The organism is Gluconacetobacter liquefaciens (assembly GCF_003350405.1).
Taxonomy (GTDB): Bacteria; Pseudomonadota; Alphaproteobacteria; order Acetobacterales; family Acetobacteraceae; genus Gluconacetobacter; species Gluconacetobacter liquefaciens.
In genome coordinates this window covers 57,672-111,761 of the sequence record NZ_QQAW01000001.1, presented here as the reverse complement: position 1 = coordinate 111,761, position 54,090 = coordinate 57,672, and the positions used below count along the sequence as shown (strand labels likewise).

Annotated in this window: 61 protein-coding genes, 2 tRNA genes and 1 riboswitch (2 of these 64 running past the window's edge); of the genes, 33 read left to right on the top strand and 30 right to left on the bottom strand. The window is 64.7% G+C overall.

Annotation, left to right across the window (positions count from 1 at the left end; all coding sequences use genetic code 11):
• Positions 1-604 carry the 3' portion of an SOS response-associated peptidase gene (locus tag C7453_RS00530; protein ID WP_114725078.1) on the top strand. It extends 77 nt beyond the left edge of the window, so the window shows 604 of its 681 coding nt (coding positions 78-681); its start codon lies beyond the left edge, outside the window; its stop codon occupies positions 602-604.
• Positions 605-645: 41 nt separating this feature from the next.
• Here the strand turns inward: C7453_RS00530 and C7453_RS00525 are convergent, their stop codons facing one another.
• Positions 646-870 (bottom strand): putative hemolysin, encoded by a 225-nt coding sequence (locus C7453_RS00525; RefSeq protein WP_114725076.1) that lies wholly within the window; start codon positions 868-870, stop codon positions 646-648.
• Positions 871-1,236: 366 nt separating this feature from the next.
• Positions 1,237-1,312, bottom strand: a tRNA-Ala gene (locus tag C7453_RS00520).
• A 126-nt stretch (positions 1,313-1,438) separates the two neighbouring features.
• On the opposite strand from C7453_RS00520, the gene C7453_RS00515 reads away from it, so the two are divergent.
• The 4 genes from C7453_RS00515 to C7453_RS00500 all read left to right on the top strand — a co-directional run bounded on the left by C7453_RS00515 (position 1,439) and on the right by C7453_RS00500 (position 3,741).
• Entirely contained in the window at positions 1,439-1,747 is a 309-nt protein-coding gene (locus tag C7453_RS00515; protein ID WP_245948664.1) for a YggT family protein, read from the top strand.
• 101 nt (positions 1,748-1,848) lie between these two features.
• Entirely contained in the window at positions 1,849-2,280 is a 432-nt protein-coding gene (locus C7453_RS00510) for a YjjA family protein (RefSeq protein ID WP_114725072.1), read from the top strand.
• A gap of 58 nt (positions 2,281-2,338) precedes the next feature.
• The gene (locus C7453_RS00505) at positions 2,339-3,082 is read left to right on the top strand and encodes a 2-keto-4-pentenoate hydratase (RefSeq protein ID WP_114725070.1); all 744 of its coding nucleotides are present in this window, start codon (positions 2,339-2,341) and stop codon (positions 3,080-3,082) included.
• 146 nt (positions 3,083-3,228) lie between these two features.
• Positions 3,229-3,741, top strand: coding sequence for a UPF0262 family protein (locus C7453_RS00500; RefSeq protein WP_245948662.1), 513 nt, complete (start codon positions 3,229-3,231; stop codon positions 3,739-3,741).
• A gap of 70 nt (positions 3,742-3,811) precedes the next feature.
• Here the strand turns inward: C7453_RS00500 and C7453_RS00495 are convergent, their stop codons facing one another.
• Entirely contained in the window at positions 3,812-4,135 is a 324-nt protein-coding gene (locus C7453_RS00495) for a RidA family protein (RefSeq protein ID WP_114725066.1), read from the bottom strand.
• A gap of 94 nt (positions 4,136-4,229) precedes the next feature.
• Here C7453_RS00495 and C7453_RS00490 point away from each other — a divergent pair, with 94 nt between their 5' ends.
• The 17 genes from C7453_RS00490 (at position 4,230) to C7453_RS00410 (ending at position 19,855) form a co-directional block, all read left to right on the top strand.
• The gene (locus C7453_RS00490; RefSeq protein WP_114725064.1) at positions 4,230-4,682 is read left to right on the top strand and encodes an HPr kinase/phosphorylase; all 453 of its coding nucleotides are present in this window, start codon (positions 4,230-4,232) and stop codon (positions 4,680-4,682) included.
• Between the two features lie 131 nt (positions 4,683-4,813).
• Entirely contained in the window at positions 4,814-5,869 is a 1,056-nt protein-coding gene (rapZ, locus tag C7453_RS00485; protein ID WP_114725062.1) for an RNase adapter RapZ, read from the top strand.
• Entirely contained in the window at positions 5,866-6,321 is a 456-nt protein-coding gene (locus C7453_RS00480) for a PTS sugar transporter subunit IIA (protein ID WP_114725060.1), read from the top strand. Before rapZ ends, C7453_RS00480 begins: the two co-directional genes overlap by 4 nt.
• A gap of 6 nt (positions 6,322-6,327) precedes the next feature.
• On the top strand, positions 6,328-6,648 hold the full coding sequence (locus tag C7453_RS00475) for an HPr family phosphocarrier protein (RefSeq protein ID WP_114725058.1): 321 nt from the start codon (positions 6,328-6,330) through the stop codon (positions 6,646-6,648).
• On the top strand, positions 6,635-8,488 hold the full coding sequence (gene ptsP / locus C7453_RS00470) for a phosphoenolpyruvate--protein phosphotransferase (protein ID WP_114725056.1): 1,854 nt from the start codon (positions 6,635-6,637) through the stop codon (positions 8,486-8,488). Before C7453_RS00475 ends, ptsP begins: the two co-directional genes overlap by 14 nt.
• A gap of 5 nt (positions 8,489-8,493) precedes the next feature.
• A complete protein-coding gene (locus tag C7453_RS00465; RefSeq protein ID WP_114725054.1) occupies positions 8,494-9,888 on the top strand; it encodes an anthranilate synthase component I family protein in 1,395 nt (464 codons plus the stop codon).
• On the top strand, positions 9,885-10,682 hold the full coding sequence (locus C7453_RS00460; protein ID WP_114725052.1) for an aminotransferase class IV: 798 nt from the start codon (positions 9,885-9,887) through the stop codon (positions 10,680-10,682). Before C7453_RS00465 ends, C7453_RS00460 begins: the two co-directional genes overlap by 4 nt.
• A gap of 222 nt (positions 10,683-10,904) precedes the next feature.
• Positions 10,905-12,482, top strand: coding sequence for a bifunctional phosphoribosylaminoimidazolecarboxamide formyltransferase/IMP cyclohydrolase (gene purH / locus C7453_RS00455; protein WP_114725050.1), 1,578 nt, complete (start codon positions 10,905-10,907; stop codon positions 12,480-12,482).
• Between the two features lie 112 nt (positions 12,483-12,594).
• On the top strand, positions 12,595-13,311 hold the full coding sequence (locus tag C7453_RS00450; protein WP_114725049.1) for a hypothetical protein: 717 nt from the start codon (positions 12,595-12,597) through the stop codon (positions 13,309-13,311).
• A 267-nt stretch (positions 13,312-13,578) separates the two neighbouring features.
• Complete coding sequence (locus tag C7453_RS00445; RefSeq protein ID WP_114725047.1) at positions 13,579-13,872, top strand: AtpZ/AtpI family protein; 294 nt, start codon at positions 13,579-13,581, stop codon at positions 13,870-13,872.
• A gap of 61 nt (positions 13,873-13,933) precedes the next feature.
• Positions 13,934-14,683: a F0F1 ATP synthase subunit A gene (locus C7453_RS00440; protein WP_114725044.1), complete on the top strand. Its 750-nt coding sequence runs from the start codon at positions 13,934-13,936 to the stop codon at positions 14,681-14,683.
• Between the two features lie 56 nt (positions 14,684-14,739).
• The gene (locus C7453_RS00435) at positions 14,740-14,964 is read left to right on the top strand and encodes an ATP synthase subunit C family protein (RefSeq protein ID WP_012224283.1); all 225 of its coding nucleotides are present in this window, start codon (positions 14,740-14,742) and stop codon (positions 14,962-14,964) included.
• A gap of 14 nt (positions 14,965-14,978) precedes the next feature.
• Positions 14,979-15,590: a F0F1 ATP synthase subunit B family protein gene (locus C7453_RS00430; protein ID WP_114725042.1), complete on the top strand. Its 612-nt coding sequence runs from the start codon at positions 14,979-14,981 to the stop codon at positions 15,588-15,590.
• Positions 15,591-15,621: 31 nt separating this feature from the next.
• The gene (locus C7453_RS00425) at positions 15,622-16,116 is read left to right on the top strand and encodes a F0F1 ATP synthase subunit B family protein (RefSeq protein WP_114725040.1); all 495 of its coding nucleotides are present in this window, start codon (positions 15,622-15,624) and stop codon (positions 16,114-16,116) included.
• Positions 16,113-16,886, top strand: coding sequence for a glycosyltransferase family 2 protein (locus tag C7453_RS00420; RefSeq protein ID WP_371858493.1), 774 nt, complete (start codon positions 16,113-16,115; stop codon positions 16,884-16,886). The genes C7453_RS00425 and C7453_RS00420 overlap by 4 nt, the downstream gene beginning before the upstream one ends.
• 210 nt (positions 16,887-17,096) lie before the next feature.
• The gene (locus C7453_RS00415; protein WP_114725036.1) at positions 17,097-18,755 is read left to right on the top strand and encodes an ArnT family glycosyltransferase; all 1,659 of its coding nucleotides are present in this window, start codon (positions 17,097-17,099) and stop codon (positions 18,753-18,755) included.
• Positions 18,756-18,898: 143 nt separating this feature from the next.
• Positions 18,899-19,855 carry an ABC transporter substrate-binding protein gene (locus C7453_RS00410; protein WP_114725034.1) on the top strand — a complete coding sequence of 319 codons (957 nt, stop codon included), beginning with the start codon at positions 18,899-18,901 and terminating at the stop codon, positions 19,853-19,855.
• A gap of 239 nt (positions 19,856-20,094) precedes the next feature.
• Here C7453_RS00410 and C7453_RS19555 read toward each other — a convergent pair whose 3' ends face one another.
• Together C7453_RS19555 and C7453_RS00405 are read right to left on the bottom strand one after the other, a co-directional pair.
• Entirely contained in the window at positions 20,095-20,226 is a 132-nt protein-coding gene (locus C7453_RS19555; RefSeq protein WP_255318197.1) for a hypothetical protein, read from the bottom strand.
• A 320-nt stretch (positions 20,227-20,546) separates the two neighbouring features.
• Complete coding sequence (locus C7453_RS00405; protein ID WP_114725032.1) at positions 20,547-21,035, bottom strand: DUF2721 domain-containing protein; 489 nt, start codon at positions 21,033-21,035, stop codon at positions 20,547-20,549.
• Between the two features lie 157 nt (positions 21,036-21,192).
• Here C7453_RS00405 and C7453_RS00400 point away from each other — a divergent pair, with 157 nt between their 5' ends.
• The 3 genes from C7453_RS00400 to C7453_RS00390 all read left to right on the top strand — a co-directional run bounded on the left by C7453_RS00400 (position 21,193) and on the right by C7453_RS00390 (position 24,565).
• Positions 21,193-21,456, top strand: a complete 264-nt coding sequence (locus tag C7453_RS00400; protein ID WP_114725030.1) for a hypothetical protein — start codon at positions 21,193-21,195, stop codon at positions 21,454-21,456.
• Between the two features lie 69 nt (positions 21,457-21,525).
• On the top strand, positions 21,526-22,407 hold the full coding sequence (purU, locus tag C7453_RS00395; RefSeq protein WP_114725028.1) for a formyltetrahydrofolate deformylase: 882 nt from the start codon (positions 21,526-21,528) through the stop codon (positions 22,405-22,407).
• Positions 22,408-22,612: 205 nt separating this feature from the next.
• Complete coding sequence (locus tag C7453_RS00390; protein ID WP_245948660.1) at positions 22,613-24,565, top strand: putative bifunctional diguanylate cyclase/phosphodiesterase; 1,953 nt, start codon at positions 22,613-22,615, stop codon at positions 24,563-24,565.
• A gap of 100 nt (positions 24,566-24,665) precedes the next feature.
• On the opposite strand, the gene C7453_RS00385 is transcribed toward C7453_RS00390, so the two are convergent.
• Entirely contained in the window at positions 24,666-25,580 is a 915-nt protein-coding gene (locus C7453_RS00385) for a helix-turn-helix domain-containing protein (RefSeq protein ID WP_114725024.1), read from the bottom strand.
• 186 nt (positions 25,581-25,766) lie between these two features.
• On the opposite strand from C7453_RS00385, the gene C7453_RS00380 reads away from it, so the two are divergent.
• A complete protein-coding gene (locus tag C7453_RS00380) occupies positions 25,767-26,663 on the top strand; it encodes a DMT family transporter (RefSeq protein WP_114725022.1) in 897 nt (298 codons plus the stop codon).
• A 91-nt stretch (positions 26,664-26,754) separates the two neighbouring features.
• Here the strand turns inward: C7453_RS00380 and C7453_RS00375 are convergent, their stop codons facing one another.
• From C7453_RS00375 to C7453_RS00355, 5 genes are all read right to left on the bottom strand, one after another.
• Positions 26,755-27,354 (bottom strand): IMPACT family protein, encoded by a 600-nt coding sequence (locus tag C7453_RS00375; RefSeq protein ID WP_114725020.1) that lies wholly within the window; start codon positions 27,352-27,354, stop codon positions 26,755-26,757.
• Positions 27,351-28,754, bottom strand: a complete 1,404-nt coding sequence (gene radA / locus C7453_RS00370; protein ID WP_114725929.1) for a DNA repair protein RadA — start codon at positions 28,752-28,754, stop codon at positions 27,351-27,353. The genes C7453_RS00375 and radA overlap by 4 nt, the downstream gene beginning before the upstream one ends.
• Positions 28,755-28,882: 128 nt before the next feature.
• Positions 28,883-29,674 carry an ABC transporter ATP-binding protein gene (locus C7453_RS00365; protein ID WP_114725018.1) on the bottom strand — a complete coding sequence of 264 codons (792 nt, stop codon included), beginning with the start codon at positions 29,672-29,674 and terminating at the stop codon, positions 28,883-28,885.
• A complete protein-coding gene (locus tag C7453_RS00360; protein WP_114725016.1) occupies positions 29,671-30,456 on the bottom strand; it encodes an MlaE family ABC transporter permease in 786 nt (261 codons plus the stop codon). Before C7453_RS00360 ends, C7453_RS00365 begins: the two co-directional genes overlap by 4 nt.
• Before the next feature lie 305 nt (positions 30,457-30,761).
• Positions 30,762-32,018, bottom strand: coding sequence for a multidrug effflux MFS transporter (locus C7453_RS00355; protein WP_114725927.1), 1,257 nt, complete (start codon positions 32,016-32,018; stop codon positions 30,762-30,764).
• A gap of 190 nt (positions 32,019-32,208) precedes the next feature.
• Here C7453_RS00355 and C7453_RS00350 point away from each other — a divergent pair, with 190 nt between their 5' ends.
• Together C7453_RS00350 and C7453_RS00345 are read left to right on the top strand one after the other, a co-directional pair.
• Positions 32,209-32,451 carry a DUF3297 family protein gene (locus C7453_RS00350; protein ID WP_114725014.1) on the top strand — a complete coding sequence of 81 codons (243 nt, stop codon included), beginning with the start codon at positions 32,209-32,211 and terminating at the stop codon, positions 32,449-32,451.
• 97 nt (positions 32,452-32,548) lie between these two features.
• A complete protein-coding gene (locus C7453_RS00345) occupies positions 32,549-33,805 on the top strand; it encodes an NAD(P)/FAD-dependent oxidoreductase (protein ID WP_114725012.1) in 1,257 nt (418 codons plus the stop codon).
• Between the two features lie 119 nt (positions 33,806-33,924).
• On the opposite strand, the gene C7453_RS00340 is transcribed toward C7453_RS00345, so the two are convergent.
• The 7 genes from C7453_RS00340 to C7453_RS00310 form a co-directional block, all read right to left on the bottom strand.
• A complete protein-coding gene (locus C7453_RS00340; protein WP_114725010.1) occupies positions 33,925-36,516 on the bottom strand; it encodes an MMPL family transporter in 2,592 nt (863 codons plus the stop codon).
• 246 nt (positions 36,517-36,762) lie between these two features.
• Positions 36,763-37,767, bottom strand: coding sequence for a lysylphosphatidylglycerol synthase domain-containing protein (locus C7453_RS00335; protein WP_114725008.1), 1,005 nt, complete (start codon positions 37,765-37,767; stop codon positions 36,763-36,765).
• A gap of 68 nt (positions 37,768-37,835) precedes the next feature.
• A complete protein-coding gene (ribH, locus tag C7453_RS00330) occupies positions 37,836-38,318 on the bottom strand; it encodes a 6,7-dimethyl-8-ribityllumazine synthase (protein ID WP_114725006.1) in 483 nt (160 codons plus the stop codon).
• 10 nt (positions 38,319-38,328) lie between these two features.
• Complete coding sequence (ribB, locus tag C7453_RS00325; RefSeq protein WP_114725004.1) at positions 38,329-39,579, bottom strand: 3,4-dihydroxy-2-butanone-4-phosphate synthase; 1,251 nt, start codon at positions 39,577-39,579, stop codon at positions 38,329-38,331.
• Positions 39,579-40,196, bottom strand: a complete 618-nt coding sequence (locus C7453_RS00320) for a riboflavin synthase (RefSeq protein WP_114725002.1) — start codon at positions 40,194-40,196, stop codon at positions 39,579-39,581. Before C7453_RS00320 ends, ribB begins: the two co-directional genes overlap by 1 nt.
• The gene (gene ribD, locus C7453_RS00315) at positions 40,178-41,206 is read right to left on the bottom strand and encodes a bifunctional diaminohydroxyphosphoribosylaminopyrimidine deaminase/5-amino-6-(5-phosphoribosylamino)uracil reductase RibD (RefSeq protein ID WP_245948737.1); all 1,029 of its coding nucleotides are present in this window, start codon (positions 41,204-41,206) and stop codon (positions 40,178-40,180) included. Before ribD ends, C7453_RS00320 begins: the two co-directional genes overlap by 19 nt.
• Positions 41,207-41,358: 152 nt before the next feature.
• Positions 41,359-41,531: riboswitch (FMN riboswitch) on the bottom strand.
• Between the two features lie 96 nt (positions 41,532-41,627).
• The gene (locus tag C7453_RS00310; RefSeq protein ID WP_114724998.1) at positions 41,628-41,834 is read right to left on the bottom strand and encodes an entericidin A/B family lipoprotein; all 207 of its coding nucleotides are present in this window, start codon (positions 41,832-41,834) and stop codon (positions 41,628-41,630) included.
• Between the two features lie 110 nt (positions 41,835-41,944).
• On the opposite strand from C7453_RS00310, the gene C7453_RS00305 reads away from it, so the two are divergent.
• Both C7453_RS00305 and C7453_RS00300 read left to right on the top strand, forming a co-directional pair.
• The gene (locus C7453_RS00305) at positions 41,945-43,099 is read left to right on the top strand and encodes a serine hydrolase domain-containing protein (protein ID WP_114724996.1); all 1,155 of its coding nucleotides are present in this window, start codon (positions 41,945-41,947) and stop codon (positions 43,097-43,099) included.
• Between the two features lie 116 nt (positions 43,100-43,215).
• Positions 43,216-43,710, top strand: coding sequence for a PaaI family thioesterase (locus tag C7453_RS00300; RefSeq protein WP_114724994.1), 495 nt, complete (start codon positions 43,216-43,218; stop codon positions 43,708-43,710).
• Positions 43,711-43,786: 76 nt separating this feature from the next.
• Here the strand turns inward: C7453_RS00300 and C7453_RS00295 are convergent, their stop codons facing one another.
• Positions 43,787-44,674 (bottom strand): S1/P1 nuclease, encoded by an 888-nt coding sequence (locus C7453_RS00295; RefSeq protein WP_245948658.1) that lies wholly within the window; start codon positions 44,672-44,674, stop codon positions 43,787-43,789.
• Positions 44,675-44,888: 214 nt separating this feature from the next.
• Here C7453_RS00295 and C7453_RS00290 point away from each other — a divergent pair.
• Positions 44,889-44,965, top strand: a tRNA-Arg gene (locus C7453_RS00290).
• Positions 44,966-45,712: 747 nt separating this feature from the next.
• Here the strand turns inward: C7453_RS00290 and C7453_RS00285 are convergent.
• Positions 45,713-46,288, bottom strand: a complete 576-nt coding sequence (locus tag C7453_RS00285) for a recombinase family protein (RefSeq protein WP_114724992.1) — start codon at positions 46,286-46,288, stop codon at positions 45,713-45,715.
• Positions 46,289-46,423: 135 nt separating this feature from the next.
• Between C7453_RS00285 and C7453_RS00280 the strand changes: the two genes are divergently transcribed.
• Positions 46,424-46,789 (top strand): BrnT family toxin, encoded by a 366-nt coding sequence (locus tag C7453_RS00280; protein WP_342767953.1) that lies wholly within the window; start codon positions 46,424-46,426, stop codon positions 46,787-46,789.
• Positions 46,773-47,093 (top strand): BrnA antitoxin family protein, encoded by a 321-nt coding sequence (locus C7453_RS00275; RefSeq protein WP_114724988.1) that lies wholly within the window; start codon positions 46,773-46,775, stop codon positions 47,091-47,093. Before C7453_RS00280 ends, C7453_RS00275 begins: the two co-directional genes overlap by 17 nt.
• Positions 47,094-47,187: 94 nt before the next feature.
• Here C7453_RS00275 and C7453_RS00270 read toward each other — a convergent pair whose 3' ends face one another.
• The 10 genes from C7453_RS00270 to C7453_RS18800 all read right to left on the bottom strand — a co-directional run.
• Positions 47,188-49,125, bottom strand: a complete 1,938-nt coding sequence (locus C7453_RS00270; protein ID WP_114724986.1) for a DUF927 domain-containing protein — start codon at positions 49,123-49,125, stop codon at positions 47,188-47,190.
• A complete protein-coding gene (locus C7453_RS00265) occupies positions 49,073-50,137 on the bottom strand; it encodes a DUF7146 domain-containing protein (RefSeq protein ID WP_114724984.1) in 1,065 nt (354 codons plus the stop codon). Before C7453_RS00265 ends, C7453_RS00270 begins: the two co-directional genes overlap by 53 nt.
• Positions 50,124-50,693 (bottom strand): hypothetical protein, encoded by a 570-nt coding sequence (locus C7453_RS00260; RefSeq protein WP_114724982.1) that lies wholly within the window; start codon positions 50,691-50,693, stop codon positions 50,124-50,126. The genes C7453_RS00265 and C7453_RS00260 overlap by 14 nt, the downstream gene beginning before the upstream one ends.
• Entirely contained in the window at positions 50,687-51,430 is a 744-nt protein-coding gene (locus tag C7453_RS18805) for a phage antirepressor KilAC domain-containing protein (RefSeq protein WP_141288949.1), read from the bottom strand. Before C7453_RS18805 ends, C7453_RS00260 begins: the two co-directional genes overlap by 7 nt.
• Complete coding sequence (locus tag C7453_RS00250) at positions 51,427-51,705, bottom strand: helix-turn-helix transcriptional regulator (RefSeq protein WP_114724980.1); 279 nt, start codon at positions 51,703-51,705, stop codon at positions 51,427-51,429. Before C7453_RS00250 ends, C7453_RS18805 begins: the two co-directional genes overlap by 4 nt.
• A gap of 109 nt (positions 51,706-51,814) precedes the next feature.
• Entirely contained in the window at positions 51,815-53,149 is a 1,335-nt protein-coding gene (locus tag C7453_RS00245; protein ID WP_141288952.1) for a hypothetical protein, read from the bottom strand.
• A complete protein-coding gene (locus tag C7453_RS00240; protein ID WP_114724976.1) occupies positions 53,146-53,562 on the bottom strand; it encodes a hypothetical protein in 417 nt (138 codons plus the stop codon). Before C7453_RS00240 ends, C7453_RS00245 begins: the two co-directional genes overlap by 4 nt.
• Positions 53,559-53,804 (bottom strand): hypothetical protein, encoded by a 246-nt coding sequence (locus C7453_RS00235; protein ID WP_114724974.1) that lies wholly within the window; start codon positions 53,802-53,804, stop codon positions 53,559-53,561. Before C7453_RS00235 ends, C7453_RS00240 begins: the two co-directional genes overlap by 4 nt.
• Entirely contained in the window at positions 53,801-54,025 is a 225-nt protein-coding gene (locus C7453_RS00230) for a hypothetical protein (protein ID WP_114724972.1), read from the bottom strand. Before C7453_RS00230 ends, C7453_RS00235 begins: the two co-directional genes overlap by 4 nt.
• A protein-coding gene (locus tag C7453_RS18800; protein WP_170143072.1) for a hypothetical protein crosses the window boundary here: on the bottom strand, positions 54,022-54,090 show its final stretch. The gene runs 102 nt beyond the window's last position; only the last 69 of its 171 coding nucleotides appear in the window; the start codon falls outside the window, past its right edge; the stop codon is at positions 54,022-54,024. Before C7453_RS18800 ends, C7453_RS00230 begins: the two co-directional genes overlap by 4 nt.

Genomic DNA, 54,090 nt, shown 5'->3' with positions numbered 1-54,090 from the left:
CTGGCTACCTTCGTGGAATATCGCGCCGCGCCAACCCGTGGCGGTGGTGCGTCGTCACCCGGTCAGTCATAATCTCCGGCTGGATCTGCTGTTATGGGGGTTGGTCCCCAACTGGGCGCACGACATGGGCCGGCAGCCGATCAATGCCAGGGCGGAAACCGTCGCCACGTCGGGCATGTTCCGCGCCGCTTTTCGCTCACGCCGCTGCCTGGTACCGGCAACGGCTTATTACGAATGGCAGTCCGGCCCGCCACCCCGGCAACCCTGGGCTTTCGCCCGGCGCGACGGCAAGCCGCTGGCATTGGCCGCAATCTGGGAATCCTGGGAATATGAGGGCGATGTCCTGCGCAGTTTCGCCATCGTGACCACGCAGGCCAGCGCGGCGACCCGTTCCATCCATGACCGGATGCCGGTCATCATCGCGGATCAGGATCGCGATGCGTGGTTCGATGCCTCACCTGCGATCGCGGAACAATTGCTGGTCCCGGCGCCGGTCGACATGTTGCAGGCATGGCGCGTCGGAACACGGATCAACAAGGTGGGACACGACGGGCCGGATCTTCTGGCTCCCGTTGAAGGTGGAATCTTCCCTGAAGAAAAATGAAATCTTGTGATTTTAGAAAACGTTTTCACAAGAGTCTTTTCTCAGCGCCGTGCGCTGCGGAACAACGTCCATTCCTCGACGACGCGGCCGTCGGGAAGATGGCAGTAGCCGACCTGCCCGCCGGGCTCCGTTCTGATCTCCAGCGTGCCCCCCTGTTTCACACAGTAGGTCGAAGCAGGGTTGGGCATGCCCACTTGCCTGGATTTTTCGGTCGCCGCACATCCCGACAGGACCAGTATCGCCGCCATGGTGGTGATTTGTTTCATGTCATCCAAATTCTGTTTTACCAAGAGTGTGATGGGGCGCTCATTGCTCCCGTGGACACGGTATCTTGCAACGAATAAGCGACCTTCCGGTTTTTTTCTGGTGGAAGAGACTTCATCAGGGTCATGATGCTGGCGCTATCATTGCCCGATAAAAAAAGCGCGAGTGTGCCTGTTAGCGTCGTCCCATGGTGTTGCTCTCACCAGGATGCCCGCGATCATGAATGCATGGATTTTTCTGGAAAACCCGCTTCTCGTTCTATCGGAACCGAACGACGGTGCTGCGCGCAGCACGACGGAAAACCGAGCAATCAGTCGATTTTCATCTTCATATTTTCATATGGAAAAACAGGATCTTATCAAGGCAAGTGGTGGAGCTGAGGGGAATCGAACCCCTGACCTCCTCATTGCGAACGAGGCGCTCTCCCAACTGAGCTACAGCCCCACTGCCTGACGGGGTGGATAAATAGCGGGTGCAGGATGTTTGTCAAGCGCGATTGGTGCCGCCCGGTGTTGTATGCTCCGGTGGGCTTCGATAGAGTTATCGCCCGTCAACGCAGGGATCATCACGTTGCTCACGCTTATTTTCAGTCTGCTGCTCAATATCATCAGGCTCTATACATGGGTGGTCATCATTTCCTGCGTGTTCAGCTTTTTGTACGCGTTTGGTGTCCTGGATACTCGCAGCCAGATGGTCTGGTCCATCGGCCGGTTCCTCAATCGGTTGACCGAGCCGGCATTGCGGCCGATCCGCAGTATCCTGCCTGCCACGGGTAACATGGATTTCAGCCCGCTGGTGCTGCTGCTGCTGATTCAGTACCTGCTTACGCCGCTGGTCCGGCAGCTTTACTATTCATTGGCGTTCAATTCGGGATTCTGACCGAACCCTCGGATTTTGTTCGCGTGCCGGGGCAACGTCATTCATATTCTGGCCATATCGACAGGTTATGCTCGGCAGGAGCCAAAAAAAGGATGTGGTGCATGAGCCGTCATTTCGTTGCCTTGTCATTCGCGGCCGTCGTGGCGGCTGCGTCACTTTCCGGCGCAAGCGTGGCGCGCGCCCAGATGCCCTCAATGCCCGGCATGTCGGACATGGGGCAAGGCATGATGGGGTCGATGGGCCTGCCGTCAGTCTCCTCCGCCGGGTCCAGCAATCTGGTCGGCCTTCTGGGTTATTGCGTGCAGAACAATTTCCTCGGCGCCAGCACCGCGTCGCCGGTCATGAATGCCCTCGGCCAGAAGGCCGGGATCAGCGGTCAGGGCGACAGCGCCTATCAGGCAGGCCAGCGCGGATTGCTGGATACCGGCAACGGCAAGACCTTCTCGCTCGCGTCGGCCGGGCAGGGCCTCAAGCAGCAGGTGACGCAGAAAGTCTGCAACATGGTGCTTAGCCGGTCGCAGTCCTTGCTGTGACCGTGCGCGATCGCCATCCGGAGGCCGGTCGCACGCTCCGGACAGGGGACGCGTGACGATGTCGGTCGATGAAGCCTTCCTTCGGGTTCGGGCCGGGGCATCTCCTCTGGAATGCCTTCCCGACGGCTATCATGTCGCGTCGGCGGATGAAGCCTATCGCATCCAGCACGCGACGCTGCGGGCACTGGGTGGCAGGATCGCCGGCTGGAAGGTCGGGGCCGAAGCGCCGGATTCCGAACCGGCCACTGCGCCCATCGCCGCTTCGACTCTGTTCGATACCACGAATACCCTGCCGCGCGGCCTGTGCCGCCTGATCGGGGTGGAAGCCGAAATCGCCTATCGTTTCGGCCGGGCCCTGCTTCCCCGCGACGTGCCCTATACGACCCACGAAGTCTGTGATGCGATCGAATCCGCGCATCCCGCCATCGAAATCATCGATACCCGTTTCGTCACGCCGGGCAGCCAGCCGGTATTCGATCATCTGGCCGATCAGCAGAGCCATGGTGCCCTGTTCGTGGGGCCGGGCATATCGGACTGGCGCGCTCTGGTGCCGATGGAAGAGCGGGTCACCCTCACGATCGACGGTCGCGTGGCTGTCGATCACGTCGGAGGCAATGCGGCGGGCGATCCGATCCGCCTGCTGGTATGGCTGGCGTCGCACGCTGCCCGTTACGCCGGCGGTTTGGCCGCCGGCACCATCGTCACGACGGGATCGCGATCCGGCACCCTTTTCGTCGACCCCGGGACCCGGATCGCTGTCAAATTTGCCCATCTGGGTTCGCTTTCACTGACCTGTGATTGAAATCTGAACCGATTTGCACCGGAGGCGATCACTCGGCAGGAGCATTGTCTTCCGGTCCCTCATGTCCGCGCCGCGCATGACGTGTATTATAGTCGTCGACCATGGCGCCCGTTGCGGGAGCGAGCCGGGGCAGGAAAGGGGGGTCAGTGCATCCATTACCCGACAACCCATCGCATGGCGGCGGCCCGACCAACCCCACGGTACTGGCGCGCGTCGTCCTTGAAGATGTCGAGAACGCGCATACAACCAGCCGGGCGCGGCAGAACGACGTCAACCAGGCGATCGCCGACCTGCAACAGACGGCCCGTTTCCTACCCGAGGGGCTGACCGGACCGTTCATCCTGCATCTGTCGGTTCAGACCAATGGACTGGTCTTCGATGTGCGCAACGCGCAGGACAAGCCGCTGCGCATCTACCGAATCTCGCTGACCCCGTTCCGCCGCCTGATCAAGGATTACGTTCTCTTGGTCGACAGTTTCGACGAAGCGGTAAGCGAGGGAAACACGATGCGCGTCCGGGCGATCGATATGGGGCGGCGAGGCCTGCATAATGACGGCGCGGCACTGATGGTCGAACGTCTGCGTGGCAAGATCGACATGGATGACGAAACCGCCCGCCGCCTGTTCACGCTGGCCAGTATCCTCCAGCAGCGACGCTGACACGTTTCAGTGCCTGAACGCGCGCCTCGATCCGGAGGCTCTTCACCGGCGCGTCTTTCCAGGCTGGCCCTCAAAAATGCGAGGGACCGACCACAAGTTCGATCTCGATCTGGGTATCGGGATCGTCGAATCCCGGCACCAGGCGCAAGGTGGTACCGGGCCGTCCGGTACCGAAGGCATCGCGCAGGAGCGGAAAGCAGGACGGAAAGCCGTCCGTGTCACGCATCATGAAGATAATGCGTGTCACGTCCTGCAGTCGGTAGCCATCGCGTGCCAGAGCCTGGGCGCCACGGTCCAGCGCCACGCGGCATTGGTCCTTCAGGCTGGGCGGGTTTCCCGTGCTGCGTGGATCGATTCCGGTCAGGTGCCGCACATGGATCTCCTGGTCCGTCATACCGTGCGTGATCTCCCAACCCGGACATAAAATAACGAAATCGTCATATTCAGTTCACGATGAATTTCAACCCTCAGGGGCCATTTTAACGGATATGGAACAATTACGCTCGCCAAAGGTTCAGGTCCATGCGAGTTGCGCGGCGCGCGGCCGGCAGGGGGTGCTGCTGCTGGGGCCGTCGGGCATCGGCAAGTCGGACCTGCTGCTGCGGCTGGTCGATGCCGGCTACGATCTGGTCGCCGACGATCGCGTGGTTCTCGAGGGCCACAGGGTCTCGGCACCGCCGGCCCTGGCCGGGCTGCTCGAGGTCCGAGGCATGGGGATCGCCCGCCTGCCGTTTGTGGCCGAAGCCCAGGCGGTCCTGGTCGTCAGGCTGGTCAGGCCGGAGGAAAGACCCGACCGGCTGCCCGCATCGTGGCACGATCCTGTGACCGGCCTGCCGGAAATCCGGCTGGATCCGGCACTTCCCTCCGCCGTGGCGCGGATCAACCTGGCCCTTGACGGGCTGGCCGGTCGTTGCAAGATTTTAACCTCCGAGCAATTGTAATCCATATACCGCTTCCCATGTCGGCCCTTTCAGTATCCCATGCGTGTGGGACGGTGTTGTGAGCCCCGCCTGATCTGCAGGCGGCTCCCGTGCCCGAAGGTGTCCGGCCTCTTGTTCAGCCAGGATTTCCCGTGACGGATTCTTCACTCGACGGAGCCCCGGCGCCGCGCCGCATCCTGCTGGTTACCGGCCTGTCCGGTGCGGGAAAATCGTCGATCCTGCGCATCCTGGAAGATCTGGGATACGAGGTGATCGACAATCCACCGCTGGGCATGTTGGACGAAATCGTGACCCGCGCCGAACAACCGGTGGCGATCGGCGTGGACTCGCGCACCAGGGGGTTCGATGCGGCGGCGGTCATGGCCGCGCTGGGGCGCCTGCGCGTCAATCCGGGCCTGCAGGCCGAACTGATCTACGCGACCGCCGAGGAAAGCGTGCTGCTGCGCCGCTACACCGCCACCCGCCGCCGCCATCCGTTGGCGATGCGCGGTGCGGTAAAGGACGGGATCGAAGCTGAAATCGAACTCACCGCCCGGTTGCGGGCGGCCGCCGACATGGTGATCGACACCTCGGACCTTCCGCCTCCCGAATTACGGCAGGTGATCGAAACGCGGTTCGCTCCCGGCACCGACCGGCGGGGCGGCGGGCTGACGGTGGCGCTGATGTCCTTCGCCTTTCCCGCCGGGTTGCCGCGCGAGGCCGATATGGTGTTCGACGCCCGGTTCCTGCGAAATCCCTATTATGTCGCCGAACTGGCGGCCAAAACCGGCCTGGACCCCGAGGTCGCGGCGTATGTCGCCGCCGATCCCGACTATCCGCGTTTCCTGGACCAGATTGACGGCATGCTGGGGCTGGTGCTGCCCCGCTTCGTGCGCGAGGGCAAGAAATACGCCACCATCGCCATCGGCTGTTCGGGCGGCCGGCATCGTTCGGTCACGATCGTCGAGGCCCTGGCCGAGCGTCTTGCGGAATGCGCGGGAACATGCGAGACGCCAGGAAAGACGCATCGTATTGACATTGGCGCGGCGCCATCCGATCTCCCGTCATCAGGGGCGGACGGACAGGGCGCATGGTCGGTCATCGTCATGCATCGTGAACTGGCGCGGCAGGGCCGATATCGTTGGCGGTGGGCCAGCCGGCCGAAAGAGCCTGTGACGGACGTCGTGGAAGGGCGATATTCTTCATGATCGGTATGGTCCTCGTTACCCATGGCGCGTTGGGCGAGACACTCAGGCGCGCGATGGAGCATGTGGTCGGGCCGCAGGAACAACTCGCAACGCTGAACGTCGAGGCCGGGGACGACCCGGTGCTGCGTCGTGTGGATCTGCAAAAGGTGATTGCCGGCGTCGATACGGGCGACGGTGTCCTGCTGTTGACCGACATGTTCGGCAGCACGCCTTCGAACCTGTCGATCTCCATGCTGGAAAGCGCGCGGGTCGAAGTCCTGGCCGGCGTCAACGTGCCGATGCTGGTCAAGCTGGCGCAGATCCGCAACGGCCATACGCTGGAGGAATGCGCCGACCTCGCCGAGGGGGCCGGGCGCAAATATATCTCCACCGCCTCCCACCTGCCGCCGCAATGCCTGGGCGGTGCCCGGAGCTGCCTGCTGGGCGAGCAGCGCGCCGCATCGGTCGGCTGAGGACGCATGTCCGGCACCGAAATGTCTCCCGGAGGGCTGGACCCCGAGGACCCCGATGTCCTGTCCGTGACGGCGACGATGGTCAATCGCCGGGGCCTGCATGCCCGCGCCGCCGCGCGCCTGGTCACGGTGGCCGAACAGTTCGATGCGAATGTCGAGGTCCGGCGTGGCGACCAGACGGTCTCGGCGCGCTCGATCATGGGGCTGATGATGCTGGGGGCCGGTCGCGGAGAATCCGTGACGCTGATGGCCACCGGATGGGATGCCCATGCGGCGATCGAGGCCCTGACGGCCCTGATCGAGGCTGGCTTCCATGAAGACGACTGACACCCCCGACCAGGTTCCTCCCCGCCGCCGGCGCCGCCCCCGGAGCGCGGCCACGGCAACAGCCGAAATCCGCCTGAGCGGCGATGCGACGGTCGGTGGCGTGGCGATCGGCCCGGCGATGCTGGTGCTGGAAAGTCCCACGCCGGATATCGACGCCTCCGCCCGTACCGACGACCCGGACCATGAACTGGCGCGTCTGGCCGAGGCGATCGAACGCTCGGTGCGGCAGATCGAGCGGCTGCGCGACCGGCTGGCGATCCTGCCCGAGGACGGCCAGATCGAGATCGGCTCGCTGCTGGAAGTCTATCGCCGGATGCTCGGCCCCTCGCGCCTGCAACGCGGCATTCACGACCGGATCGTCCGCGACGGACGCACGGCCGAACTGGCCGTGCGCGAGGAAACCGAGAGCTTGGCACAGGCCCTGCTGCAGGAGGGAGCCCAATCCGGCGGCGAGGATGCCGCGGCCGCCCAGCGCCGTGCCGGCGAGTTTCGTGAAATCGGCCAGCGCCTGATGCGCAATCTGGGCCGCGCGCCGTTTCGTTCCTTCAGCGCAGTGCCTGCTGGCACGGTGCTGGTGGCCGAGCAGTTGCGCCCCGCCGACGCGGCGCTGATCGATCCCTCGCGCATTGTCGCGGTCGCGACCGAGGAGGGCGGGTCAACCGATCACACCGCCATCATGCTCCGTGCACTGGGCATTCCCACCGTGCTGGCCGCCCACGGGCTTACGGCGCGTGCGCGCGACGGCGCGACCATGGTGGTGGACGGCACGACCGGCCATGTGGTGATCGACCCGGACGAGGAGACGCTGTCGGTCGCCCGCTGCGGTGTGGCCGACCATGCGCGTGAGCGTCAGGCGCTGGGCCGCCTGCGCCGTCTGCCTGCCCGCCTGTCCAGCGGCGAGAAGCTGCAATTGCAGGCCAATCTGGAACTGCCGGCCGAACTGCCGCTGATCGCCCAGTCCGGCGCCTCGGGCATCGGCCTGCTGCGCACCGAATTCCTGTTCATGAATGCCGAAGCCATGCCGGACGAAGACCGGCAGGCGGCGATCTATGCCGAGATCATCGGCACGATGGCGGGCGATACCACCACGATCCGCGTCGTGGACTGGGGCGGCGAGAAGCACAGCGAAGCCCTGGAGCGTGCCGGGCTGAACCAGGAAGGCGACACCATCAATCCCGCGCTGGGCATGCGCGGGCTGCGCCTGCTGCTGCGTCATCCCGCCGTGCTGGAAACCCAGTTCGCCGCCATCCTCAAGGCATCCGTTGCCGGCCCGGTCCGGGTGATGCTGCCGATGGTCACGATCGTGCCCGAACTGCGCGAGGCGCGGGAGATTTATCATCGCGTGGCCCGCCGCTTGCGCCGCAAGGGCATACCGCTGGGTGACAGCCTGCCGCCGCTGGGCATCATGGTCGAAACCCCGGCCGCCGCCATCATGGGGGATGCGCTGGCGCAGGAGGCCGAATTCCTGGCCATCGGCACCAACGACCTGACGATGTATACACTGGCGGTGGATAGGGCCTCCGCCGAGGTGGCGTCGCTCTACCACCCGCTCCATCCGGCCGTGCTGCGCCTGATCCAGGCCGCGACCGAAGCCGCGCTGCGCCAGTATCGTCCCATTTCGCTCTGCGGCGAGATCGCAGGCGACCCGCGCGTGGTGCCGCTGCTGATCGGCCTGGGCCTGCGCTCGTTCTCCATGACCGCCTCGGCCGTGCCCCGGGTCAAGAAGACGGTGCGTGCCCTGTCTTTCGAGGATTGCCGCCGCCTAGCCCACCGGGTGATGGAAGCCTCGGACGTCGCCGAGGTCATGGACCTGATCGACGATTTCGCCACCGGGGCGTAAGGGCGATGGACCGGTCAGCCGGCATCGTAAGGGCCACATCCCTGCCTTGGCGAGACCCGGACGATGTGCTGTGGGCGTGGCAGGACGAGCCATGGCTGGCTTGTCTGGACAGCGGCGGCCAGCCCGGTCCGCGCGCCCGCTGGATCATCCTGTGCCGCCGTCCCGTTCATGTGTTGGACTGGCGCGGCGGCATCTGCCGGCGTGAAGGCGTGCCCGTAGCCGGCACCGATCCTCTCCAGGCGCTAAAAGCCTTGTTGGCTCAGGCTCCGGTGGCGGACACCGGGCCGTGGCCGTTCGCCGGCGGTGTCATCGGGTTTGCTGGGTACGGCGTGGGGCAATGGGCCGAGGAAATCCCGACCCGCCACCAGCCCGATCCCATCCGGCCCGACCTGTCGGCAGCCCTGTATGACCATGCGTTGCTGTTCGATCGCATGCATCATCAGGTGCATCTGGCGACCATCCGTCCGGACGCGGATCAATTGTTCGCCGCATTCCATGCCGAATGGGCCACGCTGCCACCGGCCCCGCTGCCCGCGCCTCTGCCGCACGCCGTATTTGTGCCCGACCGCACCCCGGACCGATATGCCGCCGCCGTGGCAACTGCGGTCGAGCGGATCGCCGCCGGCGAAATCTTTCAGGTCAACATCACCGGTCGCCATGTCGCCAGACGGCCACCGGATCTGGCCGATATCGACATCTACCGGGCGCTGCGCCGCGCCTCGCCGGCACCGTTCGGTGCATGGCTGGCCTGCGGAGGGGCATTCAGCCTGCTGTCGGCCTCCCCCGAGCGGTTTGTACATCTGGGGCGCGATCGGGTGGCGCGGACAAGGCCGATCAAGGGCACCCGCCCGCGTGGTACCACTCCCGAACAGGACGACCGTCTCCGCGCCGACCTGGCCGTCGACGACAAGGAGCGGGCGGAAAACCTGATGATCGTGGACCTGATGCGCAACGATCTTGGCCGCGTGGCGCGGATCGGCAGCGTCAGCGTGCCGGAACTGCTGTCGGTCGAAACCTTCGCCCATGTCCATCATCTGGTCTCCGAGGTCACGGCGACGCTCGCACCGGGCCAGGACGCGATCGACCTGCTCCGCGCCTCCCTGCCGCCCGGATCGGTGACAGGCGCGCCGAAGCATCAGGCAATGCGCATCATCGACGAACTGGAGGAAACGGATCGCGGACCCTATTGCGGGATCGTTTTCCGCATCGGAACCGACGGTGCCATGGACAGTTCAGTCATCATCCGCGCCCTGGCCGCGACCCCCGATACGATCGTGGCGGCGGCGGGCGGCGGGATCACGATCCTGTCGGACCCCCAGCGGGAATACGCGGAAATGTGTCTGAAAATCGCTCCGCTTCTGGCCCTGTTTGGAGACCATCCGGCCGAGGCTGCACCATGAATCTCCTCTGGCTCGACGACCGCCTGATCGCGCGGGACGCGGCGCGGATCGACCCCGCCGATCGCGGCCTCACCCTGGGCGACGGATTGTTTGAGACCATGCGAGTCTCGGCCGGCCATATCGCCCATCTCTCGCGTCACCTCGACCGACTGCGTGACGGCGCGGCGGCACTCCTGTTCCCTGAACCCGACCTGGACGCGATCGAGGATGCCCTGCATCAGGTCATACGCCGGAACACCCTGGACGAAGGCGCCTTGCGCCTGACGCTGACGCGCGGCTGTGGCCCGCGTGGCCTTCTGCCGCCCCCCCGGCCGCATCCTACGCTTCTGATCGTACCCTTTCCGGCCGCACCAGCGCCGGGGCCAGCCCGCCTGATCCTCAGCACCCGGATCAGGCGCGACGCGCATTCTCCCCTGTCGCGGATCAAAACCCTGAATTACCTGCCCAATATCCTGGCCCGACTGGAAGCCGAGCAGCGTGGCGCCGACGACGCACTGCTTCTGAATGGCGCGGGCCAGGTGGCCGAAAGCACCGTCAGCACCGTGCTCGCCCTGCGTGACCGGCGCTTGCTGACGCCCCCGGTCGCAGATGGCGCGTTGCCCGGCATCGCGCGGGCCGTGTTGCTGGAAGCCGGTCTGGTCGCGGAAGCCTCGCTGATGCCGGATGATCTGGCTGGGGGGGCTATTCTGGTCAACAGCCTGTCGGTTCGGCCGGTCGTCAGTCTGGATGGCGCGCCTTTGCCGATCGCGCGAGACATGATCGAAACGGTGCGGAAAGGTTTCTTCTTTTTCTGAAGAAAAAGAAGCAAAAAGACTTTCAATCGTTCAGGGACAGCGCATGTCCCGACCACAAGGCTCCCGACCGGATCAGAGTTTTTTGGTTCTTTTTTGCAAAAAGAACAAAAGACCTTCCCTCCGGATACGGCAGCCCCGCCCACACGTCTGTTGCTCCGTCCGCCCAGGTTGGACTAAGGACGCGGGCTTTCCTGCCGCCCAATCGTGAAAGGTCGCCCCACGATGACCCAGACGCCCGTGCCGGTCCGCCGTGCCCTGATTTCCGTTTCCGACAAGACGGGGTTACTCGACCTCGCCCGCGCCCTGATCGCGCATGGGGCCGAGATCCTCTCGACCGGCGGATCGGCCCGTGCCCTGCGCGAGGCCGGGCTGAAGGTGACCGAGGTGTCGGACCATACCGGCTTTCCGGAAATCCTCGATGGCCGGGTCAAGACGCTGGTGCCGCAGATCCATGGCGGCATCCTGGGCCGCCGCGACCTGCCGGCCCATGTCGCGCAGATGGAGCAGCACGGCATCGCGCCGATCGACCTGATCGCGGTGAATCTCTACCCGTTCGAGGCCACGGTGGCCTCCGGTGCCGGTGCCGAGGACTGCATCGAGAATATCGATATCGGCGGTCCGGCGCTGATCCGCGCCGCGTCCAAGAACCACGATCATGTCGTGGTCCTGACCGACCCGGCGCAATATGGCGCCATCATCACGGCACTGTCGGAAGGTGGCACCACGCTGGAAGCACGGCGCGCGCTGGCTGGCGCGGCCTATGCCCGCACCGCCGCCTATGACGCCGCGATCGCCGCCTGGTTCGCGGCCCAGCGCGGCGACGTGCTGCCCGAGCGCCTGACGGTGGCGGGCCAGCGTCGGGAAAGCCTGCGCTATGGCGAAAACCCGCACCAGCAGGCGGCTTTCTACGCCGATGGCAGCAACCGTCCCGGCGTCGCCACCGCGCGGCAGATCCAGGGCAAGGCGTTGTCCTACAACAATCTGAACGACACCGACGCGGCGTTCGAGGCGGTGGCGGAATTCGATGCGCCGGCAGTCGTCATCGTCAAGCACGCCAACCCGTGCGGCATCGCGACCGCCGACAGCCTGTCGGCGGCATGGGACCTGGCGCTGCGCTGCGACCCGGTCTCGGCCTTCGGCGGCATCGTCGCCCTGAACCGCACACTGGATGCCGAGGCCGCGACACGCATCGCCGCCATCTTCACCGAGGTGATCGTGGCCCCCGACGCGACGGACGAAGCACGCGAGGTCCTGTCGCGCAAGAAGAACCTGCGCCTGCTGCTGACCGGCGCGCTGCCCGATCCGGCCGAAGGGGGCGTGATCATCCGCTCGGTCGCGGGCGGCTTCCTGGCCCAGACGCGCGATAACGGCCGCATCGTCCCGGCCGAACTGAAGGTGGTGACGCAGCGCGCGCCGACCGAGGCCGAAATGGCGGATCTGATCTTCGCCTTCCGCGTGTGCAAGCATGTGAAGTCGAATGCCATCATCTACGCCAAGGGCCAGGCCACGGTCGGGATCGGCGCGGGCCAGATGAGCCGCGTGGATTCCGCGCGCATCGCCGCGATCAAGGGGGCGGACGCATCGCGCGCCGCAGGGCTCGACCAGCCGTTGACGGCAGGCAGCGTGGTGGCGTCCGACGCCTTCTTCCCGTTCGCCGATGGGCTGGAGGCCGCGATCGCGGCGGGAGCCACGGCCGTGATCCAGCCCGGCGGGTCAATCCGCGATGACGAGGTGATCGCCGCCGCCGACCGTGCCGGCATCGCCATGGTGTTCACAGGTATGCGCCACTTCCGGCACTGATCCTCTTCCTCGGGGGATTGTCGCGCCGGGCGGGATCGACTTCACTATCCCGCCCGGCGGATCCGTTCCGGGACGATTGAAAAAGACGATCAGGCAGATGACGAGAGCAGGCATGGCGAGTTTGCGGCGTTCCCACCTTCTTCCGGCGGTGGCCGGTCTGTCAGCCCTGATCGCCGGCCCGGCGATGGCTGCCAGCCAGCCGGTCTCGGCCTATGATTTATCGCCGCTGCCGGTCACGACCGGCACCGTGGCGCACTATCTGCCGACACCGGGCGGCGATATCGACGGCCTGATCCTCACCGACGGTACCGAAATCCTGTGCTCACACGAACTCGGGCTGGCCGTGGCCAGCCTGGTCAAGCCCGGCGAGAAGATTTCCGCACGCGGCCTGCACGGGCGCGAACTGCCCATCGTCCGCGCTTACGAGATCGAGGACCAGCGCGGCCGCGCGGTCGAGGATGCCGAAACAATATCCGCCCGGCTGCCGGTCACCACGTCCGGGCCGGATATCGTGGTGGACGGCACGGTCCGCGCGCCGCTCTACAGCCTGCATGGCCGGCTGGTGGGCGCGGTGATGCAGGATTATAGCGTGATTCACCTCGCACCGGCGGAAGCCACGCGCCTGGCCGCATGGTTGAAACCGGGCCAGACCCTGCACGCCGTCGGCAATGGCAGCACCAGTGCGCTCGGGACCGCGATCGACGCCCGGGAAATCGGTCCGGCGATGGGCCAAACCGTCCATGTCGCTCCGGCCGCCGCTCCGGTGGCAGGTCCCTTCCCGGGCAGCGCGGCTTATGACGAAATCCCCGGCGGCAGCGTTCATCCGTAAAAGCCAGGTCAGACTGGCGTTTCGGGGAATGGGAAGCCCAGGAAAGCGCCGTCGTTATCTATGCAATAAAATCATGCCTGATATTCTCACGTTGCATTAACGCGATGTCATCTGTTTCCCCGGGGCGGCCATGCCGGGAACTGTCACCTATTCCATGCGTGACAGAGCAGGGGCGCCTCTTTTCCGCGTCCCGAAACAAAAGCGTTTGCTTGACAGGTTTCTGCCGCATCGTTAGCTAGCGCCTGCACCTGCCTGGAGGTGTAAAAATTGGGTAAGGAAACGGACAGCTCCCGTCACGCCTTCGACAAGCGCCTAAAGCAGGCCATGGATCGGAATAATCCGAACCGGCCAGCCGAGGCAGGGTCGCAAGGTAACGACATGACCACCGTAGGCACCGTTCTGCGGGCTGGCACCGAAATGGTGGCTGGCCTGGTCGTCGGGGTCGCGATGGGATGGGGGCTCGATCGTTGGCTGGGCTGTCGCCCGGTGTTCCTGATCCTGTTTTCATTACTGGGCGGGGCCGCGGGCGTACTGAATGTCTGGCGTCTCGTCAGGCCGTAGGATGCCCTGGAGGACAAGCCGGGCCCGGATGCGGGGCCGGAACGGTAGAGGGAAGACGAAGTTGGCGGCCGGATCCACCATCGACGCATTGGGTCAGTTCGAGCTCCATCCCGTTCTGGGTGGCCTGGGCGAGGCACTGCGTTTCAGTCAGTCGCCCCTCATGATGATCGTGGCCTCGGTCGCGGTGCTGGCATTTCTGTATGTTGGCATGCGTCCCAAGGCCGTGGTACCAGGTCGCCTGCAGGCAGCCGCTGAAATCTGCTACGATTTCATTCATAACATGGCCGTGGATACGATCGGTCCGGAAGGGCGTGCGTTCTTCCCGTTCGTCTTCACGCTGTTCTTCTTCATCCTGGCGGGTAATTACCTGGGCCTGCTGCCCTTCTCCTTCGCCTTCACCAGCCATGTCGCCGTCACCGTTGCGCTGGCGCTGATGGTATTCGTGCTGTCGGTGATTGTCTCGCTGAAGGTGCAGGGCGCTAAATTCTTCGCGCATTTCATGCCCGCCGGCGCGCCGATGGCCCTGGCGCCGCTGCTGGTGCCGATCGAAATCCTCTCATTCCTGTCACGTCCCGTGAGCCTGTCGATCCGTTTGTTCGCCAACATGGTGGCCGGTCACGTGATGCTGGAAATGTTCGCTGCCTTCACGATCATGCTGGCCGGGCTCGGACTGATCGGCGATGCACTCGCCGTTGGTCCCGTGGTCATCAATGTCGCGCTGATGGCGCTCGAATTGCTGGTGGGTGCGTTGCAAGCTTACGTCTTCGCGATCCTCACCTGCATCTATCTGCGGGAGGCGGTCGCGCACTGACCGCGACGCCGCCCCAGCCCTTTTGAACGCCTGAACCAAACAAGGAAAGCCTCGCTATGGACATCGCTGCAGCCCGGGAAATTGGTGCCGGTATCGCCGTTATCGCCCTCGCCGGCGTCGGCATCGGCCTGGGTAACATCTTCTCCACGCTGGTCAGCAGCATCGCCCGCAACCCCGCTGCGCGTCCGCACGTGTTCGGCCTGGGCATGCTCGGCTTCGCCCTGACGGAAGCCGTGGCCCTGTATGCCCTGCTGATCGCCTTCCTGATCCTGTTCGTCTGAGACCGGAGACCAACGTGGCACGTTCCGCGGCCTCAAGCATCCGCCGGGTGGCGTCTCTCGCGACGCCGCTCGCGCTGGCCTTGCCCGTGATGGTAATGGCTGCGCCGGGCGCGCGGGCCGCGGGCATGCCACAGCTGGATTTCGCCAACCCCCTCGTCATCGGCCAGGTGATCTGGGGCGCCGTGATCTTCCTGGTGCTGTATGTCCTGCTCAGCCGGTCGGCGCTGCCGAAGGTCGAAGCGGTACTGACCAGCCGCCGCCAGACGATCGACAACGATCTGGATATCGCCCGTCGCGCCAAGGCCGAAGCCGATAGCGCGGTGGACGAACTGCACCAGGCCCGTCGCACCGCGATGGCCGAGGCGCAGGCGAATGTCGACAAGGTGATCGAGGACGCGCGCCTCAGCGCCCTGCGGCAGACGCAGGAGATGAACGCCCGTCTGGCCATTGAGATTCACGAGGCGGAAGCCCGCGTCGCTGCCGCTCGTACGGCCGCTCTCGGGTCACTGCGCCAGATCGCGGATGAAACAGCGCAGGCGCTGGTGCGTCAGGTGACCGGTGTATCGGCGCCCGCCGATGTGGTGGCCCGGACGGTGGACCACGCCGCCACGGCGCGCGGCCTCTGATCGCGCCACAGTAAGGAACAGGTTCAAGATCATGCTGCACGAACCCCGTTTCTGGACGGCCGTCGCCTTCTTCCTTTTCTTCATCCTGTTCGGCAGGAAGATCTGGGCACCGCTGGCCACGGCTCTCGATGCGCGGGCCGAGCGCATCCGCGCCGACCTCGACGAAGCCGCACGCCTGCGCCGCGAGGCCGAGCAGATGCTTGAGGATGCCACGCGCGAGCGTGAGACGGCGCTGGCCGAGGCTCGCGCCTTGGTGGAGCATTCGCTGGCCGAAGCCAGCCGGATTGCCGAGGACGCGAAGCGCGAGGCAGAATCCGTGGCGGCCCGTCGCGAGCAGATGGCGCGCGATCGTATCGCAGCGTCCGAGCGCAGCGCGGTGCGTGAAGTCCGCCAGGTGGCGATTGATGTGGCGGTCCAGGCCACGCGCGATGCGCTGACGATTGCCCTGCCGGCCGAAACCGGGCAGCAGATCGTCGACCGTTCGATTGCCGACCTGCCGTCGGCTCTGTCGTCTCGCGCTGCCTGAGCGGAACCGGGTTACTGGCCCCGCTCGCCACTTCTGATCGTTCCGAACCGATCCTGTCCATAGTGGCAGCGGTTCTGAACGAGGCAGAGAATATCCGGCCGGTCTGCGTGGAACTGGCCGAGGCCGCTCGCGCGCTGCCGCCATGCGAAATCATCTTCGTCGATGACGGCAGTACCGACGGCACCGTCGATGCTCTGGTCGCGGCCAGGACCGACGGCATCCTTCCCGATTTGCGCATCCTCAGTCACGACCGCCGGCTCGGCAAGTCCGCTGCCGTACGCACAGGGGTCGAGGCTGCGCGTGGCCAGTGGATCGCCACCCTCGATGGTGACGGGCAGGATGATCCCATGGAAATCGTCCGGATGTTCGATCTGGCGCAGAAGGCCCAGGGCCCGGCACCGCTGGTCGTCGGCGTCCGGCTGCGTCGGCAGGACACTCTGTCGCGGCGTCTGGCAACCCGGTTCGCCAATGGTCTCCGTCGGCGGCTGTTGCGGGATGGATGCCCCGATACCGGCGCACCGCTGAAACTGTTCAGACGAGCGGATTTCCTGCGCCTGCCGCAATTTGAAGGCGTGCATCGCTTTCTGCCTGCGCTGTTCGGCCATTATGGCACGCCGTTGCTCTGCCAACCGGTCCGACACCGTAACCGGCTGCACGGATCGTCCAAATATACCAATTTCAATCGTGCGCTGGTCGGGTTCCGGGATCTGCTCGGCGTGATATGGCTGATCAACCGCACGCGGTTACCGCGTCAGGTCACGGAACGCTAAGAGCCTGTTGCAAACGCCGCCACTAGAGCATTTCCACCGAAAACCGGTTCGGTGGAAATGCTCTAGTTTATTGTTTTCACGAGTATCTTCACCTGCTTGAATGCACGCATTCAAACAGGATCTGCTCTAGCGGCCTGCGGGGCCGGTTCGGCGCGCTCACCCGGACATTCCCCATCCCCATCCCGATCCTTCCCGAGGAGACGTGCCGGAATGACACGGCTGACCGTCCGTCATTATCTTCTGCTCGCGCTGGGCACCTTCATACTCCTGCTTCCAGGGCGGGCAAGCCTGCCGCCGCTGGATCGCGACGAACCCCGCTATATGGAAGCCAGCGCGCAGATGCTGCGCAGCGGCGATTTCATCGATGTCCGGTTCCAGGACAAGCCGCGCTATCTGCAACCGGCCGGAATCTACTGGCTGGAGGCTGCGTCGGTGGCCGCCTCCGGCACGCTGGACCGTCGGGCGGTGTGGCCCTACCGCATTCCCTCGCTACTGGCGGCCACGGCTTCGGTGGTGCTGACGGCATGGATCGGCGCCACATTGTTCGGCCCCACCAGCGGGCTGCTGGCGGCGGCTCTGCTGGCGGTATCGGTTCTGATGACGGCCGAAGGCCGCATGGCCACCATCGACAGCACCTTGCTGCTCACGGTCCTGCTGGCCGAAACCGGCCTGCTGCGTGCCTACCTGGACCGTGAAAAGGGGCAGGCGACTCCCGTTTCGGCGGCCCTGCTTTATTGGGTGGCGCTGGGGGCGGGTCTGATGCTGAAGGGTCCGGTGGTCCTGATTCCCGGCTTCGGCACGCCGCTGGCCCTTGCACTGGTGGAACGGCGCATCGACTGGTGGCGCCGATTGCGGCCGGCATGGGGATGGCTGGTGATGCTGGCAATCGTCCTGCCCTGGTGCATCGCGATCGGTGTCGTCAGCCATGGCGATTTCTTCTCGCGCGCCGTGGGCACCAATTTTCTCGGCAAGGTCGCCAGCGGGCAGCAGGCGCATGGCCTGCCGCCGGGTTATCATCTGGCGGTCTTCGCACTGGCTTTCTGGCCCGGATCGCTCTTCGCGGCTCTGGCGCTGCCCTTCGTCTGGGCTCAGCGCCACACGCCGCCAGTACGCTTCCTACTGTGCTGGATCGTGCCGCACTGGCTGGTGTTCGAGGCAATCGCAACCAAGCTGCCGCATTACGTCCTGCCGACCTACCCGGCCATCGCCCTGCTGGCGGCGGCGGCGATCGTGACCACGCGCGATCGCTGGCGCTGGCCTGCCTCGCGCGCTGGCCGCGCAGTGCTGGCGCTGTATGGCGCATTATGGCTGGCGGTTGGCCTTGTCCTGTCCGTCGCTGGCCCGGTTCTGCTCTGGCGGCTGGAGCATGAAATCGTGCCGGCTTCTTTGCTGGTACCCCTCGGTGCGCTGCCGCTACTGGTCATCGCCACCCGGCTTCTGTTCCGCCGCCAGATGCTGCACGCGGCGATGTCCGCTATCGCCGCCGCTATCATCATTCATGTGGGTCTGTTCCTGACGGTGGTGCCGGCGCTGAAGACGATCTGGCTCAGCCCCCGCCTGGCGGCGCTGGTCGATGATTACCGGCCATGCCCCGATACGCTGGTCGTCTCGCCCTCATTCTCCGAGCCCAGTCTGGTCTTTCTTGTGGGCCAGAACACGGTCCTGGTCGGCCCGAAGGAGGCGGCAGACGTATTGCGCGACAACCGGGCCTGCGGCCTGGCGCTGGTGGACCGAAAGGACGAGCCGGCATTCCGCGACCGTCTCCATGCCGATGGGCTGGATGTGATCGAATTCGGGCGCGTCTCGGGGTTGAATTATTCGACCGGCAAGCATCTTGATATCGGCCTGTTCGGTCCGACACCGCCGTGATGGAAGACCGTTCTTTTTTGAAAAAAAGAACCAAAAAACTTTGATTCGTTCAGGAGCCTTGTGCCTGGGGCATACGATGTCCCTGAACGGATAAAAGTCTTTTTGCTTCTTTTTCTTCAGAAAAAGAAGAAGAGAGAGCCCCCATGATCACCCTGCGCCGCCTGCTGATAATATTGTCGTGTTTGTTCCTCGGCCTTCCGACGGCACGAGCCGACGCACCCGAAACGGTCACGGTGATCCTCGACTGGTTCCTGAACGCCGATCACGCGGCCCTGCTGGCGGCGGATTACAGCGGCGCCTTTCGCCGTCACGGGTTGCAGGTGCACTTGATCGCACCATCCGACCCGGGATCGCCGGCGCGGCTGGTGGCAGCGGGGCAGGCCGATCTGGCGGTGTCCTACGAGACCCAGCTCGGCATGCTCGCCGACCAGGGCATTCCGCTGGTACGGGTCGGCACGATGATCGACACGCCATTGGATACGCTGATCGCGGCACCGGGCCTCAAATCCCTGAAGGATCTGAAAGGCAAGACAATCGGCATCTCGATGGCCGGCGTCGATGACGCGGTGCTGGCGGCGATGCTGGGGTCGGTCGGTCTATCGCTGTCCGACGTGCGGCAGGTGAACGTCAATTTCCAACTCGAACAGGCCCTGATGTCGCATTCGGTCGATGCGGTCATCGGCGCGACCCGGACCTACGAACTGATCGACCTCCGGCAGAAGGGGTTCGACCCGGTGGCGTTCTATCCCGAGGAACATGGCGTTCCGCTGAATGACGAACTGATCTTTCTCGCCCCGCGCGACCATGCCCGCGATGCGAAGATCGTACGCTTCATACTGGCCCTGGAAGAAGGCACCAACGCCCTGCTGAACCACCCGGATGAGATCCTGGCCCAGGCGGTTCACGACCACCCGGAACTCGACACACCGCTAAACCGCGCCGCCTGGACGGCGACCTTGCCGCGCGTCTGCAAGCAACCGGCGCTGCTCAACGGCCGGCGTTATCGCGTTTTCATGGATTTCCTGCGCGCCCAGGGCGTGATGCACCGCACGCTGGACCTCTCTGCCTACGCGATCGACCCGACCGACAGCGCGCCGTAACAGCGACGGCGCGGGCAGGCCGGGGCATGCGGAGGTCTCGGTCAAAGGAAGGCCCGCCCCCAGGACAGAGCCAGCCGGATCAGTCCAGGCCGGTCATCCAGGGCTAGGCGAGGCGCGGCGTGGAAACAGCACGCCAGGCGGATGGAAAACCATCCAGATCCGACTCAGGCCGGACCCTATGCCCGCCGTCAGGCAGGCCATGGTGCAGGTCACACAGACTGGCCGCCATGGCCGCCGCATCAGGCGATGCGGTCGGCGACGGCAGTGGCCAGCATCAGCGCGGCAACGATCGGCAGGAATGCGACGAGCGGGAGGAACGACGCGACGTCCATCGAACTGGCGACAAGGTTGCCAATTTCCTGAATAAACATTATCCGAAATCCTATAGGTTGGTGTTGGGTGCGGAACCAACACCGAAATCGGATCTCTCGCAATACAAATGAACATGAGACCTGATGGTTAAAAAACGCATAGTAACCATAGGACGAATAGTCTGTTCACTTCGTAAACAGCACCTTGTTTATTGTCCCGAGTCAGAAAAACGAATCGGATCATTTCTGGCGAATTTTTGTGCGGAGCGCGGGCGACCGGTTATTGAATCCGACAGGACAGGCCACAAAATAGGCATATTGCCCATTTTGTGGCCTGTCATATTTGTAATGAAGAAATCCGGCCCCTGTCGGCCGATCGCTCAGTCTTTCGGGTGGGTGGATCGTGCCCAGGATGTGGTCATGCGCAGACCATGCCATGCGGCCAGACTGTCACACAGAAACGCGGCCAGCGCGCCCACTGTACAGATCAGGGCCATGCCGAACATCACCACCAGCCAGGACGCCACCGAGGAATCGCGCAGGCTGCCCAGAAACAGCACGAAGGCCGCCCCGCAGGTGGCCGCTCCGCCGACCGCGGCCAGCAGGATCGATGCATCGAGCAACAGGGTGCGCCGGTGCAGGTGCCGGATATGCTGGCGCAGATGGCGGCGCTCCGTCGGGGCCTTCGTCGTTGCCAGCGCGTCGTTGGACTTTTCGATATGGTCCGATACCCGTGCCAGACGGGTGTTGAACAGGTTCAGCAGCGTGCCGATTCCCGACAGCATGAAGATCGGCGTCAGCGCGGTCTGGATCAGGTGAGCGACACTGTCGATCGGTTCGTCGGGCAGAATTCCGGGAAAGGGGGACACGGGGACTCCTTATATATGGTGCTGCTGTGGGGGATGGCGAGCGGACGAAGGGTCCGGGGGCGTTCCACTGTTGAAACCGGTCGGGGCTTCCGATGCAACCGAAACCACTTGCCCGGTGCCGCCATACGGCCCAGCTTCACTGTCGGGAGAAAGGCCGATGTCTCATAATTACGCAACGCCCATGACGCCGGAGCGACGCCTGGCCCGCCTGCTGTTGCGCATCCCCGAAGACCGCATCGTGCGGATCGAACGCCTGCCGGATGCTGGGCAGGCCGCCCGCTGGCGGGCCGCGATCGGCGAGGCGGGTAGTGGCGATTGCCCGGCAGACCGATGGAGCGCGCCGTTCGATACGATGGCCGATGCGCTGGAAGCCGCATGGCGGGCCGTGCGACCGCCGGCGGAACGCAACCGGGGGGCTTGAGTTCCAGGGAGCGGCCCCTATGGTATCGGACGCGCGTTTTCAGGAGCTTCTGTTGGTGGATTGTCCGGCATGACTGATCATCGGGCGCAGGGGCCGACAACGTGGACACTCACTCTGTCCTGCCCCAATCGGCCGGGCATCGTGGCGGCGATCGCCACGACCCTGTACGAAGCCGATGGCAATATCATCGAGGCCCAGCAGTTCGACGATACCGAAAGCGGCGTGTTCTTCATGCGCGTCGTCTTCACCGGCCCGGCCGATGCCGAGCGTACCCAATGGCTGCGGGCGCGGCTCGATGCCGTGGCGTCGCGCTTCCGCATGAACTGGACGCTGCATGACCGCGCGGTGCGCCGCCGGGTCCTGCTGATGGTCTCGAAATTCGACCACTGCCTGGTCGATCTGCTCTATCGCTGGCGCATCGGCGAACTGCCGATGATCCCGACCGCGATCGTCGCGAATCATCCGCGCGAGACCTACGCCCATATCGACATGGGGGGCATCCCCTTCCACTATCTGCCGGTCACGCGCGACAACAAGGCGGAACAGGAAGAAGAATTATGGAGCCTCGTGCAGCGGACCAATTCGGAACTGGTCGTGCTGGCCCGCTACATGCAGGTGCTGTCGGATTCCCTGTCCGCGCGGCTGTCAGGCCAGTGCATCAATATCCATCATTCCTTCCTGCCGGGCTTCAAGGGTGCGCGTCCGTACCATCAGGCCCATGCGCGCGGGGTGAAACTGATCGGCGCCACGGCCCATTATGTGACGGCGGATCTCGATGAAGGGCCGATCATCGAACAGGATGTCGAACGTGTCAGCCACAGCGACACGCCTGATGATCTGGTGCGCAAGGGGCGTGATATCGAACGGCGCGTCCTCTCGCGCGCCGTGCGCTGCCATCTGGACGACCGGGTGATCCTGAATGGCAGCAAGACGGTCGTATTTGGAGATTGATCGCGTTTCCCCGCAGATCGAGCGGCCGAGGGTATATTTTCTTAATTCTTTTTTGGTGTCATTTCCTGGGCTCTATTGTCGCGACATGGTGCGGAAGGCATTGAGGCATGCATAGACGATTTGGGTTTTTCCTTGTTTTTTGACAGAGATCTGAATCGGATGGCTGGCCGTCATGTTGCGGTTCCGGGTTACGGAATGCGCGCGCGTGTCTGAACATTTCGTCTGCCTTCTCGACCCGGCGGAGCGCGTCACGTCCTGGAGTCGGGAAGCCGAGCGGCTGACCGGGCATACTGCCGATGATGTGGTCGGCAGCCCCTTTTCCGGCCTGTTCCTTGTTTCTCCTCCCGCTTCGGCAGCCGCTACCCACGCGCCGGGCGGCCATGTGGGGGTATTCGTCCGTCAGGACGGGGTGCATCTGTGTGTTCGCGTCCGCCGCCACGCCCTGTCCGGCAGGCGGGCGGATATCGATGTGCCGGTGACGGTCGCCATCGCGCAGGATGATCCGGACGCGGCAAGCCAGGGGGGTGCAGAACTGTACGGGGCGTTGGACGCGCTGCCGGACGGGATCGCCCTGTTCGGCGCCGATGAGGGCCTACTGCATTATAATATGCGCTTCGATGCCCTGATCGGTCGGGTAGAGGATGGGTTGAAGCCTGGCGCCCCCGCCCGAACGATTCTCGCCGCGCTGACCTGCACGGAATGGACCACGGAAGAGACTGCCCGGCCCATCGTGCCCAAAGGCTGGTCGACCGAAATCCTGCGGCTCGGGCGTACGCTGGCCCTCTCCTGGATCAGCTTGCAGGATGGGCGCTTCCTGTTGCTGTGCCGCGATGTCACCGACCTGCGGCGGCTGGAAAATCGCACACGTTTTCTCGAACAGCACGACGACCTTACCGGCCTGGCCAACCTCCAGGGGCTGCGACTGCAACTGGGCACGTTGTGCGAACGGGCATCGGGATCGTTCGCGGTTCTCTATTTCGACCTGTTCGGGTTCAAGCGCATCAATGATTCGATGGGCCACGCGGCGGGTGACGAATTGCTGCGGATCGCAGCCCTGCGGGTGCGGCGCACGGTGGGGGTCGGAGACACCGCCGCCCATATCCGGGGCAACAAGTTCGCGCTGATTCTGCGCTCCGAACAGGGCGACCAGGCGATCCGCCGGTTTGCCCGGATGCTGCGCAGCGTCCTCTCCCGCCCCATGTCGGTCTTCAAACATGAAGTGACGGTGGGCGTCGCGATCGGGGTCGTGCGTTTTCCGACCGATGGCGACGATCGCGACACACTGATGTCCAAGGCCGATGTCGCGCTTCATTGTGCCAAGGGTGGCATCGATGACGGGATCTGTTTCTACGACCCCGAACGCGACAGCCTGCGTCAGCGGCGTATGGATCTGGAGCGCGATCTGCATCACGCGCTGGCCAGGGACGAATTCATACTATTGTACCAGCCGTTCCTGAATGTCCGCAGTGGCCGCATCGTCGGGGTGGAAGCCCTGATCCGCTGGCGACATCCGAAACAGGGCCTGATTCCTCCAGGCGATTTCATCCCGGTTGCCGAGCGGATGGGCCTGATGCACGAGATCGGTGCCTGGACGCTGGAGACGGCATGCCGGCAGGCGAAGGACTGGCCGGATGATATCATGGTCTCGGTCAACGTCTCGGCGGCGCAGTTCCGACACGATGGCCTGATCGACAATGTGGAAGCGGCCCTGCAACGTACGGGCTGCCCGCCCTCGCGCCTGGAACTGGAAATTACCGAAACCGCGATGATCGACGACGTGCCCAGGGCCGCCTGCGTCCTGAAGCGTCTGCGCGAGCAGGGAATACAGATCGCGCTGGACGATTTCGGAACCGGCTATTCCTCGCTCAGCTTCCTGCACAGCCTGCCGTTCACGCGGATCAAGATCGACCGCAGCTTCGTCAACGATCTTCATGGGGGGGAGGGCGATGGCGCGGCAATCATCCGGGCGATTACCGGCCTGTGCGGAAGCCTGAATGTCGTCGCCACCGCCGAGGGGGTCGAGACGCAGGAACAGTTCGATTACCTGAAGGGCATCAATTGTTCTGAAATCCAGGGCTTCCTGATCAGCCGCCCCTGTCCGGCAGAAGAAATCGGCCCGTTTGTCGAAAAGATCAACCGGCCCGATCTGCCCCGCTGACCATCCGGTCACCCAGAGCATTTCCACCGGAAACCGGTTCGGTAGAAATGCTCCAGTTTATTGTTTTTACGAGCCTCTTCCCCTGTTTGAATGCACGCATTCAAACAGGTTCTGCTCTAGCGGCCGGTTCGGGCCGCACGCCACAATGGCGTTGGTAATCGCTGGGTGTCAGCCCGGTCTGCGCACGGAAACGGGCGGTGAGGTGGCTATGGCTGCTGAATCCGCACAGTTCGGCAATCCGCGCCAGCGATGCGCCGTGGCGCAGCAACTGCTGGGCGCGTTCGATCCGCAGACGGGTCAGGAACTGATGCGGCGTTTCGCCATGCGTCTGGCGAAACGCCCGCGCGAAATGAAAGCTGCTGAGCCCCGCCGCGCCCGCCAGGTCGTCCAGGCAGAGCGGCCGCTCCATCCGCGCGTCGATCAGCGCCCGCACCCGGCGGGACGCCGCCTGCGACAGTCCGCCCCGGCGCGGTATGTCCGGCCTGCGATCGGTCATGTGCGCCAGCAGATAGGCCATCAGTTCCATTCCGGCCTGCGTGACGGCCACCCTGTCCGCCGGCAGGGTCCAATGCCGGGACAGGATCATCGCGCGGACCTGCGCCTCGATCCGTGGATCGCGAAAATAGGCGTCCTCCCGCAGGGTGACACGGGCAGGGTCCATGTCGAACAGTTCGACCGTTGCGCGATCGAAGGCTTGTGGAACGATATAGAGATGAAACATCCGGATCGGTCCGGACACATCCCAGTCGCTGGTCGATCGCGCGGGCATCAGGCACAGGTCGCCCGCACCGTTGCTGCATTTCCAGCTATTGCCCAGACGTTTGCGAAACCCTTCGCCATGTTCCAGATACAGGCTCAGCGTATGGTGGTTGGGCGTGTCGTATCGGGTCTGGGCGATCTCGTCGCGATCCCACACCGCGACGGCCAACCCGTGGCCGACATGGGCCGCCGAGCGCAGGGTGGCGCCGGTCGCATGCAGGGTGCGGACAATCGTCAGGTCGGCCAGTGCGGTCATGATGGACAAGGGCAGGGAGCGGAAGGTGAACGGATCGGACGGCCGGGGCCGCCCTCCCGACTATAGACCGCGATCGACGGCCACGCGCCACGCCGCAATGCAGGAAAGCGCAGGATTCTGACAGCTGCCCCCGCGCGGCAAGCCAGGTGTCCCGATAGGATGACGGTCTTTCGAAGAGGGAACCGCATGCTCGGCCTGCTGTTTTTGTGTGTCGTGGTCATCTGGGGCACCACCTGGTTCGCCATTCATGTGCAGGTCGGCGTCACCGTGCCGGGCACGGCGATCTTCTGGCGGTTCATGATCGCGTCGGCCGCGATGGGCGCATGGCTGTACCTGTCCGGCCGGCTCCGCCGGGTTCCATGGCGCACGCATCTCTGGCTCGCCCCGATGGGGGCATGCATGTTTTCATGCAATTTCCTGGCGATCTACAGGTCCGAGATCACTCTGGCCAGCGGTACCGTCTCGGTCATCTTCAGCGTGGCAACCCTGTTCAATACACTGAATCAGTGGCTGTTCTTCCGCCTGCGTCCCAGCGTGCGCAGCATTGCCGGCGGCTGTATCGCCATCGGCGGCGTCGCCTGCCTCACCGGTATGGGCGGGGTTGCCGGCATCTCGCAGACCGGCGCGGCCCTGGCGTTGACGGGAACCTTCCTGTTCTCCTGCGGCAATATCCTGTCGCGCCGGGTGGCGATGGCGGGGGTGGACCTGCCCAACGCGGTCTATCGCGGCATGCTCTGGGGCTGCGCGGTGCTGGCGGTCTCGCAGGTGGCACGCGGGGAGTCGCTGGCGGGATCGACCGATCCGGCCTGGATCGCGGCCCTGCTGTATCTCGCCCTGCCCGGGTCGGTCGTCGCCTTCTTGGCCTATCTGCATCTGGTGCACCTTATCGGCGCCGATCGTGCGGCCTATACCACCATCCTGTCCCCGGTCGTGGCCCTGCTGATCTCGATCCTGTTCGAGGGCACGCACTGGACGGCGGGTATGACGCTGGGGGTCGGGCTGGTGCTGGCGGGTAATCTCGTTACCTTTGCCCGGATCGACAGTGTTCGTTCTTTTTTGCAAAAAAGAACCAAAAAACTCTGATTCGTTCAGGAGTTTTGTGCTGGGGACACGCAACGTCCCCAAACGATCAAGAGTCTTTTTGCTTCTTTTTCTTCAGAAAAAGAAGACTGCTTCACACCACCACCCGAGGAACCGACTGCCCCCGCGTCAGGTCGGCAATCCGGCCAATGGCGTTCTCCACGTCTCCTTCAGGCACGGCAATCACCATCTGCGCCCCCTCCGCGTCGAATGCCTCGTCCTCCACCACCGCATCCAGCGCGGGCAGGCGTGCCTGAAGCAGCGCCAGATCACCAAAGCCGCAATGAAAGGTCAGGCGCGTCCGCCGCACGATCGGCACGCGCGGCGCCAGACGCAGGCATTCCGCCGCCGTGCCGCCATAGGCGCGCACCAGCCCGCCCGCACCCAGCTTGATGCCGCCGAACCAGCGGGTGACCACCACCACCACACTGTCAAAACCCTGCCCGTCGATCACCTGCAAAATCGGCCGGCCGGCCGTGCCGCCCGGTTCGCCATCGTCATCGCTGCGGTAATCCTGCCCGATGCGATAGGCCCAGCAATTATGCGTGGCGTCCAGGTCCGACACGGCGCGGACAAAGGCCAGGGCGTCGGCTGGCGTCGTCACGGGTGCCGCCTGAGCCAGAAACAGGCTTTTGCGCACGTCGCGTTCCAGTCGGGCGGGCTCGGCCAGCATCACCAGGCCGTCGGCGCTCATGCCTCCTCGCTATCCGCGCCGCCGAACAGGGTCACCAGGTCGCCCAGATGGCCGATTTCATTCAATTGCAGCCCCTCGGGCGCGACCAGCCGCGTATTGCCGCGCGCGATGCGCCGGGGCAGGAAGGCGGCATCGAAACCCAGCTTCTGGGCCTCCTTCAACCGCGCATCGACCTGCGCCACCTGCCGGATCTCGCCGGACAGGCCGATCTCGCCAAAATAGACGGCCCCGGCATGGGTGGGCTTGCCGGTGGCGGCCGAAACCAGCGCCGCCGCCACCGCCAGATCGGCCGCCGGTTCCAGCACGCGCAGGCCGCCCGCAATGTTCAGATGCACGTCCATGCCATGCAGCTTCAGCCCGCACCGGGCCTCCAGCACCGCCAGCAGCATGTTCAGGCGCGACGTATCCCAGCCCACCACGGCGCGGCGCGGCGCGGAATCGCCCGATTTGGGCGAGAGCAGCGCCTGCACCTCCAGCAGCACCGGCCGCGTGCCCTCGATCCCGGCAAACACGGCCGAGCCCGCGATATTCCCCCGCCGTTCGGCCAGGAACAGCGCCGAGGGGTTCGGCACCTCGACCAGCCCCTGATCGGTCATGGCAAAGACGCCGATCTCGTCGGTCGCGCCGAACCGGTTCTTGGCGGCCCGCAGGATACGGAACTGGTGGCCGCGATCGCCCTCGAAATACATCACCGCATCGACCATGTGCTCCAGCACGCGCGGCCCGGCCAGCGCACCCTCCTTGGTCACATGCCCCACCAGGATCAGGCTGAATCCCCGCTGCTTGGCCAGTCGGATCAGTTCAAACGCGGTGGCCCGCACCTGGCTGACGGTGCCGGGCGCGCTCTCGACCGATTCCAGCCACATGGTCTGGATCGAATCGATCACCACCAGCGCAATATCGGGCTCGCTTTCCAGCGTCCCGGCAATGTCGGTCACGTTGATGGCGGCGGCAATCTCCAGCCCCGGCGCATCCAGCCCCAGCCGGCGCGCGCGCAGGCGGATCTGGTCCACCGCTTCTTCGCCCGAGATATATTTCACCCGTCGGCCGGCGGCCGCCAGCGCGCAGGCGGCCTGAAGCAGCAACGTCGATTTGCCGATGCCAGGGTCCCCGCCCACCAGCACGACCGAGGCCGGCACCAGCCCCCCGCCCAGCACGCGGTCCAGTTCGGCCATCCGCGTGCCGATGCGCGGCGGCGGCTCGGCCGTGCCCGCCAGGCTGACGAACGCGACCTTGGCCCCCCGGCCGCGACGCGGCGCGGTGCCCCCGGTGGCGGCGGGCTCGGCGGCTTCCTCGACGATGCTGTTCCACGCGCCGCAGCTTTCGCACCGACCGGCCCATTTGGGAAAGACGGCGCCGCAGGACTGGCAGACGTAATGGACGGAAGGACGGCGGGCCACGGTGACTCCGGGAAGGATAAGGGAAGCCTGTTCTTTTTTGAAAAAAAGAACCAAAAAACTTTGATTCGTTCAGGGGCCTTGGGCTGGGGACTTGTGGTGTCCCTGAACGGATGAAAGTCTTTTTGCGTTCACCGCCGCAATTCCATGCTGATCGGCCCTTCGCGCCGCCCATGGGTAAACTGGTCCACCATGGGGTTCCCGCTGTTCAGCAGCGAGGTCGCCGGGCCCTGCCAGATCAGCTTGCCCTTGTACAGCATCGCCGCCTGGTCGCCGATCCGCTGGGCCGAGGCCATGTCGTGGGTAATCGCAATCGCAGTCGATCCCAGCTTGCGCACGCAATCCACGATCAGCCCGTCGATCACCGCGCCCATGATCGGGTCCAGCCCGGTGGTGGGCTCGTCGAAGAACAGGATGTCGGGCTGCCCGGCAATGGCGCGGGCCAGGCCCACGCGCTTCTGCATCCCGCCCGAAAGCTCCGAAGGCGACAGCGCACCCACCGAGGGGTCCAGCCCCACCTGTTCCAGCACCCGGCCGGCCGTGGCGCGGGCTTCGGCCCGGCTGGGGCGCTTGCCATGCCGCCGCCCGGCGGCCAGCAGCCCGAAGGCGACATTTTCCCATACGCTGAGACTGTCGAACAGCGCCCCGTTCTGGAACAGCATGCCGATCGTCTCGATCACCGCTTCCCGCCGCCGGGTCGGCAGCGACAGCACATCCACACCGTCGATCTCGATCGTCCCGGCATCGGCCGGAATCAACCCGAGGATACAGCGCAGCAGCACGGACTTGCCGCTCCCCGATCCGCCGATGATCACCATCGAGGTACCAGGCATGACATCGAGGTCGATCCCGTCGAGAACGACCTTCGGCCCAAACGCCTTGCGCAGGCCGCGAATACGGATCTTGGGCGTAGTCTGGGTCATTGCGAGAAGAACACGTCGGTCAGGAGGTAGTCGGATGCCAGCAGCAGGATCGAGGCCGCCACCACCGCCGCCGTGGTGGCCGATCCCACGCCCTGCGCGCCCCCACGGCTGGTATAGCCATGGTAGCAGCCCATCAGCGTGATCAGGAAGCCGAACACCGCCGCCTTGGCTAGGCCCACGGTCACGTCGATCGTTTTCACCGCCGTGAAGGTGGCGGCGATATAGGCCGGCGCCGAGAAATCGAGCTTCACGACCGACACCACGAAACCGCCCAGCACGCCCAGGATATCGGCCACCAGCACCAGGCAGGGCAGGGCGATCGTCCCGGCCAGCAGGCGGGGCGTGACCAGATATTTCATCGGGTTGGTCGAAAGGGTCGTCAGCGCGTCGATCTGGTCGGTCACGCGCATGGTGCCGATTTCGGCCGCCATGGCCGCGCCCACCCGCCCGGCCACCATCAGCCCGGCCAGCACCGGCCCCAGTTCACGGGTCACCGCCAACACGACGATGCCGGCAATCGCGCCCTGGGCATGGTACTGCGCGAAGCCGGTATAGGATTGCAGCGCGATCACCCCGCCCGAGAACAGGGCGGTCAGCGCCACCACCGGCAACGAGAAAAAGCCGATCTCGATCAGCGCGCCGAAGAAGATCCGCCAGTAGAAGGGCGGCCGCACCAGGTGCGACAGCGCGGCAACGCCGAACAGGGTCAGGGCACCGGCGGTCCGGACCAGATTCAAGGCGGCCCGTCCGAGCGCCGCGATGAAATCGAGCACGGCGTTCACGCGAGGCGTAACCGGCCTGTCGGCCGGGCAACATGGGCGGAGCGATCCATCATACCTCCTGCCGTAGCGCGGCAGGGCCGGCGCGTCAAAGGAAGGGAAGATGAGGCGACCCTCCAAAAAAAACGGCGCCCCGAAGTGCGCCGCCGTAGTCTAGGGAGGAAACGTCCATGAAGCGCGTAACAGTGCTGCTTCGACTCTATCTCATGATCGTGAAGACGCCCCGAGTCAAGAAAATTGTGCGATGCAATATATCGTCGCGCGTGCCCGCCCGCATTCCCGCTCCGGCGCATCATGCCCCAGCGAGATCATATTTCGGCGGCGGCATGCTGCCGGTGCCACAGCATGCAGGCCAGCATGCCGGCGACGCCGCCCGCCATCGTGGCCGCCACCGGCACGGCACTGGTCAGCGGCAGGTAGCCCAGCAGCACCCCGCTGAGCGATCCGATGGTGAATTGCAGGGTGCCCAGTAGGGCCGAGGCGCTGCCGGCATGGTGCCCATGCCGGGTAAAGGCCAGCACGGTGGCATTGGGGTTGACGAAACCCAGCGATCCGGTGACCAGCCCGACCATGGCGCAGACCAGCAGCGGGTGTCGCGGCCCGGCAAGCCCGGCGACGGACAGGGTCAGGAACAGCCCGGCCGACAGCGTAATCGCCACCACGCCGCGCTGCATCAGCACATGCGGCGCCACCCGGTGGACCAGCCGGCCATTGATCTGGGCACCGGCGATGAACAGCGCGGCATTCATGCCGAAGAACAGCCCGAATTGCTGCGGCGTGAAGGACAGGATCTGTTCGAACAGGATCGGCGCGCTGGCGAGGTAGGCAAACATCACGAAGGCCGAGAACCCCAGCAGCAGCGCCGCCGAGAGAAACATCGGCTCCCGGGCGATGCCGACATAGCGCCACAGTACGGTCGAGGCCGATAGCGCAATCCGCCGCTCGCGCGGCAGTGTGTCCGGCAGGGTCCAGGCAATGGCGATCACCCCAGCCATGCCGTAGAGCGTCCCGAACCAGAAGATCCAGCGCCAGTGGCCCACCGACAGCACCAGGCTGCCCAGGCTGGGGGCCAGGATCGGCATCAGGCCGAACACCAGGGTCAGTTGCGCCATGATCCGCGCGCCCTGGGCGCCGGTGGCGATGTCGCGCACGATGGCACGCGGCACCACCACGCTGGCCGACCCGCCCAACGCGCCCAGAAACCGCCAGACGCAGAACATGTGATAATCGGTCGAGAGCGCGCACCCGGCCGAAGCGATGCTGAACAGCGTCAGCCCGCCCAGCAGCGGCACCCGCCGCCCCAGCCGGTCGGACAGCGGCCCCTGTGAAAACTGTCCGATCGCGAGCCCGGCGAACCACGCAGCCAGCGTGATCTGTGCCGAGCCGGGCCCGCCGCCCAGTTCGCTGTCCACGGCGGGAAAGGCCGGAAGGTACATGTCGGTCGCCAGCGGCCCGATCGCCGTCACCAACCCCAGAAGGATCACCAGCCAGGCGGGCAGCGAACCAACGGGAATGCGGTGGCGATAGGCCAGTGCGGACGTGGAGGGAGAACTGGAAAACGACATGGGACCGCGCCGTGAATCCGAATAACGAAAGGGACCGTATGTCACGGTTTCCGCGCCATCTGTCCATTGCATTCGGCGGGCGTGATGCCGCACCGGCACATGGCAGATGCGCGCCCGTGGTTGGATTGGCGGCCCGGACCCGCTATGTCACCACCCCATTACCGAACGTCTCCAGCAAAGGTCCCCTCCGATGAGTGACACGCCCCCCGATCGCCTGTGCGCCAATGCCGAAAGCCCGTTCCATAACGCTGCCCTGCTGGAGCGCGGGATCGGCGTGCGCTTCAAGGGCGTCGAGAAGACGAATGTCGAGGAATATTGCATCAGCGAGGGCTGGGTCCGCCTGGCCGTCGGCCGGACGACGGATCGGCGCGGCAATCCGATGACGATCAAGCTCCAGGGCCCGGTCGAAGTCTGGTTCAAGGACGCGGAGTAATCCGGCCGCCCGGCTGACCTCCGAAATTCGCCTACGAATTTCGGAAACGGGCCATTAGGATCGTCCTCCATACGAATACCAGCGTAAGGAGACACCCATGGCCCCGACCCAGACGGATATTCCCGACAGCGACCGCTTCACCGTCGTCATCGTCGGCGGCGGGGCGGCGGGCCTGACGGTCGCCGCACGCCTGCGGCGCGCGCGGCCCAATCTGTCGATCGCGGTCATCGACCCCGCCACCACCCATGCCTACCAGCCGGGGTGGACGCTGGTGGGGGCCGGCGTCATGTCCCTGAAGGATACATTGCGGCAGGAAGGCGGGCTGATCCCCAAGGGCGTACGCTGGCTGCGGGCCACCGTCGCGTCCTTCACTCCGGAAGAAAACGCCGTCACCCTGACCGATGGCCGGCGTATCGGCTATCGCCGCCTGGTGGTCTGCCCCGGCCTGCAACTGGACTGGGGCAAGATCGACGGCCTAACGGAGACGCTGGGCCGCAACGGCGTGTGCAGCAATTACTCCCGCGATACGGTCGAATATACCTGGGCCTGCATTCAGTCGCTCAAGGGCGGAACGGCGCTGTTCACCCAGCCGCCGATGCCCATCAAATGTGCCGGCGCCCCGCAGAAAATCGCCTATCTGGCGTCCGACTACTGGCGGCGCGAGGGTGTGCTGAGCCGCATGAAGGTCGAATTCGACGTGGCGGGCGATGCGTTGTTCGGGGTCAAATATTTCGTGCCCTCGCTACAGGATGCCATCGATTATTACGGCATCGACCTGCAACTGAAGCATAATCTGGTGGCGGTGGATGGGCCGAAGCGGCAGGCGACCTTCGCCGTCACCGCGCCCGATGGCAGCAGCAGCATGGTTACGCGCGGTTTCGACATGCTGCACGTCACCCCGCCGCAGAGCGCGCCCGATTTCATCAAGTCCAGCCCGCTGGTCAACACCGCCGGCTGGCTGGATATCGATGCCACGACCCTGCGCCATGTGCGTTTCGACACCGTGTTCGGCCTGGGCGACGTCATCGGCACCAGCAATGCCAAGACGGCCGCCGCCGCCCGCGCCCAGGCGCCGGTAGTGGTCGAAAACCTGCTGGCCTCGCTCGATGGTCGCCCGCTGGCCGGTGCCTATGACGGGTACGGTGCCTGCCCGCTGACGGTGTCCTACGGGCGCGTGGTGCTGGCGGAATTCCTCTATGGCGGCGTGCCGGCCCCCAGCTTCCATTACGACCAGCGCAAGCCCAGCCGCTTCGCCTGGGTCCTCAAGACCAAAGTGTTCCCGCAGCTTTACTGGAACATGATGCTGACCGGCCGCGACGTGCATCTGCCGCACAAGCCCATCAAGGATATCTGAAGCCCCCGGCGGCCATCCCAACTCCCCGATCATCGCCAGACGATTGGGTTTCCAAAGGGCCGCCGCCCTTTGGTGAATCAAGGGCAAAGCCCTGGCGGGAGATATCGGCGAGGTCGGCCTTACCGCTCGTCGATCGCCCGCTTGGGCAGCAGCGCCGGCACGAAGATCAGCGTAGCGAGCAGGGTGCAGGCCAGCGACAGCAGCAGCAGCCGGCCCATGCTGGCCGTGCCCGGATGGTGCGATGCCGCCAGCGAGCCGAAGGCGGTGCTGGTCGTCAGTGCCGAGAACAGCACCGCCCGCGCCGTCGGGCTGGAGAGCGGTGCGCGCACCCCCGCCCGCCAGTTCATGACGAAATAGATGTTGAACGACACCCCCACGCCCAGCAGCAGGGGCAGGGCGATGATGTTCGCGAAATTGAGCTGCTCCGGCACCATGACGATCAGGATCACCGTCATCAAGGCCGAAAGCAGCAGCGGCGCCAGCACCAGCGCCATGTCCAGCACCCGGCGCAAAGCCACCAGCAGGATCACAGCGATCATGCCGATGGCCGACAGCGCCGCGAAGACGAAGGCGTGGACCATGGTGGCGGCGCTTTCCACCACTTCCACCGCCGGCCCGCCGGCATCGGGCGCCACGCTGGTGATTTCGTTCACATAGCGGCGCAACTCGCTATTGCTGTCCATGCCCGCCTTGGGATGGACCGAGACGATGGCCCGGCCATCGGGTAGCAGATAATCACGCCGGATCGACGGCGGTACATCATCTTGGGTCACGGCGTGGGCGCCCAGCATCTGGCGCAACTGGTCCAACTGTCCGGGCAGGAAGCGGACCAGCGCGGTATTCGCCGCCATCAGCCGTTCGTCGGGCGCGTGCGACAGCCGGTCCAGCGCCGCCTGTATGCGGCGTAGCGGGTCATGCGGGTCCAGCCGGTCCAGCACGGCGCCCAGGTCATGCGCCGATTTGGCGGCCGAGGCACGCAGGGCGGCGGCATCCGGCGCCGGGCGCGGATTGGGCACCACCAGCGTCGGCAGCAGGATCGAGGCCGCATCCTGGATCATCGCCAGCTTGGGCGTCTGGTCGGCGGGCACCAGCGTGCCCAGCCACATCGCATCGTCCACCAGCGGCAGGCTGGCCAGCCGGTCGGCCTGCAGCTGGGCTTGCTTCAGGTCGGGCACCAGCACCTCCGCGCCATAGGGCGAGGATTGCGGGTCCTTCATCAGCAGCTTCAGCGTGCGCATCCCTTCCGACTTCGGGTCCTTGGTATGCAGCGGGTCGGCATCGAAGGTCAGCACCGGGATCAGCGCCGCCCCCAGTACTGCCAGAAAGGTAAAGACGCTGAGAATCTGCGTGCGATACAGGCGCACCGCACGGTCCGCCGGCCTGGCGAAGGCAAAGCCCGCCACCTGCTGGTCCAGCGGCGGATGGAACACAAGCAGCAGTGCGGGCAGCAGCGTGACGGTGCAGATAAAGGCGATCAGCATGCCGAAGCCGGCGATCAGCCCAAGCTGCGCCACACCGACGAAGGCGGTGGGCGTAAAGGCCAGAAAGCCGGCCATCGTCGCCATGGCCGCTACCAGGATCTGGTGGCCCGTTTCCTCCCCCGTATGTTCCAGCGCCGTCCGGATCGGCGGAATCTGGCCCGAGGGCAGGCGCTGGGCGCGGAAACGTACAGAGAACTGGATCGCGAAATCGACCGCGATGCCCACGAACAGCACGGCAAACGCCACCGAGATCAGGTTCAGCGTCCCGACCGCAAGGGCCGCGAACCCGGTGGTCAGCACCAGTCCCGCGACCAGCGTCACCACGATCGGCACGATAATCCGCCAGCTCCGCACCGCCAGGAACAGCCACAGCGTCACCAGCACCAGCGACCCCACAAGCCCCGCCACCATGCCCTGGGCCACGGTGGCAAACTCCTCGTCACTGATCTGCACATCACCGGTAATATGGACCCGCGCATGGCCCGAGCGCACGAATTCCAGCCCTGCGATCGCCTTGTGCATCGCGTCGCTGGCTTCGCCTCCCGGCTGGAACGATCCGTAATCCAGGCTCGGCCGGGTTACGACGAAGACGTATTTGCCCGCCAGGTCGGCCAGGCTGCCAGCCAGCAGCCGCTCCCACGACAGGGGCTGGGGCGTGCCGTCGGCGGCCTGTTCCAGCGTGTCGGCAAAGCCGGTCAGCGCCGGCTGGAAAGATTTCAGGTCCGCCTGGCCCTGCGACACCCCAAGGGCGATCAGCGACAGCGCGTCGAACAGCCCGCGCCCCGACGGGTCGGCCGCCAGGCCGCCCAGAAAGGGTTGCGCCGTCACGGTCGTATCGAGCACCGAAGACAGGTTCTTCTGGTCCAGAAACAGCAGCCCGTTGCGCACCAGATAAGGATCGTCCTGCGGGATGGTCACCGACAGAAAATGCTTGTCATGCTGTAGCCGCGCGGCCAGTTCGCGCGCCGTGACCATGGCCTCTTCCGGCAGGTCGGCGTCGATGACCGCCACCATCTGGTCCTGGTTCTGGGGGAACAGGCGCGCCAGTTGGTCCGACCGCTGCTTCCACGGCAGGGTGGAGGAAAACATCGTCCCGGTGTCGGTCGTGACCCCCAGCCGTTTCATGCTGCACATAACCGCCCCCCCGACGAGCAGCGCGAACAGCACCAGTGTGAGCACGGCATGGCGGGAACAGAACGCCACAAGGCGACCGATCGGAATGGACGGCATGATTCGTAATTCAGCCCTTGAGGTACGAAAGGCGCGGCTGCAACGAAGGCAATGCCACGCGATGGGGGATCGTTTGACCCATGATGATAACCGGATGCAAGGCGCATGTTCGGCATGCCGCCTTGCCTGTCAACGCGGAGGAAGTCGTTTCGGTGTGTACCACACCCGCCGAAGGGAAGAAAAAACAGTATTTTAAGACAGACTGTGTCCTGCCTGCCGCGTCAGGCGCACATCCCATGGGCCTCATCAGTGGCCGGGCAGGCCTACGCCGTGGTCCAGCTTGCGGCTCGGCCCTCGCCAGTGCGTTTCCATCCACTGCCAGCCGGCGAGTGCGGGCAGCCCCCAGGCGATCTCCCGCAGCCGCTTGATCAGCGACAACCCGATGGAGACCGCCGGCGGCAGGCCGCACAGGCTGCCGACCAGGATGAACCCGCCTTCCGACACGCCCAGAGCGCCCGGCACGGCGAACCCGACCGACTTGGCCGCCTGTCCCACGCTTTCGATCACGAAACCGTGGGCGAGCGACCGGTCATGGCCCATGAAATGCAGGATCAGACAAACTTCGACCGCACCGAGGGACCATGCGACAAGCTGGCAGAAACCGGCCCGGATCGCGTGGCCGGGTGCCGTGTACAGCCCCATGATCTCGCTATGCAGGCCACGGATGCTCTCCACCCCCGTCCAGCCCAGATGGGCCGCGATGCGCACCAGCAGCCGCTCGACGACCGAAACCGCGCCCAGGCACTGGCTGCCGAGGCACACCGCCCCCAGCACCAGCGCCACCCCCGCGCTCTCCACCAGTTCGTCCGTCACGGATGACCGCTTGACCAGGCACAGCAGCACCGCCAGCCCCAGCAGGGTAAAGATCACCTGGCTCAGCAGTTCGATCGTCAGGTCGCAGATCGTCGCCGCTGCCGCCCGGCGCAGGCCGGGCCCGCGCCGTGCCAGCAGCCGGGCCGAGATCACTTCCCCCCCAACCTGGGCAACCGGCAGCAGATTGTTCACGCCCTCGCGCACGCAGCGCAGCGCCACATAATCCCGCAGCTTCAGTTCGGGTTCATCCTGTCCGGCAATGACCTGCCAGGACCGGGCGGAGAGCAGGACCTGAATGGCATGAAACACGATCGCGGCCAGGATTCCCCAGCCGCCGACCATGACCAGATGCAGGATGGCGTGTACGCCGAAGCGGGAAAGCAGCCAGAGCGTGAGCGCCATGCCGAACAATCCGGCGGCCAAAGTCACCAGCTTCATTCCGTGCTCCCGCGTTCCGGCCCAGCCAGACCCAGCGCCGGCCTCCGCCAGCGTGCAGAAGTAGCGTATCAGTCCTTGATTTTGCGTATCAAGGCCAGACTTTCCACACAGGCGGCCGCGGCCTCGCGCCCCTTGTTATGTTCGTCATGGCGCGAGCGCAGAACGGCCTGCTCGTCGGTGTAGGTCGTCAGCACGCCAAAGGCCACCGGCACTTCGGTCGCCAGCGACGCCTGCATCAGTCCCACTGCGGTGCCGAGGCTGATGAATTCGAAATGGGCGGTATCGCCCTTGATCACGCAACCCAGGCAGATCACGCCTTCGTACCGCCCGGTGCGGGCCAGGGTCTGGGCCAGCAGCGGCAGTTCATAGGCGCCGGGGGCGTACAGCAGATCCTCGTCAGCAACGGTGATTCCATGCTCGCCCAGCCATTCCAGGGCGCCGTCACGCAGGCCGTGGGTCACGGTTTCGTTGAAGCGGCTCACCACCAGCGCCAGGCGCGGCGGCCTGGCGAAGGTGAGGTCGGGCGAGGTCGTGGGCTTGTTGGTGCTCATGGTCGGTCTTTCACTCCGCTACTGCGTCGATCGCGGCAAAAAGCTGGTGCCCCATGCGGGTGCGCTTGGCATCCAGATAGGCGCGGTTGAAGGGGTTGGGTGCAATTTCCAGCGGCACGCGCTCGCGCACGGCAAAGCCATGCTGCTCCATCGCCGTGACCTTGGCCGGGTTGTTGGTCATCAGGTCCAGTGTCCGCACGCCCAGCGCGCGTAGGATCGCCCCGGCCGCCGTCCAGTCGCGGGCGTCGGTCTCGAACCCCAGCCGGTGGTTGGCATCCACCGTGTCCAGCCCACGGTCCTGCAAGGCATAGGCGCGGATCTTGTTGGCTAGGCCGATGCCCCGCCCTTCATGCCCGCGCAGATACAGCAGCACGCCGCTTTCCGCCGTGCCGATGCGCGCCAGCGCGGCCTGAAGCTGGGCGCCGCAATCGCAGCGCAGCGACCCCAGCGCATCGCCGGTCACGCATTCCGAATGCAGCCGCACCAGCGGCACCGCGCCGGGCTTTGCGGGGTCGCCCTTCACCAGGGCGACATGCTCCGTCCCGTCGGCGGCGCGAAAGGCGTGGATCACCAGGTCCTCGCCGCCATAAATGCTGGGCAGCGCGGCCTGGGCGACCTTCTCGATCCGCGGTTCGGGCACGGCGGCGGCGGCGACCTCGCAGGCGCGCAGCCAGTCCACCAGTTCCGCGATCGACAGGATCGGCAGCTTGTGGCGCTCGGCATAGGGGTGCAGGTCGTCCATCCGCGCCATCGACCCGTCCTCGTTCATGATCTCGCAGATCACGGCGGCGGGCGTCCGGCCCGCCAGGCGTGCCAGTTCGATCGAGGCTTCGGTGTGGCCGTTGCGCGCCAGCACGCCGCCCGGCACGGCGCGCAGCGGAAAGATATGGCCGGGCGAGACCAGATCGGCCGGGCCGGCACCTGGTGCGACCGCCACCTGGATGGTCCGGGCCCGGTCGGCGGCGGAAATACCGGTATCCACGCCCTCCCGCGCCTCGATCGAAACCGTAAAGGCGGTCTCGCGCGGGCAGGTATTCACCCGCGTCATCATCGGCAGGCCGAGTTGCTCGACCAGTCCGGCCTCCAGCGGCAGGCACACCAGGCCGCGCGCATGCGTGACCATGAAATTGATCGCGGCAGGCGTGACCAGATCGGCGGCCATCACCAGGTCGCCTTCGTTTTCCCGATCCTCGTCATCGACCAGGATCACCATGCCGCCCGCGCGGATCGCCTCGATCGCGGTCCGCAGGCGCGGGCCCATTACCGGTACTGACATAGTGTCTCCACATATTTGGCAATCACATCCACCTCGACATTCACCGCGTCGCCGGGGGCCAGCGTGCCCAGACTGGTATGGGTCCAGGTATGTGGGATGATCATCAGGGCCACAGGAAATTCGTCCGGCCCGGCACCTGCCGTTCCGGTCTCGCCGATCTCGTTCAGCGTCAGGCTGATGCCGTCCAGGGTGATCGACCCCTTTTCGACCAGATAGCGGCGCAGCGCGGTGGGAATGGCAAAGACCACCCGCCGCGCCTCGCCGGCCGGCTCCACCGCCAGCAGGCGCCCGGTGCCGTCCACATGCCCCTGCACGATATGGCCCGACAGCCGGGTGGCCGGGGTGACGGCCCGCTCCAGGTTCACCCGCCCCCCCTCGGCCAGGCGGCCCAGGCTGGTCCGGTCCAGCGTCTCGATGCTGATGAAGAAGGACGCATGACCCGCCTCGTCGAATTCGGTGACGGTCAGACACACGCCGTTCACCGCAATGCTCTCGCCCATCGACAGGTCGCCGATGCCGGTGGCGATCGCGACATGCAGCGCGCGGTCGCCGCGCCGGGCCTGCGTGACGGTGCCCAGATGCTCTATGATGCCGGAAAACATGCTTCCCCTTCAGGCGCCGTCAGCACGGCCGCCAGTTCCGGGAACAGCCGCAGCGGCGTGTCCGTCCCCGTGCGAACGGCCACATCCAGCCGTTCGGTTCCATCCGGGCCGACCCCGATGGTCAGCCAGTCATCCCACAGCCCCGCCGCACGCAGCGCCGCCAGCAGGCCGGGCCCGGCCTCGACCATGGCCCACAGCACGCCGGCCGCGCCCAGCATCTCGGGCAGGCAGGTGATGTCATCGCAGATCCGTACGTCGAACCCGCGCGCGACCGCGTTCGCGCGCCAGTCCGCCGGCACCCGGCCATTCCGGTCGCACACGACCAGCAGCCGGGGCACGCGGCCCGCATGATCGGCCACCCGGCGCACATCCAGTCCCGGCCGGTCGGCCAGTACCGTGCCGACGCCGGTCACGATCGCATCGGTCGCCCGGCGCAGAAGGTGCGCCAGCGTCAGCGCGGTGTCCGAGGTAAAGGTGGTCCGCCCGGCGGGCGGGATCATGGAGCCGGCGGCATCCACCGCCTGCTTTACGGTCAGCCACGCCCGCCCGGTTCGCGACCAGTGGGCGAACGGCGCGATCAGCGCCCGGCACGCGGCAGCTAGGTCCACGCCCTGGTCCAGCACCTGCACGGCACAGCCGCCGGCGCGCAGCCGGTCGATGCCTCCGCCGGCAACGCGCGGATTGGGGTCGGCCACGCCCACCCAAACGGTGCGGATCGGCGAGGCCAGAATGGCTTCCGAGCACGGGCCGGTGCGGCCGGTATGGTTGCAGGGTTCCAGCGTTACGACCGCGATGGCGGCGCGTGCCATCAGCCCCAGTTCGGCGCATTGGCGTAGTGCCAGCGCTTCGGCATGCGGCATGCCCGCACGGTGATGGGCGGCGACGGTCAGGATATCGCCATGACGGTCCAGGATGGCGCAGCCTACGGGGGGATTGGGGGCCGTCGCACCGACGAAGCGCGCGGCCTCGTCGATCGCGGCGCGAAAAGCCAGTGCAATGGGGGAGGGCAAGGCCACGGACGCAACGCGACCGGTCGGGGTACGCCCCGTTTCCTCGGATTCCGCATTGACCGCACACATAGCCAAAACCAATGGTCCCATCCAGCGGACGGACCCGGGGCGCATCAACCCGACGACGCGTCACGAATGGCGCGCCTTGCGAGCGTCGTTCTCTCTCATCCGGACTATGACCGTCGGCTCCGGAATCACACCGGATCTGCTGTCCCCCCCCCCGGCCATAAGGCCAGATGGGCGCTCGCGGGCTTATGCGCTGCCGGCATGATGACCGGGCGCAATTACCGCCGGTGGGGATTTTCACCCCGCCCCGAGAACGTCAATTTAGCCGGCTACAGGAGCCGGCACGCCAATACTATTGGGCAAGGGTCCGCAGGAATGCAAGAGGCATGCCTGCGGACCCTTGCCCAATCGAGGATTATCGTTCGGACGCGCCGGTCGAGCGGGTTATCGCATTCTGCGATGCACTGGCTCCCCGCGACACGTTATGCCCGACCGAGCTGACATCCTGGCCGGCGCCGCGCACCGTATTGCAGGCCGACAGTCCGGCCGACAGGCCCAGCATCGCGACAACCAGCAGGGCCGTGCGGGCGATGCCCGACGTCGGGAAATGTGAATGGTCCATGGAAGCCTCCATCAAGGATTGATATTACTCAAGAAACTCCAATCACGGCCCAGAGTTCCCAACAGCTCTCGGCCCGTTACCCTGTTGGCGGATGGGAGCATGCCGAAACAATGAGACATTCCGGACGACGGACGATCCTGCGGACGATGCTGGCAGCCGGTGGGGCAGGGCTGACCGCCGCATGCGCCACCCCGCCCCCTCGGCGGTTCGCCGCAGTCGACCGGCTGGTGGAACGCGCGATCGCGGTGGGCCAAACCCCCGGCGCCGTGGTGGTGGTCGCCCATGGTGGAATGGTCGTGCATCATCGGGCTTACGGGCACCGCGCGCTGCAACCGCATGCCGAACCGCTGGACGAGACGACGGTCTTCGACATGGCGTCGCTGACCAAGCCGGTGGTGACCAGCGTGGCCGTCATGCAGTTTTTCGAGGCGGGCGCCTTCCGGCTGGATGATCCCGTCTGCCGCTATCTTCCGGACTTCGCACGCAACGGCAAAACGTCCATCACCATCCGCCATCTGCTGACCCATTATTCGGGCCTGCCGCCCGACCTCGACCTGTCCACACCATGGCAGGGCAAGGCGGAAGCGGTGCGCCGCGTCATGGACACCCGCCCCGATCACCCGGCCGGCGAGCGTTTCGTCTACAGCGACATCAATTTCATCACGCTGGGGTTGCTGGTCGAGCACCTGTCGCATCAGAGTCTCGCCCAGTATGAGCACACCTGCATCCTCTCTCCACTGGGGATGACACGGTCACGTTTCCTCCCCCCTCCCTCCTGGTACCCCACCATTGCCCCCACCCAGTTCGATGAGCACGGTGTGATGTTGCGCGGCATCGTTCATGACCCCACGGCCCGCCGCATGGGTGGCGTGGCAGGTCATGCAGGGCTGTTTTCCGACGCCGCCGACATGGCGGTCTACGCGCAAGCCCTGCTGGACCGTCGAGCCGGCCGCCCCAGCGCCTTTCCCCTGAAACCCGAAACCCTGCTCCTGATGACCACCCCCCAGCAACCGGTAGGCAAGGACGATTGGCGGGGCCTGGGCTGGGATATCCGCACACACTATTCCTCGCCTCGGGGCGATGTATTTCCAATGGGCTCATTCGGCCACACCGGCTTTACCGGCACTTCGTTATGGATGGATCCGGTCAGCGACAGTTTCGTGCTGATCCTGACCAACCGGGTGCATCCCTCGGGTGGTCATAGCGTCGTAAGTCTCCGTCACGATGTCGCGACAGCAGCCGGCCGCGCCCTGCAAGTGCCCTGACGACGGCTTGCCTGACACCATATTCCAGCCCTGTACGCCGACGCATTCAGACTTTTTGACGGAGAATTTCCGATGGATTCAGTCTTTGCCATCCAGCCCGTTCCGGCAGGTCATGCATGACTGTCATCCCCCAGTCTGCGGAGGATGCCCTGCCGCCCCCGCCCGGCTTCGTTCCTCTGCCGGAAACCCTGGCCAGCAGTTACAATCTGGCAGGCGGCGGTTTTCTGGTCGCGCAGGAAGCGGGCGCGTTGATCGGCGGCTTCCGCGTGACCGCCGCTTGCTGCAATCGGGCTGGTTTCTGTCACGGGGGCAAACTGGCAACTGTCTGCGATGTCTTCTTGGCGCTGGCAGTCGTCTTTCGGGAGGATCTGCGCGATGATTTCCTGCCCACCGTATCGTTGACAATGGATTTCATGGCGCCGGTAGCCCGGGGTGCCTGGGCCGAATTGCAGGCGGACACGTTGCGCATCACCCGCAGCCTGGTTTTCGCGCAAGGGCTTGTAACGGTGGACGGTATTCCGGCCGCGCGGGCCAGTGCCGTCTATCATCGCACGCCGCCTGCCCGTGACAGCACGCATTCTATGGGCGCTGCCTTGCGGGCCATTCTGTAATTAGGATAGCGATCCGGATTTGGGGGCGTTTTAGGTTGAAGCAACCTGAAACGCCCGCGTTTTTGCGAACGGTTGGTTAGCGAGCCGCGGCGAACGTTGCCGGGTCGAGTGCGCGATTGAGTAGCAGGGCCAGGCGAACCCCCGCCTTCTTCAACTGTTCCGTGACCACGCCGCGGGCCATGGCGTCATATCCAGGCGGCAAGGCCATGGGGGCTGCATCCTGCTGGCATCCAGGGGGCGAGCCGATGCTGTATGCGTCCGTGCGGGCAAGTTCGAAACTCTGCTGGACCCATGCCTTCGGGTCGCCCTGTTCCCATTCCTGCTTCTGGCTCGTCGTGATTTCGTGGAACAGCCGTTCTGCCAAGTGCTGCGCGTTCGGGTCGACTTCGGACACTGCCACGGTGTCCCAATAGCTGTGCAGATTCACGGTGCGTGGACCGCCTAGTGCCAGACGCACGCAATTGCCGCCTTTGTCATGATTGTCGGCAGCGTGCAGCGGCTGGTGCATGTCCGCCACGAAATGAACGACGTATTTCAGCGCCAGCGCGCGTTCATCCGGGCTGGTCTCCTTGTCGGCGAGTTCATGGTCGAAGGCGTCCAGACGGTCGATGACGCAGTCCTTAATCGGTCCGGTGCTGGCAGGTACCGATGAGGTGGGAAAGCCATGACAGGCCGCTGCCAGATCCGGGTGGTCGATTTCGATATCGACGAAATGCCATTCACCGGTCTCGGGATGTGTGCGGCGCCAGACATCCGCCCAGATCGACCGCGACATCAGGTCCGGCCCCGTGATCGTATCGTGGTCGCTGGCAAGGATCGCGTCGACTGCGTGCCGGGTGGTGGGTGTCAGGTAGTTCCAGGCCAGAGCGGCGACCACCTGGTGGCCTTCAACGCCCCATGCGCCGGCTTTCTGCGGCCCGGCCAGAAGCCCCAGCAGCAACGATGCTGCCCCGATGACGACCATGCTTGCGCGCCTGCCGTTTCTCCGCATTTGATCGGCCATGCCGCCCCCCTTCGTTGTTTTTACTCATCCGGTCCCCGGAGCCGGAAGTCGACCGTAATCTGCCATGCCGGCCCGCCCTCTGGAACCATTCCCGGATCGTTGTCATGGAGATGAAAAAAATCTCTCGAAGGGGGTTGTCGTTTCCCGACCTCTCGGTTAAACAGCGCTCCACGACGCACCCGTAGCTCAATTGGATAGAGCACCAGACTACGAATCTGGGGGTTAGAGGTTCGAGTCCTTTCGGGTGCGCCATTCTCCATCTACAATTTTTCGAAATTGACGGTTCTGGCCGCTGAGCCTGTTCGCGTCTCCGGACTCAATCCGGACTCATTCGAAACACCATGCCAGCAGGATCAGGCGTAGCTTTTTCCTGCAATTTCGCGGGTGCAGAAATTTGCCCTTGGCGCGGTCCGGCCCCCAGGGGCGGCTAGAGATCGAACACCCCCCACCGCCATGCTCATCCTTTCGGCCCTGCTGTTTGATTGCTTTGATTGTTTTCAAACGCGGCCCAAAAAATCTGCGCGTGAGCCTGGTGCGGTTGGCCCCCCGAAGGGCGGATCAAGATTTGACCTCCCCCCTTAGATCCATGCCTGCGCTAGGTATGCGTTTTATGCATGATTATCGCGGGTGCTCACCTCATCTTTTTGCCTCCCTTTCTTCCACCCTCTTAGAAAAAAGGTGTAACAGGTGTAGAAGGTGTAAATTCTTCTATAAGTTACTGAAATAGAATTGTTATTTCGATTACACTTTTGGCTTTTTGGCATTCTGAAAGGTGTAGATAGGTGTAACTCCGCGACCGGTTGAATGGCAGTTTTCTGCCGATTTCCTCTTTTTGGCTTCATCCGAGCGGCAGTTATCCACAGGATTTCGGCGTCATGTCGTCGCGTTTAAGTTATGCGTTGAGGTCATGGCTGTGGGCGATGATCGGTCGGAGACGGTCACAAAAACGGGAAGAAAACCACCGCGCTGCCCGCGCGCACCGGGCAAGCTTCGCGAAGGTCAGGCCGGTCCGGACTCGGCTTCTGCCAGGCAGCGATAGACTGAGGTGCGGCCGATGCCGAGGCGTCGGGCAATCTCGGTGCCACCGATTCCTTGCGCCGCCAGTGCCCGGACCTCGGCCGCCTGGTCGCGTGCTGTCGGCTTGCGGCCCAGATACTTGCCCTCGGTCCTTGCCTTGGCGATCCCTTCGGCCTGCCGTTCCTTCATGATATCGCGCTCGAACTCGGCCACGGCGGCCAGCATGGTCAGCATCAGCTTGCTGGTGGGGCTGGTCGTATCCAGCACCATGCCGTTCATGGAAAGCACGATCAGGCCGCAGCCCCTGGCCTTCACCGTTTCGACATGAGCCAGAAGGTCGGCCGTGGACCGAGCCAGGCGGTCCGGCTTCGTCACCACCAGCACATCGCCGGGTCGAAGCTGATCCAGTGCAGCAGAAAGTTGGGGGCGATCGGTCAGTGACCCGCTGACCTGTTCGGCATAGACCCGCTCGCACCCGGCCGCGCGCAGGTCACGGGCTTGAGCATCAAGGCCGGCAGTCTGTTCGGCAGTGCTGGTGCGGGCGTATCCGATCTTCATGTTCGGGTTCCAATCTGTTCCAAAAGGTCTAGACCCTAAACCCTTATCGTTCCAGAAGTCTGAAAACAACCCTTTTGGAACAGTTTTCTGTTCCAAAACTGTTCCAGGCCGATTGTTCCAATAGGGCTTGCCCTAATGGAACAGTTCCAAGCCATGTACTGGGTGCATAGGTCTATGGGAGATCACGGCGCTTCGAAAAGATTGGATCGTTGTCTTTTATTGTATATACAATCAGACATGCGATACGAATGGGACGAAGCGAAACGCCTCAGCAATGTAGAAAAGCATGGCATCGATTTCGCGCTCGTTCGTGCGTTCGAATGGGATGCAGCGCAGGTCATGAGTAGCCGCAGCAGCAATGAGCCGCGCCTTGTCGCCATCGGCCCGGTTGGGCGGCGCCTGCATGTTCTGGTTTTCAGCATCGAGCGCCGCGTGGTTCGGGTCGTCAGCTTTCGCAAGGCGAACAGGAGGGAGGTCATCCGATATGCAACGCAAGACTGATCTGATCTATCCGACCGATGAGGAAGACGCGGCGATCAATCGCGGCATCGCGCTGGATGCGGATAATCCGGAATTGACCGATCAGGACTTCGCACACATGCGGGCGGCTGCTGAGGTGGTGCCCGATATCGTCGAGGATTATCGGCGGCGTGTGCGTGGTCCTCAAAGGGCTCCGGTCAAGAAGGCGGTTTCCATCCGCCTTGATGCCGATGTGATCGAGCGCCTGAAGGCTGGCGGCCCCGGATGGCAGGCAAGAGCGAACGATATGCTTCGGCAAGCCGTGCTGAAAGAGGTGGAGAGGTGAGCACCGCCGTTGCCGTGCTGGGCTGATTCCGACTTAACGCCCAGCCGGTGCCGACCACTGACAGGGTATGGCTGTGATAGCCACCCCTTTGCTCTCAACCCGTATCGCCCGCATCCGACCCAAGGATGGCGGCCCGCACTTCATAGGCGCGCACGGCCTTGAAACCCGGCGGGCTGACAACCTTGGCCATCTTTCCATCTGCGGCCGGCACCAGAAAGCCGCGATCCACCAGCACCCGTTTCGCCTCGCGTCCGTTCAGGCCGGACAGGGCTTCATTCATGCCGGCGCTGCTGAGGTAGAAGATCCAGCCCATCCGGCCGTCATCCTGTTTCTGCCACCGCTTCCAGCCCGCGCGGTTCTGAGTCCGAAAGCGTTCGCCCGGTGGTTCGGACGGATCGCCACTTTGCGGGGTGTCGGTGGCATGGGGATCAACCCACCGTTCAAACCGTCCTTCGCCGTTGCGGGACAGGAAATCGCGTAGCTGTTCGACGGCCTGTTCGTCTTCACGCCGACCGGCGGTTCCGCGTGCTGTCAGCCAGGCGTCGAAGCACAGCTTCACCAGTTCAGGCGCCGTGTCATCGTCCCAGCCTGTCAGGCCGAAGCCGGTGGCCAATTCACCGCCCAGGGCGACGATGGCGAAGCGTCGGGCGACAGACCGCACCTGCCCGGATGCCAGGGGCCAGTTCCGCAGGTAATGGTCTGTCAGCTCGGTCACACGCGCCCGTAGTGCTTCGCGCACCACTGGCACGCTGTCGTCGGCAAGCCGCTGGGTCAGTCGATCGAGGAAGACACGAAAGGGCGCACCATATAGCTGCCCAGTCTCCGCGCGCAGATACTCGGCCAGGTCGCCCGGTGCATCGGCATGATGCAGCTTCTCGAACAGGCCGAGCCCTGCGCCCGCGTCCGCCGGCATATCGACAAATCGGACTTCCTGCCCCGCCTTGGTCGCCCGGCCGGCTTCGGCATTCATGTCCGCCAGCGTCCGTTCGCCTGTGGACAGGAACAGAACCCGCCACCGCGCCACAGCCCGCGCTCCACCGGTTCGGCTGGCCCGTGCCTTGCCGGCCCCGTTGGCCAGCATATAGGCGGTATCACCAGCCTCGCGCGGATCAAGTTGGCCCAACTCATCCAGGCACAGCAGGCTGTCACACGACGCCAGGGCAACGGATTCCAGAGCATTGCCCGTGCTGCGCCAGGACCGGACATAGCCCTCGGCCCCTGCCTGCATGGTACCACCGCAGATCGAGGCCGCGACCCTCAGCGCCGTGGACTTGCCGAGGCGTGAGGCCCCCATCAATGAGAACCCGCCGCCATCCTCGCCCATCAAGGTCAGCAGGGGTGTTGCGAAAGCAGCAGAGGCGGACAGGACAAGGCGGCTGTTGCCCCGGCACACGGACCCGATGCGATCCCGCCAGGCTTCGGCCGTGCCGGCGATCCCGAACAGATCATCCTCGGCACCATCGGTCTGTAAGACGATCCGCTCGGCTGTCGCTCCGAAAACGGCGCTGGGCAGCACGTAGCTCATGCTGTCGTGGAAAGCGTGCCAGCCAACCCGCGCCACGCTGCGCGCCCGTTCTTCGGTCGAGACTGTCGCAAGGAACTCGGCAAAGGCGGACTTCGCGGCGGGACTGCTGGCCAGTGTCAAGCCACCATTGGCCAATTGGCTTCGCAGCTCGCCGCAATCTCCGGAAAATAGACTGCGTGGAAAGGCTTTTTCATGCTGGACGCCATCGCGATCTGTCCAGCCCAGCAGCAGGCCCCAGCCATTGCCTTCGGCATCGCGGGTTTCGGCCAGAAGATCGACTGGGCCGCAGACGAACATATCCGGCGTATCGGGGTCGGGTGCGCGACGAAACCAGCCATCCTCTGTCCGTTTGAAGCGTCTGGACACGCCCGGCGGTGGTCGGCCTTGCTCGGTCTGCGCGGCGCTGGTCGGAAAGCTGACGACCTGTGCGCCCTCGATGCCATCTCGTACGCGCTTACGCCCGCGTGTTGCTTTCTTCTCGGTCATTGTCTTGCCGGGCGACATCATTCCAGTCCCCGCCTTCTGTTTCTGGCATGGCAACGCGCACGACGCGGCCTTGCTCAATGAACTGACGACATGCGGCGTCCAGTGCCTTCCGGGCGGTATCGTTCCCGGTGTCATTGTCGGCCGCGATGGTGATTTCGGTGATGGTGTCGGGCAGGATCAGCCGGCCGAGATTCGAGAGACTGACCCCGCACAGCACACGGCGCTCCGGGCAGGCGAGGGCGACGGACAGACCGGTTTCGATCCCTTCCGCGAGGACGACGCTTTCGCCCGGCTCCGCCATGCTCAGGCTCTTGCCTGATGCCCCGCGCCATAGGCGGATACAGCCACCCGCGAAGCTGCCCAGCACCTTTTTGGGTGCCCGCAGATCGGCCTTTGTCCATCCACCGTCAGGGGCCGAGGCCAGCCAGGTGCGATGCACCGCAACCATCTTGCCATTCGCCGCGCAGATCGCGGCCAGCATCGCCGGCAGCGGGCGGCTGACCTCGCCGCACCAGACAGCATGATGAAAACGCAGACTGCCCGGCTGGCGACCCATCTCGCGCAGGTCGATGCCCCGACCGCGCAGATAGGCTTCGACCGGTGTGCCGGCGATCCCGGTGGGGGCACTATGCCAAAGCTGGCGAGCCTTGGCCCGCCGGCGCTGTTCGTCCTGGTCTTGCTCGGCGGTGGTGGCTTTGGTCGCCACCGCCCGCCGGGCAATCGCCGGAACTGGACTGTCATCCAGCCCCAGCCAGGTGCGAGCCCAAGCCATGGCGTCCCGCCGATTGCCGCCGAACAGGATCGCCGCCACCAGATCAAGCGCATCCCCGCGTTCGCCGCTGGAGAAATCGCACCATACGCCCCGCCGTGGCCCGGTCAGACGCACGGCGAGGCTTTGGCCTTTCTCGCCCGCGCAACTACCGCACCGCCATTCCGCACCCTCGCGGTGGCCATGCGGCAACAGCTCCAGCACGAGAGGGTGGACCCGCTCGGCCAGGAGCTGCGCGAGCGTTGCCGCGTCAGGTCTTTGCATAGTCCGGCCTATCAGGCGGAACCTCGGCAATGCCCCCTTCTGCCGGCAGGAACGCCCTTCCTTCGATCAAGGCATGTGCGGCTTGGTCGCGTTCTTCGGCCTGTTGCAGCACCGTGCCCCACCCGATGACCTTGAGCCAGTTTCGCAGCTCAAGCGTTCGCAGATCATGATCCAGAGCGGTACGGAACTGAATCAGGGCCGAGCGCATCGACCGGAAACGGTCTGTCGCGTCCGCTGGTGGTTCGCTCGCTGTCAGATCATCAAATGTCCGGTCCGCCGTGAGAACCTTGCCGGCATGCGGCCAGGCGGACAGAAGGCCAAGGATGGCTTCCTGCGAGGGAACAGGGTTGAAATCGGCCCGACCATGCTGGCGCAGGATTGTGGCCATGTCCGGACGCCAGGGGGTGTTGCGGAGGTAGGTATCCGCCCCTTGAAACAGGGTCAGCACCCTGCACAACAGGCACGGGCCGGTGGCGGTCCAGTCGGACCAGAGCCAATGCAGAAGGGTGTCTTCGTGCCGTGCGTCTATCGTGGCCATCTGTGCGGTGGTCAGCATGAGGCGACCTCCCACTTCGGTAGAAGCTGCCCCAGGTGCGTCAGGCCCTTGGCGGTCAATAAGACCTGATGGCGTGGAACAAGGTGGCCGTCACGATCGGGAATGTCGGTGATACGGTAGGCGAGAAAGCCCGATCGTTCCTTGTCGGCATGGGCCAGCCACGGTCCGTTAGGTTTCTGGCGATAAATCCACCGATGCGCGTGAAGCATCGAAAGGAACCGGGCACGAGGGCGCCCAAGGGCTTTTGCCCCTTCGGTCAGGCTGACCTGATCCGTGGACTGTGCCAGACGGTCATAGGCCGCCGCCTTGGGCGCCAGTGTATCGATCGCCGCCCCCTGTCGCCGGATGGCTTCCTCAGCGGCTGACAAGGCGCGGGCGACAAGATCGGCCTGACTGTCGCCGGCGGCGGACATGACATAGCCACCGGTTCGGCGGATCGAGGGCAGAACCTCTTCGAAGACCCATCGTTCGAACGGCTCTGCCTCAGGGCGCTTGCTTCGGACAATCAGGCGCATGACATCGGGTTCGGATAGAACTCGGACTTCCTGCATACCGCCCGGTGTTTGAAGGGGGTAGCGTTTCGCGACCCCCTTACAATGTTTGGCCATGGCATCAGCCGCATTGGCATAGCCTAGCCGCTCGCACACGTCCTTGCCGATGAAGAACGGCAAGCCGTCAATCGTGACAGTGCCAACCGGATGACCCTGAAAGGCGTATTGCTGGACCAGCGCGTTCATGCCGCACCGCCGATCAGGCGCACGGTGGCGTCGGAGGTGGAGCGGGCAGAGCGCGACGCAATCCAGTCCTGAAGGCCGGTCATGCTGTAACCGATGCGGCGGCTGGTCAGTTTCACGAACGGCGGGCCTGCGCCATCGGCGCGGAGCTGTTGCATCGTGCGGATACCCAGCCCGACCAGGCGGGCGGCTTCGGGTTCAGAAACCACCAGCGGAGGCGTGGGCACCGCTGGGGCGGTGGGCAGAGTCGGTCTGTTGCGTGTTTTCACGCGGTGCATCGTATGGCTCCCTGTTCACAAGAGCACCTGTTCGCAGAGTGGTGCGGTTTGGTGCGTGACTGGGGAATGATTGGAAGAATGGCTGCCCGTGTCGTCCGGGATATCCGAATTAGGTCTTTTTGACCTTTCCGGTCTCCGTACGTTGACAGGCTTTTTCGGACTGCAAGCTGCGTGCAGTGCGCTTGGCAATCTCGGAGAGTGAGGATTTGCTCATCTCGGCCAGACCACAATTGACGAGGCCATCCTGCACATGGCGGATGCAGCGGGCGACCTGTCCGTCTCCGCTTGTGAATACCTCTCCTTCGTCCAGCCAGAATTCGCGGGCCAGCGATTCAGCCTTGATGCCGCGTTCGCTTCGGCCGCGCTTGGGTTGGCTTGATTTCGAGAGAGATTCAGAGCCGACACGAGCGATAGGTAGACCAGTGGCAGAGGAAGAAGCCGGTCGCCATTCGAATAGGTCGGCGTGTCGGGCAACACCGATCCGTATTGGAACAAGAACCCGTTGTGTCGGCTGGTCGGGATATATGATTGAGGACGAGGCGAAGTCCATGGATGCTTCGGACAAATCGCGGGGGTTGACCGGTTTGTGGTCTTCATCTCTTACCGCTTGGAGATGGTTATCCTTTAGCAAAGCCAACAAGTCGCTTTGCAAGCATTCTCTCAGTTCCTCGAAATAGTCGGCATGTTCCCTGCGTTCCGGGCTGTCCGGTGGCGTGCGACGTAATAGCAGGTAATGGGAAACAAGTTCTGGTGCCCCGTAAGCGATCATAGCTGACGCGAGCGAGACGCCGGTTTCATAGCCGATTCTGACATCGAAAAAGCGCAGTTTTTCGACAACGACTGACGAAGATGAGAACGTGACATTTCCCGCAGACCCAAAATAGTAAGGGTCCATTCGAGTCCATGCCCCATCGGGTGTTTTCTTGCGTCCGCAAGCCGTCAATTCGCCTATCGCCAATAGCTTACTGATCGCGCGTTGGAGGCTTGCCAAGCTCTGTCCGTAAGCAAGGAAAGCGTCCATTTGCCGCTCTTGCTGAGGCGCAATGCCATAGCCGTTATTTTTGTGATTGCGGACTTTCGGCCACCAACGTTCCGGGTTCTCGGCCCAAGAACCCGGAACATTCGCCATCCAGCACGCGTAATTGTCTTGAGCAAAGGCATCTTCCAACTCAGACAAATGCGGTTTGATACCGTCGAAAACGTCGACCGCCGAGGAAAGCTGGATGCCGTACCGCAGCCTGTCGGCCACGAACGGGAGTATGGTTTTGCCAGTCACAACCGCCCCACGCCGGTCATCCCCATGATTGAGAACAGACGGCGCGGCGGGCCAGTCATGGGGACCAGGCGTTCGGCGGCCAAACCTAGCCGCGCCTCCCTGCATCATCTGGCACAAAACGGGAACAGGCAAGCCTTGTAGTGGGGGGACATGGCTGAGGGCGATCATGCGGCACCACCGATCAGATCGCGGCACAGTGACCAGGCCGCGAAATCGTCTTGATCCGGGCGGATCGTGGCATCGGCGCGCAGGTCCAGCGTGGTCAGGACCAGCCGTGCCTTGGCTCGCAGCCCCGCCACTGTGCGTGCTGGCAATTCCATGGCCGCTAACCGCAGATCGTTCGCGACGTCCCAAAGACGGCCCCGTTCGGCCCGGATGCCGGCCGGCACGTGGACTGTCGCGCCCCACCGGTCAGCCAACCCCACGAAGGCAGCATGGGCGGACAGGGCGGCTTCTGCCCGGCGTAGCAGGGTGGTGTCATCTGCCGCCTGAGGGGCACAGGAAGCGGTGGCGGTGGCGCCAAGGGCAAAGCAACTGGCAAGGGTCGTGCGGCGGGAGAGGGTGGGGCTGGTACCGCTCATTGGCCTGTCTCCCGCGTTGCGATTTCCTTTTGAGGGTCGGCTATGGCCGTTTTGATGGAATCCCGGAGCCATTGCAGCGCATGGGCCCAGTCCATCACTGTATCGCCGCTGACGTCGCCCTCGGAATCGACCATCTGGCCGAGCAGGAGCGTCAGGCCCGACAGGGCCAGACTTACGTCATGTAAGGCGTCTTTGGTCGCGCCGATGATACGATCATGGCCGGGCGTTCTGGCGCAGCTCATCGCTGCCTCTCCACCATCTCGATGCCGGTGGTGATTTCCTCCGATAGTCGAGACAGTTCTTCCCCTGCCCACTGGATAGCGAACCCGAGGGCGGACAGGCGCTCCCCGGTCGCTTCGAAGCACACCTGGCCAGCGGCGTTTCCGGCCCAGGCCAGAAGGGTTGCGAGATTCTGCACCTTGAAGCCAGCAGCCGCGATGCTGTCCATATGCGCCTGGCTCATCGCACGACCTCGATGGCGGTGGGGCGGCCTGTCGTGACGGGATCGGGCGTGCCGAGACCGAAGAC

Bases quoted from the DNA above. Each gene is read 5' to 3' on its own strand.
- C7453_RS00525 (WP_114725076.1), bottom strand. From the start codon at position 870: ATGAAACAAATCACCACCATGGCGGCGATACTGGTCCTGTCGGGATGT.
- C7453_RS00510 (WP_114725072.1), top strand. From the start codon at position 1,849: ATGAGCCGTCATTTCGTTGCCTTGTCATTCGCGGCCGTCGTGGCGGCT.
- C7453_RS00505 (WP_114725070.1), top strand. From the start codon at position 2,339: ATGTCGGTCGATGAAGCCTTCCTTCGGGTTCGGGCCGGGGCATCTCCT.
- C7453_RS00495 (WP_114725066.1), bottom strand. From the start codon at position 4,135: ATGACGGACCAGGAGATCCATGTGCGGCACCTGACCGGAATCGATCCA.
- C7453_RS00490 (WP_114725064.1), top strand. From the start codon at position 4,230: ATGGAACAATTACGCTCGCCAAAGGTTCAGGTCCATGCGAGTTGCGCG.
- C7453_RS00480 (WP_114725060.1), top strand. From the start codon at position 5,866: ATGATCGGTATGGTCCTCGTTACCCATGGCGCGTTGGGCGAGACACTC.
- C7453_RS00475 (WP_114725058.1), top strand. From the start codon at position 6,328: ATGTCCGGCACCGAAATGTCTCCCGGAGGGCTGGACCCCGAGGACCCC.
- ptsP (WP_114725056.1), top strand. From the start codon at position 6,635: ATGAAGACGACTGACACCCCCGACCAGGTTCCTCCCCGCCGCCGGCGC.
- C7453_RS00465 (WP_114725054.1), top strand. From the start codon at position 8,494: ATGGACCGGTCAGCCGGCATCGTAAGGGCCACATCCCTGCCTTGGCGA.
- C7453_RS00460 (WP_114725052.1), top strand. From the start codon at position 9,885: ATGAATCTCCTCTGGCTCGACGACCGCCTGATCGCGCGGGACGCGGCG.
- purH (WP_114725050.1), top strand. From the start codon at position 10,905: ATGACCCAGACGCCCGTGCCGGTCCGCCGTGCCCTGATTTCCGTTTCC.
- C7453_RS00450 (WP_114725049.1), top strand. From the start codon at position 12,595: ATGGCGAGTTTGCGGCGTTCCCACCTTCTTCCGGCGGTGGCCGGTCTG.
- C7453_RS00435 (WP_012224283.1), top strand. From the start codon at position 14,740: ATGGACATCGCTGCAGCCCGGGAAATTGGTGCCGGTATCGCCGTTATC.
- C7453_RS00425 (WP_114725040.1), top strand. From the start codon at position 15,622: ATGCTGCACGAACCCCGTTTCTGGACGGCCGTCGCCTTCTTCCTTTTC.
- C7453_RS00415 (WP_114725036.1), top strand. From the start codon at position 17,097: ATGACACGGCTGACCGTCCGTCATTATCTTCTGCTCGCGCTGGGCACC.
- C7453_RS00410 (WP_114725034.1), top strand. From the start codon at position 18,899: ATGATCACCCTGCGCCGCCTGCTGATAATATTGTCGTGTTTGTTCCTC.
- C7453_RS19555 (WP_255318197.1), bottom strand. From the start codon at position 20,226: ATGTTTATTCAGGAAATTGGCAACCTTGTCGCCAGTTCGATGGACGTC.
- C7453_RS00400 (WP_114725030.1), top strand. From the start codon at position 21,193: ATGTCTCATAATTACGCAACGCCCATGACGCCGGAGCGACGCCTGGCC.
- purU (WP_114725028.1), top strand. From the start codon at position 21,526: ATGACTGATCATCGGGCGCAGGGGCCGACAACGTGGACACTCACTCTG.
- C7453_RS00385 (WP_114725024.1), bottom strand. From the start codon at position 25,580: ATGACCGCACTGGCCGACCTGACGATTGTCCGCACCCTGCATGCGACC.
- C7453_RS00380 (WP_114725022.1), top strand. From the start codon at position 25,767: ATGCTCGGCCTGCTGTTTTTGTGTGTCGTGGTCATCTGGGGCACCACC.
- C7453_RS00375 (WP_114725020.1), bottom strand. From the start codon at position 27,354: ATGAGCGCCGACGGCCTGGTGATGCTGGCCGAGCCCGCCCGACTGGAA.
- C7453_RS00365 (WP_114725018.1), bottom strand. From the start codon at position 29,674: ATGACCCAGACTACGCCCAAGATCCGTATTCGCGGCCTGCGCAAGGCG.
- C7453_RS00355 (WP_114725927.1), bottom strand. From the start codon at position 32,018: ATGTCGTTTTCCAGTTCTCCCTCCACGTCCGCACTGGCCTATCGCCAC.
- C7453_RS00350 (WP_114725014.1), top strand. From the start codon at position 32,209: ATGAGTGACACGCCCCCCGATCGCCTGTGCGCCAATGCCGAAAGCCCG.
- C7453_RS00345 (WP_114725012.1), top strand. From the start codon at position 32,549: ATGGCCCCGACCCAGACGGATATTCCCGACAGCGACCGCTTCACCGTC.
- C7453_RS00340 (WP_114725010.1), bottom strand. From the start codon at position 36,516: ATGCCGTCCATTCCGATCGGTCGCCTTGTGGCGTTCTGTTCCCGCCAT.
- C7453_RS00335 (WP_114725008.1), bottom strand. From the start codon at position 37,767: ATGAAGCTGGTGACTTTGGCCGCCGGATTGTTCGGCATGGCGCTCACG.
- ribH (WP_114725006.1), bottom strand. From the start codon at position 38,318: ATGAGCACCAACAAGCCCACGACCTCGCCCGACCTCACCTTCGCCAGG.
- ribB (WP_114725004.1), bottom strand. From the start codon at position 39,579: ATGGGCCCGCGCCTGCGGACCGCGATCGAGGCGATCCGCGCGGGCGGC.
- C7453_RS00320 (WP_114725002.1), bottom strand. From the start codon at position 40,196: ATGTTTTCCGGCATCATAGAGCATCTGGGCACCGTCACGCAGGCCCGG.
- C7453_RS00310 (WP_114724998.1), bottom strand. From the start codon at position 41,834: ATGGACCATTCACATTTCCCGACGTCGGGCATCGCCCGCACGGCCCTG.
- C7453_RS00305 (WP_114724996.1), top strand. From the start codon at position 41,945: ATGAGACATTCCGGACGACGGACGATCCTGCGGACGATGCTGGCAGCC.
- C7453_RS00300 (WP_114724994.1), top strand. From the start codon at position 43,216: ATGACTGTCATCCCCCAGTCTGCGGAGGATGCCCTGCCGCCCCCGCCC.
- C7453_RS00295 (WP_245948658.1), bottom strand. From the start codon at position 44,674: ATGGTCGTCATCGGGGCAGCATCGTTGCTGCTGGGGCTTCTGGCCGGG.
- C7453_RS00285 (WP_114724992.1), bottom strand. From the start codon at position 46,288: ATGAAGATCGGATACGCCCGCACCAGCACTGCCGAACAGACTGCCGGC.
- C7453_RS00280 (WP_342767953.1), top strand. From the start codon at position 46,424: ATGGAACAGTTCCAAGCCATGTACTGGGTGCATAGGTCTATGGGAGAT.
- C7453_RS00275 (WP_114724988.1), top strand. From the start codon at position 46,773: ATGCAACGCAAGACTGATCTGATCTATCCGACCGATGAGGAAGACGCG.
- C7453_RS00270 (WP_114724986.1), bottom strand. From the start codon at position 49,125: ATGATGTCGCCCGGCAAGACAATGACCGAGAAGAAAGCAACACGCGGG.
- C7453_RS00265 (WP_114724984.1), bottom strand. From the start codon at position 50,137: ATGCAAAGACCTGACGCGGCAACGCTCGCGCAGCTCCTGGCCGAGCGG.
- C7453_RS00260 (WP_114724982.1), bottom strand. From the start codon at position 50,693: ATGCTGACCACCGCACAGATGGCCACGATAGACGCACGGCACGAAGAC.
- C7453_RS18805 (WP_141288949.1), bottom strand. From the start codon at position 51,430: ATGAACGCGCTGGTCCAGCAATACGCCTTTCAGGGTCATCCGGTTGGC.
- C7453_RS00250 (WP_114724980.1), bottom strand. From the start codon at position 51,705: ATGCACCGCGTGAAAACACGCAACAGACCGACTCTGCCCACCGCCCCA.
- C7453_RS00245 (WP_141288952.1), bottom strand. From the start codon at position 53,149: ATGATCGCCCTCAGCCATGTCCCCCCACTACAAGGCTTGCCTGTTCCC.
- C7453_RS00240 (WP_114724976.1), bottom strand. From the start codon at position 53,562: ATGAGCGGTACCAGCCCCACCCTCTCCCGCCGCACGACCCTTGCCAGT.
- C7453_RS00235 (WP_114724974.1), bottom strand. From the start codon at position 53,804: ATGAGCTGCGCCAGAACGCCCGGCCATGATCGTATCATCGGCGCGACC.
- C7453_RS00230 (WP_114724972.1), bottom strand. From the start codon at position 54,025: ATGAGCCAGGCGCATATGGACAGCATCGCGGCTGCTGGCTTCAAGGTG.